A 57671-nucleotide genomic window follows, 5' to 3' on the forward strand; every position below is an offset into this window, starting at 1 on the left:
AGCATTTCGCAAGGCTGCTTGTGTCTGTGCATCACCAATAACATTATTAATAGAACCTAACGTTTTATTAGCTTCTTCCATCAATACTGTAGCTTGACGCATGGTTTTATCAATATCACTTTGACCATCACCATGAATAATATCACCATCTTTTAAAAAGGTTTTAGAATGACCTGGTGTAATTTGAATAAATTTATCACCTAAAATCCCGTCATTGGCTAAACTAAATTCAGAATCAACAGGAATCTCTGTATCATCCTTAATTTCCATTATTAAAGTAACCCCTTTAGATGTTACTTCCATATCTGTTACTCGACCAACAGCCACACCAGAATATTTAATTTGATTGCCCGTTTTAAGACCTGTTACCGATTGAAACTCACCAGTAATATGCATTTGCGGTGGCTGAAATAACTCCAGACGACCTAAAAAGATAACACATGCCGCAAATAAGCAAAGGCCAATAATGGTAAATAAGCCTACCTTAGCCTCTGTACTCCACTTCATTTATTCGTTCCCCCCATCTGCGGTATCTTCTAACATATCACCGCCATGTATAAACTGTTGCACCAACGGATTTTTAGATTTTTTAAATACCGTTGGACTTGATACTTCAATAAACTTACCATTATCTAATAAAGCAATGCGGTCAGCTACATAAAAAGCAGACTGCATATCATGAGTTACTACAATCGAAGTACAGTTAAAATGATGTTGCATACTTCGAATCAATTTACTAATTGTCCCTGACGTAATCGGATCTAACCCTGACGTAGGTTCATCATATAAAATAATGCTTGGATTTTGAGCAATAGCTCTAGCCAAACTAATTCGCTTTTTCATACCACCAGATAGCTCATTTGGCATATAATCCGCCGTATCTGGCAAGCCGACTAGATCAAGCTTCTCCTGTACAATCTCTTTAATATCTGCATTTTTCAGTTCTGTATGTTGTCGTAGTCCAAAGGCTACATTTTCAGCTACTGTCATAGAGTCGAACAACGCCGAATATTGAAAGACCATGCCCATCTTCTCTCGAACTTTATTAAATTCATCATCAGAGAGGCTGACTACATCAACACCATCGACTAAAATACGGCCACTATTAGGCCGCTGCAGTCCTATAACCAATCGCAAAATTGTACTTTTACCAGCGCCACTGCCGCCAAGCACAACCAACGTTTCACCATCTTCTATTTTTAAATTCACATGATCTAGAATGACTCTATCTTCATAGGCCACTACAACGTCTTGCAGTTCAATCATGAAAGGATCCTCAAATCTTCTTTATTCTTTACTATCAAAATATTCTGTAAACACAGGCTACCTTATGGGCAAAAGCCTATTCAGCCTTTTAAAAATATCCTCTATCAATATAATAATAAGGATAAAAAGTAATTCAATACAAATACTAGAATAATACTTGTCACAACTGAACTAGTAGTGGCATTACCCACAGCAGCCGCACCCATTTTAGTATACATACCTTTATAAGAACCTACCAAAGCGATAACGGCACCAAATACACTCGCTTTAATCAAGCCATACGTCAAGTCACTGGTCACCGCAAATAGCTGGATGGAGTCAGTATATGTCATACCAGCCAAACCTTTAAAGGCCGTAGCCACTACATAACCACCACTGATACCGATAAGCACACCATAAAACGCCAAAATAGGTACCATAATCATACAAGCAATAACACGCGGTACAACTAAATAACCGATTGGATTAACAGCCATTACTTTAAGAGCGTCAATCTGCTCTGTTACTTTCATGGTCCCTAACTCAGCCGTAATAGCAGCGCCTACACGGCCAGCTAATACAACCCCAACTAAAACAGGCCCTAACTCACGCCCCATCGCGATAGCCATAATACCGCCAACAGTGCCTTGTGCGCCATAACGAATTAAAATATCCGTAATTTGCAACGTCATAACGGCACCAGCAAAAAGCAGAGTTAAACTAATAATGGGCAATGAATCCACACCCAAATGAGCCATTTGAAAAATAACATGCCGCCAGTTAGCCTGTCGTAATTGTTTAATTGTTTGTCCAATTAAAATGACCGCTTCACCACATCGGGCTAACCAAAGTAAGACTTCACGGCCAATTGATTCTAACCACTGCAAGGATGCTCCTCCTCTTACAAACAAGCTTAATCAGCTTTTACTTTTTTATGTTAGCAATAAAATTACTAAACATGATTACTACCCCTCATTTTAGCACAAAACCAGAGATATTGTCATCAGTACCAATAGCGAATCTGTCGATTTTTTTCGATTATTTTTAAAAATTTTCAATTATTTTACAATTTTAACCATACAGATTCCATAACAAGTAAATCATAATTCAAAATTAAGAAAAAGCTGTATAACTAATCCCGTGAGATTAGTCATACAGCTATCTAACTACTTATTTAAGATCTTCATCAGACTTGGTAGCTTCGTCATCTGAACCATTATCATCTGTACCACTAGACTTGCTAGCAACGTTACTGGTTTCAGATGCTTTGCCTTCCTGTTTAGCTTCTTCTTTTAACTTCTTCGCATGTTCCTTAGCTAATTTCGCTTTTGCTTTATCACGATCAGCCGGTGACATGATATTTAACACGAATTGTCCATCGCCCCGAATTACATATTCCGTATCAATTTTAGCTTTATATGGTTCCTTATCATTATTATCATCAATTCCTGGAATATTTTCCTTTGCCTTACTTTTTGGCACAGCACCTGGAATCTGAGTATCTTCTACACCATCGATTTTAGCACTCTTACTCGATGAACCATCGCCATCTTCCACCATGCTAACACCATCTTCCAAAATTTCAACGACAATTTGATTATTCGTATCCGTATTACGCAATTCTTTATAAAATTCATCAAAATCTTTATATGTTTTCAAACGACGAATAATTTCATCGGTTAAATTATATTTTTGCTTTTCTAATAAATAAGGTAACGGAATAACGCCACCGCCCCGTACTTCAAGGGTTACTTCCCCTAAAGGTTGCTCCTTAGGCACCGTAAAGAAAATTTCTTTAGTCACCGGTTCACCACGGAACGGCTGCAATTTCACATTAATAACAATCGTATCACCAGGGGCCGCTACAGCAGGCGACAAAGTTGCATCAGCAATCATAGCGGTTTTCGTATCCTTCGTAACAGACGCATCCACTTGAATATCTGCAATTTCATAATTAATGAAACGATTATTCATAAGTACATCGAGAATATTATAAAATTCATCCACACTCTTCACGCCAATAGCTTCTGACGAATAAAACATATTAGTTCGTTCTAAAGCAGGAATTTTACTATCTCGTGGCTGAATTTTGACTGTCAAAGTTGAAGTCCCTTCACCACTGCGATCTAGCGTCTTACTTAAAAAGCTATATACCGCTGTAGCACCTAGTGTAGGCGTCAATTCATCAGCTTCTACAACTTTAACCCCCGCTTCCCGAGTGCGATTCATATCTAGATCACGAATTGTAATGGCCATCGGAATACCACTAATAATTTGTCCTGAATTACCAGCAATCCCTGCACCACGGTCTTCTGTGACAGCTCCCACTTCAGCCCCCATAGAACCTAATTTAAAACCAGATTCCACGCTTTTCACAACAGTGAAAATAGAAGCATTGTGCATAAAATAACCTACGGATCCCCGTTTTAAAAATGGGTGCCCAAAAGCAACAACCTTATCTTGATCAACGTAGGTAACCGTACCAATAGCGCCTAGTTTCAAATCACCATCCACTAATAAAGCAGCTACTGAACCACCAGCTTTAAGAGGCTTAGCCACATCATCACCATCAGCGGCTGCCGTATCATAGGTACTATATTGATAAGAAGGTAATTTATCCTTCATGTATGCTAAAGCCTCTGGATCAAAGCCATAGGCCATAAGTGGTGTACCTAAGGGAATCAATTGGCTATCCCGCCATGGATTAGCTAAATTCTTTTCATAGGGAATATTCCACAACTTAACCATATCTTCAATCGGTGTGATCATGCCAATAGTGCCATCAGCAAAGCCCCAACCATAGGCTACAGCCCCTACAAGCTTGCCATTAATATAAGCAGGACTACCACTCATACCATGAACGATGCCACCGGTTTGATCCATAACAGGGCCTGAAAATTTAGCTAAAATCAAATCACCTGATGGGCCGCGGTCTTTCATAACACCTAATACTTTTAAATTAAAACTGGATATATCGTCACCAGTTACAACGGTATCAACATGCCCTTCCATTCCCGTACGCACGTCTGCTACAGGCAAGAAATCAACAGCCTGCGCCGAAGACGCTACTGTACAATAAAAGAAAAGCGCCAGTACACCTTTCATATACCGGCGTGATGAACGAATTAACTTCATTCATATCTCCTCTCTATACTATTTACCATCAACCACGGCTACAACCTGAGCACGTGTTACTTGATCACCATTTTTTACGGATACATTCGTAACGACCCCATTAACAGTGGAACGAGCAGCTGGCATAGGACCTGTTAAAGATTGAACCGTAACAAGTACGTCTCCTTCTTTAACGGCTGTACCGACTGGTACTACCGATACTACTTGACCTGTTAACACAGACTCTTGGTTGACATTGGCTGCGGAGGCATTGAACACAAAGCCGGTTGCTACACTTAGACCTATAGCAGCCATTACAAACAATTTCATATATTTTTTCATATAAATTCCTCCTTTGACTAACGTCTATATATATTATAACACGAAATAGCAAATTAATTAGGGAAAGATAATAGCTCGCTCATATAAAGCAGGACCGCTAGAGGTTACATCGCGATGAATGTAAACTCCATTCGCCCAAATATCATTATCTTGGTTAAAGCCCACATCAATCCCATTAATGGCACCAAATTGTTTTAACCTGGCACCACCTTGCGCTAAAGTAATCCCTGTATAAGCACGGTAATTGCCAGAAGCTACTAATACAACTAAAGAACCATCTACTTTTACACCTAGCAGCGTCCGTCCTCGATAGCGCCCTTCATCATAACTAGTAGCAACAGAATCTCTCAATACAATGTAATCATCAGAAGCAAGCATGGTGCCAACTTTACTAATCGTAGCCACTGGTTGAATAATTTGTAGGTCTACTACATCGCCAACTTGTAGCGCTTGTAACACGGGTATCATCGTGCCATGACCAGATAGTACAATATCGCCACTAGCTAGTAAAGAATTCGCTTGATTTTTAGCAACTACCTTATTTTTACGAATCGTCACTTCTTGGCCATATATATTCGTCCCCGTCGAGGTGCCATAATATGTATTATAAGCAATCAGTTCATTCGCCCCTCTAGAGCGATTAATGCCATTCACTACATATGTTTTGTCGCCTTCTGTAAGCTGTAATTTTTTAGATTGTAAATCAAATACATACCCTTGGCTTGGCACATATCGAATCGATGCAGACGGTGTAATCTCACGACTATCAACAATAGGAATAATAGCGCCTGAAGCCGTTTTAATTGTCGACACGTCACTGTCTTTTTCCACACGAGGCTCTACGCTTCCCACTTTATGAATCCCTACTGCGATCGCGCCCGCCGGTGCCAGCTCTTGTAAGTTTTGACCACCCTCATGTCCTGTTACAGCCTCTACCGGTTCTAAAGGACCAATTTCTAATACATCAACTTTTACTCGTCCCGTGTCCGTACTTGTATCCCATTGTGTATGCGTCACACCTGATTTTAACGACTTAGTCGTCCGCTGTTCATAATTATTAAATAAATCAAGAACAACTCGATCAGGTTCTTCTAGTGTAAAAATATGATAGCGCACATCTTGATTAACAGCCAAGCTCATATCTAGGCCATCATTAGTCGCCACTAAAGATACCCCTTTAAGCACACCACTATTACGATTATTATACTGCACTGGCCCTGATGTTTTATTCGTCGTTGCCGGCAAATGCACTTTTAATTGTTGGCCATTTTCATTATAAATAGAACTCCATCCATTAGGGAGACCCTGCATATCCAACACAACCCGGGTATGGCCAGTTTCATTAGTCGCTCGCACAGCCGTCAAATCAGCTGCCATATTATGAAACACAGTCCCAGAGCCTATAAGGCCTGCCAATATAGCCAATTTGAGTGTCTGCTTATATGCCTTCATAATCCCTCCTAAAGTTGTTAATTAATCAATTCGAATTCCTATTTTATTTATTATATCATATAACTCTTTTGAAAAGATGAAATAATATAGCAAAAAGTGAGCTCCTTTCAGAGCTCACTCAAATTACTATGCATTAATTACCTAATAAAATTAGTTAACTACCTAGCATTCACTATTAATATATTACTATATCACAATCACAGTCTTACTGTAATTCTTCTAAGCTATCTTGAAAACGATCCATTTCACGAAGGGCTCGTCCCGTACCTACGATGACCGAATAGCGTGGATTATCAACTAAATATGCTGCTACACCAATAGCCCTCGTAATCAAGCGATCAAAACCGCTAATAAGAGCACCACCACCGGTTAAAATTATGCCATGGTCACAAATCTCGGCTACTAATTCAGGTGGCGTTTTTTCTAAAATATCCTTTATCCCTTCTAAGATAATACTAACAGGTCTTTCAAGTGCTTTTTGCACTTCTTTTGACGTAACGGTAATTGCTTTAGGTAAACCACTCACAATATCACGCCCACGAACGGTAATTTCTTCAATAGGCGCCTTGCGATCTACTGTCCCAATAGCAATTTTAACTTCTTCAGCCGTACGACGACCAATTAGTAATTTACGACGTCGCTTAATATAAGCGATAATAGCTTCATCAAATTTATCGCCCCCCATACGAAGGGATTTGCTCACAACTACCCCAGTCGTACAAAGAACAGCTACATCCGTTGTACCACCGCCTACATCAACAACAATAGCCCCAGCGGAGGTGGCTTTATCGAGCCCTGTGCCTAATGCAGCAGCCAAGGGTTCTTCAATCAAAACAGTCTTACGGGCCCCCGTTTGTAACACGGCTTCAATAACAGCGCGTTTTTCAACCGGTGTAATCCCCGAAGGTACGCATATAACAATGCGTGGTTTAAATAATGACGAAGCTGGAAGTACGCTTTTAATATAGTACCGAAGCATAAATTCCGTCATGTCATAATTATTAATAACGCCATCCTGAAGTGGCCTAATGACTTCAATATCAGCTGGCGTTCGTCCTAACATGATTCGTGCATCTTCACCAACAGCGACTACTTCATGGGTGTTAATATTCCAAGCTACATAAGCTGGTTCATCAAGAACAACACCTTTCCCCTTAATGTAAATCAATACATTGGTCGTTCCTAAATCAATGCCAATATCATAAGCCCACCATAAAGCCAGTCGTTCAAAGGGCGAAATAGTTGTTCTTTCTTTACGACTCTGTATTTTAGGCGTTGTCGTCGCAATCGGTTGCGTGCTCTTCTTACGTCGCTCAGCTCTTTTTTGTAACACTTCAGCACGACTTACTTTTTTCTTACTCGTCCACCCGAACAATGTCAGCACCTAGTCCTTTTAATTTGCCTACTAAGTTATCATAACCGCGGTCAATGTGAGATAACTGTGTCACTTTAGTAACGCCTTCAGCCGCTAGGCCAGCACATACTAACGCTGCACCAGCTCGTAAATCAGTAGCTCGTACTTCAGTTCCTTTTAATTTAGCTACCCCATCCACAATGGCACGACGCTCTTCAATGCGAATTTGAGCACCCATTTTCTTCAACTCATCGACATGCATAAAGCGGTTTTCAAACACTGTTTCCATAACAGTACTTGTACCTTCAGCAATAGTAGTAAACGCCATAAACTGAGCTTGCATATCTGTAGGGAAGCCAGGATATGGCAGCGTTTTAATATCGACAGCTTTCACCTTGCCATCAGATACAACACGAATACCATCTACGTCTTCTTCTACACGTACACCCGCTTCTTTTAGTTTAGCTACTACTGGTTTTAAATGCTCCGATAACGCATTTTCTACATATACATCGCCACCAGCCATAGCTGCTGCAATTAAATACGTCCCCGCTTCAATCCGATCAGGTATAACCGTGTGCGTTGCCCCTTTTAATTCTTTTACACCTTGAATACGAATGACATTCGTACCAGCACCGCGAATATCGGCACCCATACTATTCAAATAAGTTACTAAATCTACGATTTCAGGTTCTTCCGCAGCATTTTCAATAATCGTTTTACCATCAGCCATAGAGGCTGCCATAATTACATTCTCAGTAGCACCTACACTAGGAAAGTCTAAATAAATTTGATTTCCTTTTAACCCTTCTGGAGCCGTGGCTAGTACATAGCCATCCCCCATTTCAATAGTAGCTCCTAATGCTTCAAACGCTTTTAAATGTAAATCAATAGGGCGACTACCAATAGCGCAACCTCCAGGCAGGGAAATACGCGCTTCCCCACGACGAGCCAATAAAGGCCCCATCACTAAAAAGGACGCCCGCATGCGGCGTACTAATTCATAGGGAGCTTCCGTAGCCGTAATGTTAGCGGCATCAAATATAATTTCTTCCTTAGCTTCATCTCTAGTAACCTTTACCCCTAAAGAGGCAATTACTTCGCAAATTGTATGTACATCCTCTAAATGAGGAACCTCTACTAATCGACTTGGTGTCGATGCTAACATGGTGGCCGCTATAATCGGCAACACCGCATTTTTAGCGCTACTTACACGTACGCGACCATTCAACGGTTTACCACCGTTAATGATGAGCTTTTCCAACAATACTTCCTCCCATAATGCAATCTATTCATCTATAGTCAAGATAGTTTTATCCATAAATTCTACCTTATAGTATACTTTAAAACAGCTTGTTCAGCAAGTACCCTATAAACGTAAAAAGAGGAACCACCTCACGAAGGTTCCTCTTATAATAGCTTGCTATTTTAATTATTAACGAGCTTTCATAGATTTTAATTTACGGTCTAAGCGATGGATAGTATCTACGAAACGAACTGTACCTGTTTTATAACGCATAACGACAGACTCCGTACGAGCACCACCAGCAAAGTATTTAATACCTGCTAAAATATTACCTTCAGTGATAGCCGTAGCAGAGAAAATAACATCTTCCCCATGTACTAAATCATCAATCGTTAATACTTTATTCAAATCTGTAATCCCCATAGCATGACAACGACGAACTTCTTCATCATTTTCAGGTAACAAACGAGCTTGCATATCGCCACCAGTACATTTTAAAGCAGCCGCGGCCAATACGCCTTCTGGAGCTCCACCAGTACCGATAACCATATGAATGCCAGACCCTTCAAGGCCACATTCCATAGCTGGATTTACATCACCGTCAGTAATTAAACGAATACGAGCACCCGCTTCACGACATTCACGCATGATAGCTTCATGACGAGGACGATCAAGCATAACAACTGTTAAATCATCAATACCGCGTTCCATTTTTTCAGCAACACGACGCAAGTTTTCAGTAACACTAGCATTTAAATCGATAACACCTTTAGCACGAGGACCTACACACAATTTCTGCATGTACATATCTGGTGCATGGAGTAGGCCACCTTTAGGAGCAATCGCTAATACTGCAATCGCACCGTTTTGACCTTTAGCAATTAGATTAGTTCCTTCAATTGGATCAACGGCAATATCTACCGCTTCACCACCAGCACCTACTTCTTCACCAATATATAGCATAGGTGCTTCATCGATTTCCCCTTCCCCGATAACAACAGTACCAGAAATAGGTACCGTATCAAAGGTTTGACGCATAGCATCAACAGCTAATTGATCGGCTCCGTCTTTTTCACCGCGACCTAACAAACGACCACTACGAAGCGCAGCTGCTTCCGTTACACGTACAAATTCCAAAGCTAATGTTCTATCCACAGTTCGTTACCTCCTTAAAATGCCCTCTTTTTAAATAGGCAGGGCTCTACCTGTTCCCATTTATTTGTTGGCTGCTTCCCAATCGGCTAAGAATCTAGCAAGGCCTGCATCCGTTAATGGATGTTTCATAGAGGCAGTTAACACCTTGTATGGCACCGTAGCAATATGAGCACCGGCTTTAGCACATTGTGTCATATGCATTGGCGTACGTACACTAGCGGCAATAATTTCAGCTTTAATATCATGAACCATAAATACTTCAGCAATATCTTCAATTAAGGTAATGCCATCCATGCTCATATCATCAATACGACCAACAAAAGGACTTACAAATGTTGCACCTGCACGAGCGGCTAATAAAGCTTGATTTACAGAGAAGATTAAGGTCACATTTGTTTTAATACCTTCTTTGCTAAGCACCGAAACTGCCTTTAACCCTTCTTCAGTCATTGGTACTTTAATAACTACATTGCTGCCTAATTTTACAAGCTCATGCGCTTCTTTAATCATTTCAGGCGCTGTAGTAGCAATAACTTCTGCACTGACTGGACCTTCTACTAATTCAGCAATTTGTTTAATTACTTCTTTTAAATCACGTTTTTCCTTAACAATTAAGGATGGATTGGTAGTTACCCCTGCAATAAAACCCATTTCATAGGCTGCTTTAATTTCATCAAAGTTGGCCGTATCAATAAAGATTTTCATAAGAGCTCCTTTTATTATAATACACACTATACTAATGTTAAATTAAGGCAAACTCATATTCTATAAACTTCAGTTTGCACTTACTTAACAACAGTTACTACTCGATGACGCATTCTATATTAGTCATTCAGTTTCTTATTTCACTGGCTTAATAACTTCTACGCCACCCATATATGGTTGTAACACCTTAGGAATACGTACAGAACCATCAGCTTCTTGGTTATTTTCCAAAATAGCCGCTACCGTACGCCCTACAGCTAAGCCAGACCCATTTAATGTATGAATAAATTCTGGTTTACCTTTAGCTTCACGGCGGAATTTAATATTACCACGGCGCGCTTGGAAGTCAGTCATATTCGAGCAAGAGGAAATTTCACGATAACAATCTTGAGCTGGCATCCATACTTCTACGTCATACGTTTTAGCCGAACCAAAACCAATATCCCCTGTGCAAAGGGTAATCACACGATGTGGTAATTCTAATAAACGAAGTACTTCTTCTGCATTATCAGTCAAAGATTCTAATTCCTGATATGAAGTTTCAGGAGTAGCAAATTTAACCATTTCTACTTTGTTAAACTGATGTTGGCGAATAAGACCACGAGTATCACGACCAGCCGAGCCTGCTTCCGCACGGAAACAAGCTGTGAAAGCGGTATAATATTTAGGTAATTCATCCATGTTCAAAATTTCACCACTATGGAAGTTTGTTAATGTAACTTCAGCAGTTGGAATTAAGAAGTATTCCGTATTTTCTACTTTGTACATATCTTCAGCAAATTTTGGTAATTGCCCTGTATTAGTCAAAGTTTGACGCGTTACCATATACGGAGTCATCATTTCAGTATATCCCTGTTTTTCGGTATGAAGGTCTAACATGAAATTAATTAACGCCCGTTCTAAACGAGCACCTAACCCTTTATAGAATGTAAAACGGGCTCCACTTTCTTTAGCCGCACGTTCCCAATCTAAAATATCAAGGCTTTCACCTAAATCCCAATGAGCTTGAATTGGGAAATCGAATTCACGCGGCTTACCCCAACGGCGCATTTCAGGATTATCGTTTTCATCAGCCCCAACAGGTACTGATGTATCACACATATTAGGTAACATAAGAGCAATATTCTGAAGGGCTGCTTCAGTCTCGCGCACTTTATTATCTAATTCAGAAATTTTATCGCCTACCTTTTGCATTTCGGCAATTTTATCATCAGCATTTTCTTTATTGCGCTTCAAAGCACTAATTTCAGCGGTAACACTATTGCGTTGTGCTTTTAACTGTTCTACTTCTTGAATTAATTCCTTGCGCAAATCATATAATTTCGCAAAATTCTCCAAATCCCCATTGGTATGGCGATTATCCAAGTTTTGTTGTACTGCTTCTAGGTTTTCTCGAACGAAACGTAAATCTAACATATCCATAACCTCTTACTAAAAAAAGTGTACCCCAAGGGCCCATGTATTATTAATTACACTTAATCATACCACATTTAGTTAATTTTTGCCATGCAAAAGGGCTGTTTTGCATGATAAAAAGGCTAGTAATGACAAATCCATTACTAGCCTCTTAGTATTTATTTATCAGTTGTTTCGCTATCTTCAGTATCAGATGGTTTTGCATCCAACTCAGGTTTCATAAGTGGGAACAACAATACATCACGAATCGAAGCGGAATCAGTCAAGAACATAACTAAACGGTCAATACCAATACCAAGACCAGCTGTTGGTGGTAAACCGTATTCCAAAGCGGCTACAAAGTCTTCATCCATACGATGTGCTTCATCATCACCAGCAGCACGTTCCTGTAATTGTTTTTCAAAACGTTGGCGTTGGTCGATTGGGTCATTTAACTCGGAATACCCATTAGCTAATTCACGGCCATAAATAAACGCTTCAAAACGTTCAGTAGTCAATGGCTTTTCGCGATTTTGTTTAGCAAGTGGGGAAATTTCCATTGGATGACCATATACGATTGTTGGTTCAATTAAGTTTTCTTCTACATAATCTTCGAAGCAAAGGTTAATAATTTTACCAATACCGTCACGATCTGTATATTCTACATTTAAACGATCCGCAATAGCACGCGCTTCTTCAATCGTTTCAATAGCATCAAAATCTTCACCAGTATATTTTTTAATCCCTTCTTGCATCGTCATTCGGTTCCAAGGTGGAGTTAAATCAATTTCAGTGCCTTGATAGTTAATTTTAGTAGTCCCCAGTACTTCTTGGGCACAGTATGCCACGATGTTTTCAGTCAATTCAATCGCATCTTCAAAATTGCCATAGGCCTGATAAGATTCCATCATGGTAAATTCAGGATTATGACGATTATCAATCCCTTCATTACGGAAAGAACGGTTAATTTCAAATACTCGTTCTAAACCACCAACGATGAGACGTTTTAAATGTAATTCTGGTGAAATACGCATGTAAATGTCAATATCTAATGCATTGTGATGGGTAATAAATGGACGGGCCGCTGCACCACCAGGAATCGCATGAAGCATTGGCGTTTCCACTTCCATAAAGTTATGTGCATTCATATATTGACGCATTTTAGCTACGATTTGCGTACGTTTTACAAAGGTATCACGCACTTCTGGATTTACAATTAAGTCTACATAACGTTGACGATAACGAAGTTCAGTATCTTTTAAGCCATGCCATTTTTCAGGTAATGGACGTAAAGACTTGGAAAGCAACGTCAATTTGTCAACTTTGATGGTAATTTCGCCCATATGAGTGCGGAACACATGACCTTCTATCCCTACAATATCACCCATATCAAGCATTTTAACATGCTTATAAGCCTCTTCACCAAGCATATCTTTACGCAAATAAATTTGAATATCGCCCGATAAGTCACGGATATTGGCAAAAGCGGTTTTACCATGGGATCGGATAGTCATAACGCGACCGGCTACGGTCACAGGTTGATCTTCAAAATCACGGAAGTTATCTTTTATTGTTGCCGCATGCTGCTGTACTACAAAACGCTGGCCAAAAGGATACACTCCGTCTGCCTCGTATTGTGCAAGCTTTTCGCGACGAATTAACATTTGGTCATTTAATTCTTGCTGTTGTTCTTGTACTGTAGTCGCTTTTTCTTCGCTCACTTACATGGCCTCCTAACTTCAACTATTATACCTTCACTAACGCCGCCATCAACACGGCCACTCGGTATAATTACTGACAATACGATAATGCACGTATTCACTCTATCATTATAACGAATACTTACCATTACCGCTATATACGAATCATTAGCTAATTGCTAAAATTTTAAAAGTAGCTACCCCATCAGGCGTATTTACTTCCACAGTAGCCCCTTTTTTCTTACCAAGAATAGCGCTACCTACAGGGGATTCATTAGAAATACGATTGTTAAATGGATCAGCTTCGGAAGAACCAACAATTACATACTCTAATTCTTCATTATATTCTTCATCTAATAATTTAACTTTACTACCAACGGATACCACATTTTTACGCGTACTTTCGTCGATAATCTTAGCCGTGTTAATTTTATTTTCTAATTCAATAATATGACCTTCAATGAACGCTTGTTCATTCTTAGCATCATCATATTCTGAGTTTTCACTAATATCGCCATATTCAATAGCAGTTTTAATACGTTGCGCTACTTCAATACGACGAACCGATTTAAAATGAGCTAATTCTTCTTCAAGTTTTTTAAGACCTTCTGCGGTTAACAGCGTTTCTTTTACTTCTGCCATAATAGAACTCCTCTTTCTATATTTCCATTAGCTATAAAAAGCTATAAAGAAAAAGTGTCAATATACTGACACCTTTACTTTATCATCACATATATTTACGCAATTTACTCGTAACATTATATCAATATTACATTGCTGTTGTCAATTCAGCTTCATACCTGTCCAATACGGCAAGGAAGGATTCCTTCGTATGTAAGGTATTAATCTGGTTGCGCCACTTAGCCGCTTCTGGTAACCCTTTAATGTACCAACCAGCATGGGTCCGAATTTCTCGCACCCCTAAGCCAACTCCTTTGTAATGGCACAACAATTCAAAATGACGTCGTAACATCTGAAGTCGTTCTAGCGCTGATGGTTTAGATAAAACTGTACCCGTTCTTAAATACTGATTCACTTCATTAAATATCCAAGGATTACCTTGAGCACCTCGACCAATTAATACAGCATCGCAGCCCGTTTCCGTAAGCATGGCCTTAGCCGACCTAGCATCAATCACATCACCATTACCGAGCACAGGAATTGTTAAAGCCTCTTTTACCGCTTTAATATATGACCAATCAGCCTGCCCCATATACATTTGCTCCCGTGTTCGCCCATGTACGGCGACTGCCGCTACGCCTACAGACTCTATGCGTTTCGCAAAGTCTAACACATTTTTAGACTCTTCGTCCCAACCTAGTCGCATTTTTACCGTAACCGGTACCTTTACAGCCTTAACGGCTGCCTCAGCAACCCGTGCTGCTAAATCCGGTGTTTTCATAAGCGCTGAACCATCACCAGACGACACAACTTTCTTAACGGGACACCCCATATTAATATCTACAATATCAGCACCAGCTCGTTCTACCACCTTGGCAGCTAAGGCAATAGCTTCTGGATCAGAGCCAAAAATCTGCATAGACACGGGATGCTCTACCTCTTCCATGTAAAGCAACTCTTTGGTATGTTCATTCTCATACTTAATGCCCATGGCACTCACCATTTCAGTACAAACAAGAGCTGCCCCTTGTTCTTTGGCCAATAAGCGATACGCAATATCGCTAACACCAGCCATAGGCGCTAGTACCGCCTTACCAGAAATGGCTACCTTACCAATATACCAAGTGTCATTATTTATTTCTTTCATACAACAATCGTAATCCTTCTAGTGTTAACATAGGTTCAATGTGATCAATTACATCGGTTTCTGCATTAATCAAATGCGCTAGGCCACCAGTAGCAATGACTTTAACATTTGGTGGCATTTCTTTTTTCATACGACCTACGATGCCTTCCACTTGACCCACATAACCAAAAAGAACTCCAGATTGCATAGAAGTCACCGTATTACGACAAATTACTTGTCCTGGATTACGGACTTCAATACGAGGCAACTTAGCAGCCCGCTGGAAAAGCGCTTCGGCCGAAATCTGCACACCTGGTGCGATTGCCCCACCAATGTAATCACCATTTTCTAAAATAGCACAATATGTAGTAGCGGTACCAAAATCAATCACAATGAGTGGTCCGCCGTATTTTTCATAGGCCGCTACAGCATTGACAATACGATCGGCCCCTACTTCACGTGGATTATCATATTTAATCGCCATCCCCGTTTTAGTCCCAGGGCCTACAATAATTGGTTTTACATTAAAATAACGCAAGCACACCCGTTCTAAGGTTGGCATCAACGGTGGTACTACAGAGGAAATAATAATGGCTTCAATATCGTTCACATTAACCTGACGGTCATGGAAAAATAAATTCATTATAATTACACCATACTCATCAGTGGTGCGCACTCGGTCTGTTGAAATACGCCAATGACCGACCAATTCTTTTTTGTCATACACACCCAGAACAATATTTGTATTTCCTACATCAATCACCAATAACATGTTAAATTAGCCTCCTACTTTATGTGCTGGTCGTATGGATACGTCACCGGCCACCACTCGTTCTACGGAGCCATCAGCACGTTCTATCATAAGATTGCCATCTTGATCAAGGTCGATGGCTTTACCTTCATACGTATTACCAGGTGCCCGCACTTCAACGTCTTTACCTAAAGTAATACTCAATTCTTTCCATTCAGCCAAGGTACTATTAAAGCCCTCAGCCAACACTTTATTATACTGCATTTCCAATTCTTCTAAAATGGTATTTAAGGCTTCACGGCGATCTACCGTAACCCCTTCCATGGCAAAGGAAGTGGCAATATCTTTTAAGAAATCAGGAATTTCTTCTAACGTACTGCTCGTATTAATCCCAATTCCCATAACAATATAGGAAATTTCTTCCATAGAGCCATTCATTTCAGTTAAAATGCCCACTAATTTACGGCCATTCACTAAAATATCATTAGGCCACTTAATGCCTGCCGTCTGTAAACCTAAACGACGGAATGCTTTAATCAACGCTACCGCGGCCATAAGAGTGCATTTAGGGGCTTCAATAGGCGGAAATTTAGGCCGTAAAATAAGACTAAACCATAGCCCTTTCCCATATGGCGAATACCATCCACGATCTAAACGGCCACGACCGGCCACCTGTTCTTCAGCTACAATAACAGTCCCCTCAGGTGCTCCTTCATTAGCCATCTCACGACCAATACGATTAGTAGATTCTACGCTTTCCAAATATTTGTAATGACGACCAAACGATTTCGTGGTCAAAACAGATTCCATTTCAAGCCAACTCATTATATCAGGTTCATCCATTAAACGATACCCTTTTTTAGTAAAAGATTCTATAACATAGCCTTTTTTGCGCAATGCCTCTATATGTTTCCAAATGGCCGTACGTGACACATCACAATGCTCCGACATACGTTGACCTGATACAAAGCTACCTTTATTCTCACGTAATAATTCTAAAATTGCATCTCTCATAGCGCGATGCCTCCTTCATGAAAAAGGGCCGCCTACCGGCGGCCCTATGCCAATCGGTGTATACCGATTATTATTCGCTTGTGCTAAGATTAGTTATCTTTCGTCGTAGATTCTTCAGCTTTTACTGTAGAGTCTGCACCAATGGCATCTGGCACAATAATACCAGCTGCTTCTAATGCACTTTTGGCTTCATTCACTTCAACCTTGTTAGGATCTGTGATAGTACCGTATTTATACAAGTTTTCAATTTGTGTATGGTCAATCGTTTCTTCTTCTAACAATACATTGGCCATATTATGTAAAAACTCAATATTATCGGATAACAATTGCATTACGTCATTGTATGCTTCAGATACTAACTTATGCATTTCCGCATCAATTTTCTCAGCAACCGCTTCACCATAGTTACGTTCATGGCCAAGGCTACGACCCAAGAACACTTGTTCCTGATGCTCACCAAATACAAGTGGCCCCAATTCTTCACTCATGCCAAGACGTGTAATCATATGACGAACAATGTTAGTTACCTGCTGTAAATCGCCAGAAGCACCGCTACTGATTTCTTTCAATACTAGCGCTTCCGCACAACGACCACCTAAGGCCACGCGGATACGGGCTAACATTTGCGATTTAGTCATATAGTTTTGTTCTTCCACTGGCAACATCATAGTGTAACCACCAGCACGACCGCGTGGAATAATCGTAACTTTATGAACTGGGTCAGCTTCTGGTAATAAATGAGCCACGATTGCATGACCAGATTCATGATACGCTGTCAAACGACGTTCTTTATCACTCACTACATGACTACGACGTTCAGGACCATAACTTACCTTTTCACTCGCTTCTTCTAAATCGGCCATAGCTACCTTTTTACGATTTTGACGCGCTGCTAATAAAGCGGCTTCATTCAATAAGTTACTTAAGTCAGCCCCTGTAAAGCCAGGTGTCTTCTTAGCAATCGTTTGTAAATTAACATCATCTTCTAATGGTTTATTACGAGCGTGAACCTTTAAGATAGCTTCACGACCACGAAGGTCTGGCTTATCAACCGTTACTTGACGGTCAAAACGACCTGGACGCAATAAAGCAGGGTCCAAAATATCAGGGCGGTTAGTCGCTGCAATGGTAATAATACCTTCATTAGCACCAAAACCATCCATTTCAACGAGCAATTGGTTCAAAGTCTGTTCACGTTCATCGTGACCACCACCAAGACCTGCACCACGTTGACGACCTACTGCATCAATTTCGTCGATAAAAATAATACAAGGTGCATTTTTCTTAGCTTGACTAAAGAGGTCACGCACACGAGAAGCACCTACACCGACAAACATTTCCACAAAGTCGGAACCACTAATACTAAAGAACGGAACACCAGCTTCGCCTGCTACTGCACGGGCAAGCAAGGTTTTACCGGTCCCTGGAGGGCCAAATAACAATACCCCTTTAGGAATCTTCGCACCGATAGCATTAAATTTGCCTGGATTGCGTAAAAATTCTACAACTTCTTCAAGTTCTTGCTTAGCTTCATCAGCACCTGCCACATCCTTGAATGTAACATTGACTTTGCCTTCACCCTGCATTTTAGCACGGCTTTTACCAAAGTTCATTACGCGGCCACCACTACCTTGGGTTTGCTGCATAATAAAGAACCAAACGCCAATTAATAAGAAAATTGGCAACACGGAGCTAAGAAGCCCCATCCACCAAGAAGGTTGTTCTGGTGGTTTTGCTGTAATTTCAACTTCATTTTGAGTCAGTTGATTCATCAAAGTAGGATCTGTTGGTGCATACGTACTAAATTCCGTACCATTCTTTAAAGTACCAACAATGGAATGATTATCTGTAATCGTAATCTTTTCTACTTTCTTCTGAGCCACTTGTTGTAAGAAGCTCGTATAGCTAATCTCTGACTTTGCCGTATTTGTACTGGAGAACGAATTAATTACCGTGGCGGCTGCTACAATAATTAAAATGTAAAGCAGTGCATTTTTCATAAAACGACCCAATCTATTACCCCTTTCAAAACATTCTCAACATGGTATCAGCCATTTCTATATCGAAAAATATACTCTGACCAACATATTATCATATTTTCATCGTACATACAATGCATTTCATTGTATACATTAGATTACTTAGATTGATATACCTCTTCTTTCAATATACCAATATACGGTAAATTACGATATTGCTCCGCATAGTCGAGTCCATAACCTACCACAAAATAATCCGGAACTACAAAGCCTTGATAGTCCACATGAACTTCTACCGTACGACGATCTGGTTTATTAAGCAAAGCCACTAATCGAACACTTTTAGCATTGCGAGATTTTAGATTTTCTAACAAGTAATGGAGCGTATTGCCAGTATCTACAATATCCTCAACTACAATAACATGCTTCCCTTCTACTGGTTTATCTAAATCTTTCATAATCCGCACAACACCGCTACTTTGTGTACTATTACCATAGCTAGAACAGGAAATAAAATCTAAGGTTACATCACCTTCAATAGAACGTGCTAAATCAGCAAAGAACATAACCGCTCCTTTAAGCACGCACACAAGGACAACCTCTTCGCCTTTATAATCAGCAGAAATCTGTTTACCTAATTCAGCAACTCGTTCCTGTAACGCTTCTTGAGTAATTAATACTTCCTTGATGGAATCTAACATTTAATTTTCCTCCTTGATAGAACAAGCCCAGTATGTAGTCGCCTGTTCATCCCATATAATTGTGATAGACTTCGGCATTCCTAAAGCCAACACAGTCGTATCTCCACAAAGAAACCATAAAGCATCACGGTCCGCTTGTGGTATTTTTTGGTCAATAAGCCAATCCTTTAATTTTTTATGACCCCAAATACGACCATCTTTACGACGTAACACTATACGGTCACCAGCCTTGCGATGTCGCAAATACGGTCCCTGCTTCGCCATAGTTTGAGGGATTAATACCGTTTCATCAGCTTTTAATGGTGGTGGAGCCACCGTTGGCCCTAGCCATGTCACACAGCGAAGCCCTACTAACCGATAAACAGGGTGACCCTTGTCCGTAGTGTTTAAACGTCCAACTTGTATTATATCATATTGTGCCGCAACCTTCACGTTAGAACGAATAAATTGTTTAGGCTTTTTTCCTTGCACTACCTCATATAATTCATTGACTTGTTTTTGTGAAAACGTAGTTTCACTATTAAATATAGAAAATACCCTTTGCCACAAACGGTAAAACAAGGCTCGTGGCAAGTCAGCTACGGCTTGGCGCTGTAAGGTTATCGCCGGTGTCCTACTATCTAAGTTCATACATAAAGAAGGCCATAGAATCTCAAGTTGCTGTTGTAAATAAGCCTCATCAATCGCCATATTTTCACCAAGCCGCGCTAACGTTGCTACAATATTAGGATTATATTGCTTCAATAAAGGAATGACTTCGAGACGCAAGCGATTTCGTAAATATAACGGCTCGTCATTAGTTTTATCATGGGCAAATGTTAGCCCCAAGGCCTTTACATAGCCTAGAATTGCCGTTTTCGTTACGCCTAAAAAAGGGCGCCACAAATCTCCTTCTATGCACTGCATCCCCCGCAAACCGTTAGTACCAGCGCCACGAAGTAAATGCGCCAAAATAGTCTCCCCTTGATCATCTTGATGATGAGCTGTCGCTATGTATTGATAGCCTTCCGTACGTAAAAGTCTTCTAAAAAAATCATAGCGCTCATTGCGACTTACTGTTTCAATAGACTGTCGTCGCTCCTTTGCAAGTTGTGCCGCGTCAATCGTCAATTCATAAAAAGGTAATTGATATTGCTCAGCATAAATCTTTACCATGGCTAACTCAGCCTTACTCTCTGGTCGCAATGAGTGATCAACACAGGCTACGCCTAATTTTAAATTAGTCATAGTACCTAATCCTTTACAGGTAACTAACCAATGCAATAAGGCGATTGAATCAGGTCCACCAGAACAAGCGATCAATACGGCACTTCCTGATGGTACGCTGCCATGCATGACTTCATAGTTATTAACTGAGGCTTCAAAATCACGAATACAAGTTTCGTTTACTGTATCGGGTACACTCATAGCAGGCCCTCCTATTTAACTAATCGTGCTGCCATGCCTTCCATTCCATCACGTTCACTTACAATGACATGAGGAATTTCATACCAATCCATGAACGAAGTCAAAATCTCGCCACCAGCCACAATAATATCCGCTCTATTAGCTGGTAAACCTGGCACTTTTAAACGTTCTTCTGGCGTCATATAACGCAATTCTAATAACATAGCTTCAATGACTTCACGACTCAATTGTTGTCCCTGAATTTTACCTGGATTATATACATCCATTTTCAAATGCATCGCTGCCAAGGTAGTAGCCGTACCACCAACAGCTATAAATTCACCAAATGGTCCTTCAATTGGCAAGGGCTCAAACCAAGGTCTCGTCTCTTGCCACACTTCTTGTGGGCCCTCATCCGAACGCGCTTTTAATCGAACTGCCCCTATCGGATATGAACGTTGCCAATAGGTACCTGCATGAGTTCCTAACGCAATCTCCGTACTGCCACCACCAATATCAATAAGGCCGTAATGTCTAGCATCAGCCTCAAAGGTTGTAACCGCTCCTTCAAAGCCAAGGGCTGCTTCCTCTTCGCCACTAATCACCTGAGACTCCATCGGACAAACAGCTCCCGCCTTAGCCATAAATTCCATACCATTACTAGCTTCGCGGATAGCGCTAGTCGCCACGCCGACAACTTTCGTAGCACCATAGGCCTCAATAGCCTGACGAATCTCAGTCAAAGCTGTTATACTCCGAGTCATAGCTTCTTCTGTTAAGCGTCCATCAGCAGCGCGTTTGCCTAAACGAGTACCCCATAAACGTTTTGGCTCCCACTGCCAATGGCCCCCTTCATAAGTCCCCAATAAGAGTCGAAATGAATTAGACCCTAAGTCGACAATACCTAATTTATTAATCGTTTCACTCATCTTGTCACCTCAATTATTGAATACCTTTAATTCACAAAATATACAAATCAAAAAAGATGATGCGGAGCTCCGCATCATCTCATACATTAATCTCTGCGACCGCCTCGACCGCCTCGTTTTGATTCTGTATTGCGTTTTAAATCAGTCAATCGTTCTTCACTATCTTTCAAGAAACGACTCATTTTATCTTCAAAGGACAACCCGCCACTTTTACGGTCAAAGGAATTGCGACGATTACCATCATGAGCAACTCGACTATGTCCATCATGTTGACGCGGACGGAACTCTTTTGGTTCACGACCTTCTGCCTTAGGAGCTCGTGGTGCTGATTCTGGCTTAGGCTGTGTTTGCTTAATCGATAAGCTAATTTTACCTTTTTCATCTACACTAAGAACTTTTACTTTAACTTTGTCTTGTTCCTTAATAAAATCTGAAATATTTTCCACATATTCATTTGCTACTTCTGAAATGTGTACTAACCCTGTTTGTTTGTTACCTAAATCAACAAACGCTCCAAATTTCGTGATACCCGTAACTGTGCCTTCAAGAACACTACCAACTTCAATGGCCATGCTAACCCGATGTCCTCCTAAACTACAAAAAAACTGCTGTTGCACTTAATCTATGCACACTATGTTCATTATATAGGTGTATGAAAAACCTTGTCAACTGCTATTTCACGAATGTCCTAGCCAACTTTACATTTTATTTTACATAGGGTACCTCGCCTGGTTTAACGAGGCCCAATTCTTCGCGCGCCACATCTTCAATTGATTTAGGATCTTGTAACCGCTGTCGTTCCTGTTCTAACAATTCATTTCGCTCTTTTAGATCCTTAATCTGCAGCTCTAATTGCTGTTGTTGTTGTTTAATCACATAAATTTCATAGCCTGTACGCAAAATAAGAAATGCACCTAACACAACAACAATAATTTGTGCCCAAAATACAATCGTATTCCGTTTAGGTTGTGGCCGTTTACGCCTTATATTCGTTTCTCTCGCCTCATCTGCCATGACAGTACCTCTTTGTCTAACAACCTTGTGAATGAACCTATTATAACATCATTATAAAAGGGGTTCAATTACATTTTATCGGCTTTTAACAAGACTTTCAATCCTTTGTAAAAGGATATGTAGACGCACTTTTTCAGAATAATAAGCCTATAAAAATTTATATGTCAGCACTCTTTAATTTGGCAATCCGATGATTTATCGATTCACCTTGAAAGGTAAAATCAGGATATACTTCCTGAAGTGGAATCAATACAAATGTCCGTTCCCACATATAAGGATGGGGAATCTGCAAATGATCCAAAGCCACCTGCAAGGGTGCTCCTTGCTCAGTTTCTGCCCACACTATATCTAAATCCAAAGTGCGTGGTCCCCAATGAATCACCCGTTTACGACCTGCTAAGGATTCCTGATGTTGCATACATTGCAACATCGCTTCTGGTGTCAAAGAACTTACCACTTTTGCTACACCATTAAGAAATGGACCTTGTTCTGTGTTCCCCCAAGGCGCCGTCTCTAACCACGACGATGGTTCTACTGCAATAATACCGTCGGTCTGACGTAAGCCTTCAATGGCTTGATTCAAATACCCTTCTCGATTGCCCAAATTAGAGCCTAAACTAATGTAATATACATAGTTCATATTGACCTCATGACCTTACATTTGCCCACGTGTAATTGTAATTTCAGCATAATCCAACATGCCAGGAATTGGTACAGCTGGTTTACGCACAGCTACAGCAAGTCCCACGATACCTCGATATGTATTCCACAATTCATCAGCAATCAAAGTACCTACTTTTTCTAATAATTTTTGCGGCGCCCCTGTTACAATTCGTTCAACCGTATTATAAATTTCAACATAATTAATGGAGTCTTCCAGTAAATCAGACTGCCCTGCTTTGGTTAAATCTGTCACTACCGTCACATCCACAAAAAAACGTTGACCCTGACTATTTTCAGATTCTAAATTGCCATGATACCCAAAAAAGCCCATATTTTTTAATACAATCTTATCCATTAAAACTCTCCTCTCAACAAGGCGTCCGCAACGGTTAAGGCTTTCTTATGCATATCTACATTATGCACACGAACCATATCAATTCCTTGAATCAGGCCTGTAATACAAGCCGCTACCGTTCCTTCATCACGCTCATTAGCAGGACAATCATTAAGAATAGAGCCAATAAATCGTTTACGACTTGGCGCTAATAACACGGGAAATTCATAGGCCGTAAGTTCTCCTAACCGCTGCATTACCTCAACATTTTGAGCCCCTGTTTTACCAAAGCCAATTCCTGGATCGAGCCAAATATTTTGAGGTAATACGCCTTCTTTAAGCGCAATGTCTATGGATGCGAAGAAAAAAGCTTTCATATCTTCAATAATATCACCATATTCGGTATCATCCTGATTATGCATAATAATGACTGGTACTTTATGCTTAGCCGCTACAGCCGCTATATCAGGGTCATATCGAAGGCCCCAAATATCATTTAAGATGTGAGCTCCATGGGATAGTGCATAATCCGCCGTTTCCGCACGATAGGTATCAATAGAAACAGGCACACTGGAAGCGGCTAATACTGGTTCTAATAACGCTTCCATGCGACTAATTTCTTCAGCTACGGAAATATGTGTATGGCCTGGTCTCGTTGATTCAACACCTAAATCGATTACATCGGCACCTTGCGCTACCATTTCTTTCGCATGAGCTACAGCTGCTTCAGGATTATTATATTTACCCCCATCAGAAAAAGAGTCAGGTGTACCATTTAAAATCCCCATAATAAGCGTACTATTATTTAATGTTAAAGACTTACCATCGTCCCATTTATAACTGCGTCGTTTGAACATCCGTCGTACCTCCTAATATAGCCATAGCTTCTTCACGAAGCTGGCCTGTCTTACTTAGTACGCCGCGACATTCCATCGTCACTACTGCCGTACCTTGTTGCAGTTCACCTTTAATAAGCATGCATAAGTGAGTAGCCTTAATGCGGACTACCACACCTTCTGCCAGTAAATCAGTCTCAAGCGCAGTCGCGATTTGGCGAGTCATACGCTCTTGCAATTGAGGTCGTCTAGCAAACACATTTACCAAATCACTCAATTTACTAAGGCCCGCTACGCGACCTTCCTTAGGTTGATATACAATATCGACCGTACCAAAAAATGGCATTAAATGATGCTCACACACAGAGTAAAAAGGAATATCTGTAACTGCAACTAACCCTTTATACTCCGTAGGAAAAATCTCGCCCCATATATCGGCACTCTGTACATTCATGCCAGCAAATAATTCTTCGTACAACGAAGCTACCCGATTAGGCGTTTTTTCCATAGCAGCTGCTTTTAAATCAATACCTAAAGCAGTTAAAAATTGAGCAATACCCTCACTGGCCTGTTCCTTCATAACAAGACCTCCTATACGATTTTAGTGGTCCAATCCTCTACATTCCACTCATGAGTAATCCAGGAGCGATAAAATTCGGGTTCATGGCTTACCAATAAAACCGTTCCTTTAAAACGACGTAGAGCGTCAGCTAATTCCTCCTTAGCTGCCACATCTAAATGATTCGTCGGTTCATCTAAAACCAACACATTATACGACTCCTGCATAAGCTTACAAAGCCTTACCTTGGCATTCTCACCACCGGATAACACACGCATTTGACTTGTAATATGCTCATTCGTTAGGCCACACCGTGCTAAAGCTGCACGAACTTCAGCATTCGTCATCGCAGGATACGCATTCCAAATATAATCGAGTGCTGTCATATCATTATGAGCACTATCTTCTTGTTCAAAATAACCAACTTGCAAGAAATCGCCCCGTTCAACCGTCCCTGCAAAAGGCTGTATTAACCCCAGTAACGTTTTTAAAAGCGTTGTCTTACCTAGCCCATTCACACCACGGACCGCCACTTTCTGGCCACGCTCTAAGGAAACCTTTACCGGTTTTGTTAGAGCCTCATTATAGCCCAGTACTAAGTCTTCACTCGTAACAATAAAACGACTTGGTGTACGGCCTTCTTTAAAACCAAAAGATACTTCCAAATGAACTTTTGGTTTTTCCAATAAATCCATCTTTTCTAGTCGTTTCGCTCGGGAGTTTGCCATGCCACGGGTCGCTACGCGCGCCTTATTACGCTGAATAAAATCTTCCATACGAGCAATTTCTTGTTGTTGTCGTTCATACGCCTTTACTGCCTGTGCTCGTTGCACTTCATAAGCTGCCAAAAATTGTTCGTAATTTCCTGTATATCGCGTCAACTGAGCTTGTTCAATATGATAAATAACATTGACTACCGAATTTAAAAATTCCATATCATGAGAGATGAGAATAAACGCATTTTCATAGGACTGCAAATACGCTTGCAACCACGCAATATGTTCTACATCTAAATAGTTAGTTGGTTCGTCCAATAATAATATAGTTGGCTTTTGCAATAATAACTTAGTCAATAATACTTTAGTTCGCTGACCACCGCTTAATTCATTAACCAACCGATCAAGCCCTATGTCTACTAGGCCTAACCCTTGCGCTGTCCGTTCAATAGTAGCATCGATTTCATAGAAACCACGTTGTTCTAATTCTTCCTGCCACTCGCCCGTCTTCTCTAGCAATTCATTCATATGTGCCTCATCGCAATCGGTCATTTCATTATAAGCAGCTTGCAACTGAGCTTCTAAATCAAATAAATCGCTAAACGCATCACGCAACACATCGCGAATGGTCTGTCCTTCAGCTAATACACTATGTTGATCTAAATAGCCTACCGTTCCTTTATTAGACCAAGCAACGGTTCCTTCATCGGGCAAAATCTTGCCTGTAATAATATTTAAAAACGTGGACTTACCTTCACCATTAGCACCAATCAAACCCACATGTTCGCCTTTTAACAAACGGAATGAAGCGTCATCTAAGATTTGACGGGCTCCAAATCCATGCGTCACATGGGACACTGTTAATACACTCATCAGTCATCTCCCAACACGTATCTCTAATGTAAAAGCCGCCTGAAACAGACGGCTTTATTAACCATATTATATTTTACCTTTATTTCATAGGTATGTCAAAAATACCAACTTTAATCATTACTTTCGCTCATAATAGGTCAGTCTAAAGGTCATGATTTGCGGCCATATTGCCACCAATGACGAAGTGCCATAATGGCCATAATATGAGCCCCTTTTTGAATCGCTGCCAAACCAGCTGCTGATCCAGTAGCCCTAGCAAACTCAGGCGTATGCAAGCCCATATGTTCACCAATAGCCAATGTTAATTGTACCGTTGGTACAACATGAGATACATTCCCCATATCGGTACTGCCTTCCGCTACATCATCAGATAAAATCGTTGGCCTTGCCCCCCATTCCGTCATGACCTCACTAGCCAATTCACGCCAAACTCCATCTTCACGCAAATCTTTAAACAGAGGCTCATAATGACGACACTTAACAATCGCCCCTCGTTCTTCAGCCACTCTTTGCGCTGCTAATTTAATAGCAGGCAATACAGTATCTTCTAAAAACTCTACTGTATGAGAACGTACGGTCATATGCAAGGTCGCTCTCTCAGGAATCATATTAGGGGCTTCACCCGCTTCTGTAAAAATCTGCCCGATTACCACATCAGGTCCCCACTTTGCTTTTAAACGATTCACTTCACTATATAAAGCTACAGCACAATCGAGAGCATTCACACCTCGATTTTCCAAGTCGGCTACATGAGCCGTCCGTCCTTGAAACATGACCTCTAAAGGATGACTAGCCAGCGAAGAACCACCTAATTCATTCACATCAGCAGGATGGGTAAGCAAGGCACCTTGATACCCTTCAAAAATACCAGCATCAGCCATAAACACTTTCCCCCCTACCGTTTCTTCTGCAGGGCAACCAAAGAAAGTCGTCAATGCCTCTGGTACAGCGGCTGCAAAACCGATAGCCGCTCCAACACTCATAGCGGCAATCAAGTTATGTCCACAGCCATGCCCCAGGCCAGGTAGCGCATCATATTCACCTAAAAATGCCATTTTATACGGCGCTGAACTTGTCACCATTGGCACGGCACCAGAAAAATCAGTTTCCACCAAGTCACCTTCAGTAGTTACAAATTCACCTTTATCCGCCCGCAAGGATGTTGCTAATTCAGGAATACGCCCCCTACTCACATCAACAATGACTTCAAAGCCATAATCAGCAAGCAAATTCTTAATCGCAGCGACTGCTTTGTGCTCTTCTAAACCTATTTCAGGATTCTCATGCAAATAAGTAGCCAATTCAACTAAATCTTGTTCTGCCCCACTAATAGCTTGTCGGAGCATTTGCTCACGAATAGCTAGTGAAAGTTCTCGTTTCATCACCATGAACTATTAACTCCTTTACATTTCACAATAGGGAAAAACAACTAATGTATTGGACACGGCGCGAAAGCTCACATAAGCGCCTAAAGGCAACGCCCAATGAGGCATACCATGACCTGTTGGCACATAACATACAAAAGGCTCTGGTGCCTCTTCTAAACGTCCAGTCAACATATAATCAAGCACATGGGCGCCTATTTCATAAGTCGCTTCATCAGGATCGCCTTCACAATTTGTAAACGTTCCCAAAGCCACGCCCTTCACCTGCGCTAAAATACCTTGCCAACGAAGTTGCTGTAACATACGGTCAATTTTATACGGTGGTTCACCAATATCTTCAAGCAATAAAATAGCATCAGACCAGTCTTCCATCAGTGGTGCATACGGCGTACCACCTAAACTACATAACATAGCTAAGTTACCACCTAATAGACGACCTTCTTCCATAGTCGCCCCAATAAAACCTCGTGGGGGCGCTAACAAAGGTTCAATTACCGACGTACGGCCTTCTAATAAATCAAAAAGATGATTTATATCTGTTTCACGATCTGATTTTAGCCAATCGACGCCCATAGGACCATGATAAGTCACTAAACGACTATAACGGCCTATAGCACAATGCAATGCCGTACAATCACTATATCCTACAAAGGGCTTATGCGCCTTACGAATCCCTGCATAATCTAATAAATGCAAATACCGAACAGAGCCATAGCCACCACGTAAGGCAATCACTGCATCACAGAGAGAGTCGGTCATCAAAGTATTAAATTCTTGTGCCTGCTCTTCTGGTGACCCTCCATACAAGCCTTGTCGATAACAACTAGCACCAAAGATTGCCTTATAGCCTCGTTGAACTGCTATCTTTTCTAATTGATCTAAATCCTCTTGCGCCGCTGAAGCTGGCGCCGTAAAAGCTAACGTCATCCCTGGTACTATCCGTTTAGGTACTATCCAATCCATGTAAAACTCCTACTAAATTTACTTTCGATACGCCTGTTTAAAATCCACTGTCCCCAAACTTGACCAGAAGAAGCCATCAATCGTATCACGCACTACATACGGAGTTGTCGTGAAGTAGATAGGCAACACTAAAGCCTCATCTAATATCATTGCTTCCGCTTCATGCATCAACTGACTACGCAGTTTCAAATCCGTCGTATTATGTACTCGATTCATCAAAGCTGTGTAAGCCTCACTATGATATTGAGCATCATTGGCTTCATCAGAAAACACATCTAAGAAAGTCTGCGGATCTACATAGTCACCAATCCAAGAAGCCCGCGCCACTTGATAATGACCTTCTTCACGATTCGCCATAAAAACCTTTGTTTCTTGATTCTGCAAAGAAATGGTAGCACCTAACTCATTTTGCCAAATAGCCTGCACAGCCTCAGCAATCGCCTTATGCATTTCATTAGTATTATACAAAATTGTCACTGGTGGCAATGGCTTATTAGGTCCATAACCAGCCTCTTGCAATAGGCGTTTAGCCTCCGCCACGTTATAAGAGACTAAGGAGCCACCTGCTTGACGAAAATCCTGTCCGGTTGCCTCATCAATCAATCCCGTTGGCACAAACGCATAAGCTGGAGTTTTACCGCCATGAACAATCGTATCTACAATAACTTTGCGGTCAATGACCATAGAGAAGGCTTTGCGCACCAAGGGATTATCAAAAGGTGGCGCCGTTACATTAAATACATAATAATAGGTACCCAGTGATGGCGCTACTTTAAAAAGGCCAAGCCCTGCCAAACGTTCTTGGTCCGCCACAGGTGGTTCGACCATAATATCAGCGGCGCCCCCTTCTACAAGCGTTAAGCGCGTACTTTGAGACTCACTAATAGGCCACTCCATCGCCGTCAACCGAACCGCTTTCGCATCCCAGTATTGTTCATTTTTTACAAACTGCAATTCTGAACTATGTTGCCATTTCACCAGCTTAAAAGGCCCATTCCCTATCAAAGTGTCTGCATTTGTCGCCCAAGTATCTGGGGCTGCTTCCACAATATCTTCGCGCACTGGATAATACGCATGAAACGCCGTAAGCCCCAAGAAATAAGGGGCTGGTGCCTCTAAAGTAACAACTAATGTATAATCATCTATAGCCTTTACACCTACCTCATCAGCACTCGCTTTTTCTGTATTATATGCTTCACCATTCTTTAGCACATATAACATATAGGCATTATTGGCCGCCACCGTTGGATTGAGTGCGCGTTTCCAAGCATATTCAAAATCCTTAGCCGTAACGGGTTTGCCATCAGACCATTTTGCATCAGAACGAATTTTAAACGTATACACCAGCCCATCCGAAGACATAGTCCATGACTCCGCCATAGCCGGTTCAGGCATGTCTTTATCATTCAATCGAGTGAGACCTTCAAAGATTGCTAATTCTACCGTTGATTCAGGCAACGTAGAGGATTTAGCTGGATCTAAGGTGGATGGCTCTTGCTCCAATGCATAGCGCAACGTATCAGCTGGTATCGTTTCACCACTGCGACTACATCCCGCCATTAGCGTTAAACTCAATATTAATATAAGCAGTACACTATATATGCCCAGTCGTTTCATACACAACTCCTCACGCTAGCCCTAAGGCAGCTTATTTTCTAAAAAATCTTTTATCATATACCCCATCTTAGCACCTAAATGAATGCCGTCCGTATTAGGTACTCCTGAAATAAACACAATCATGCCAAAGGTTCCTTTTACCAAAGGCAAAATACCACCATCATGTTCTACATTATCTAATACACCTGTTTTATGATAAAAAATAACCTCTTCCCCCCAATAAAACGGCAATTTATCACGAAATTGTTGACGCCCTAATAGTTGCCACATCTCATGGCCTAACGGCCCCGTTTCACGTTGTCTGTAAATATACTCATATAGCACCATCAAATCAAGGACTGTCATCACATTTTCGCGGCCTTCTGTACGGGCCATCTCATCCATCATATAGCGTGTAAGCTGTGTATCTTTTAAACCGAGTGAATGAGCAAATTCATTAACTGTCTCCATACCTATATGATGAATCAATAAATTCGTCGCCCAATTATCACTAAGTACCATCATGAGACGACACAATTCCAAATAAGTGAAACGATGATGCATGTCCAACTCTTGCAAAGCACCACCGCCCCATACTCGTGGCCTATCTCGTAACCCTATGGTATCTTGCAAATTCAATGTCCCTGCCATAGCTTTACTAAAAACAGTAGCCATAATGAGTACTTTAATCATACTCGCACTGGCATGAATCATCTGTAGGCCACGACCAGCTACTTCAGCCATAGGTGCCTCCTCATCAAAGCGAACAACCAAGTATGAGATGTGTCCCGTAGGCGCCAGTTCTTCAATTAATGTATTTAAACCAACTTCTAATCCTTTACCAGCTAATATTTTTTCCATATATATATCCTATCTTCACACCATATTTGCTAACGTCGCCAACAGGCCACTTTTTGTTGTCCTCGAACGACAAGTGGTGGTTTATCCTCTTCACACTCCGGCATTTTTTCAGGACAACGTGAAGCAAATGGACAGCCACTTACTGTCATTAATGGACTTGGCACTTCGCCCGTTAATACTGGTCCAATCGTCATATGTGGTGCCAAAGGCGCATTTAATGAAATAAGAGCCTGTGTATAGGGATGTAATGGCGTTTCATATACAGCCTTTGTCGGCCCTTCTTCCACAATGCTACCTAAATACATAACCGCAATTCGTTGACTTACATAGCGAACCATATTTAAGTCATGAGAAATAAAAACATAGCTAATGCCCTGTTCTGCTTGTAACCGTTCTAAGAGAGAGACAATTTGTACTTGTATAGACACATCAAGCGCCGAAATAGGTTCATCACAGATGATACACTGCGGTTCACTAATTAAAGCACGGCCAATCCCAATTCGCTGTCGTTGGCCACCACTAAATTCATGTGGATACCGTTCACCCTGCGCTTTGGTAAGGCCTACTTGTTCTAATACAGCCTCCACTTTTGCGCGCTTATCGCCTTCACTAAGAGCCCTCCCCATAGCCATTCGCACAGTTAAGGGTTCTAGTAAACTTTGTCGTACTGTCATCCGTGGATTTAAAGAAGCGTAAGGATCTTGAAACACCATCTGAATATGGTTGAGCACATGTTGTTGATCCGCTTTGCCTTGAATCTCTTGCCCCGCTACGATAAGGCGCCCTGAAGTTTTAGGATATAAACCCATCAAGGTACGACCAAACGTAGATTTACCACAACCAGATTCTCCTACTAAGCCTAAAGTTTCACCGGCCTTTTGCTGTAATGATACGCCTTCAAGAGCACGCACAATTTGACGATGTTGCTTCAAAAGGCCGCGCCGAACTGTAAAATGCTTGGTTAAATTCTCTGTTTCCCAAATATTCATACATTCACCGCCTTTTTCTCTGCCTGAAGCCAACAGCGTACACCGTCAGTCAATGAAGGAATTTCACGTGCACAAATTCGCATAGCTTGATTACAACGAGGATGAAACGCACAACCTGTCGGCAAGCTAAACATATCAGGTGGTTGTCCACCTATCGCTTGTAAAGTTGTGGTTTCCTTCGTTGGCAAAGACCGTAACAAGCCTTGTAAATACGGATGTTTTGGATTTCCTAATAAATCTGCTACCGTCCCTGTTTCAACCACTTGCCCAGCATACATAACCGCCATTCGATCACACAATTGGGCAATAACGCGCAAGTTATGAGAAATAATTAACAAGCCCATATGCTCTGTTTTTACTAAATCTTGCAACAGTAATAAAATCTGTGCTTCCGTTGTCACATCAAGAGCTGTCGTTGGTTCATCGGCAAGCAATAATGTAGGCCGACCAGCTAAAGCCATAGCAATAACCACACGCTGGCGCATACCACCACTCAATTCATGAGGATATTGCGTTAAACGACGCGCCGCATCAGCAATACCTACTTTTTGTAACAATTCTAACGCTACCGCATCCTCATTAGCAACCACCGTATTATGCCGTTTAGCCCCTAAGCGAATCGCTTCTTTCAATTGTCTACCAATCGACAAAATAGGATTGAGTGCAGTCATCGGGTCTTGAAACACCATAGCTACAGTAGTACCTCGAAGCACTCGCCATTGCGATTCTTTATACTTTGTACAATTCTCACCGGCTACCGTTAGCGAATCCACTGACACAGTGGCTCTATCCGCTGGTAACAAACCCATTAGAGATTGTAACGTAACCGATTTACCACAGCCAGATTCACCAACCAAGCCAACGACCTCACCTGGTTGTACCACGAGTGATACACCACGTACCGCTGGTACAGGCCCTGCAAAAGTATGAAATGTCACTTGTAAATTTTCTAATTTCACTAAAGGTGATTCTCGCTTACTTAAATAACGCTGCTCTAGCGCATGCTCTTTAATAGCTGTATTCATCGTTTCACCTCCCCTTTTGGATCTAATGCATTACGCAATCCATCACCAAAGAAGGTAAATCCAAGCATAGTAATCCCAATCGCTAAAGCAGGCGCAATCAGTTGAAACGGATAGGACCGCATAGAATTAATCCCTTCAGCAGCTAAAACACCCCAACTCGCCATTGGTGCGTTTACGCCAAGACCAATAAAGCTCAAAAAAGCTTCCGTAAAAATAGCTTCTGGAATTGCCAAAGTCATAGTTATAATAATAGGCCCTACACAATTAGGCAGCATGTGACGGAATAAAATTCGCCAAGCTGGTACCCCCATAGAACGAGCCGCCAATACATATTCTTCATTTTTTAATGTCACAATTTGACTTCGAACAATACGTGCCATAGTCAGCCAATACGCAATTCCTAGCGCAATAAAAATAGATGTTAAACCAGGCGACAAAACAACCATGAGCAAAATGACATATAGCAATAAAGGTATGCCATATAATATATCTACAAAGCCCATCATCAAACGGTCAACTTTCCCACCGAAAAATCCGGCTACGCTACCATAAATAACGCCAATGACTAAATTAATGGCCGCTGCCACAAAGCCTACGGCTAAAGAGATACGCGCCCCATATACAACACGTATATATAAGTCACGCCCCAATGTGTCCGTACCAAACCAATGTTCACTCGACGGCCCTTGATTTGCTTGTGCTAAATTTTGATCCGCATAGGTATACGGTGATAACCAGGGTCCAATCAAGGCCAACAGCAACATACATATAATAATAAATAGACCTACTAACGCTAACTTATTTTCTTTTAAGCGTTGCCAAGCATTAGGTCGTGGACGATACGCCGTTTCAGTCACTACGGCCGTCGGCGCTAATGGTAAAAAATCATCAACAGCTCTCATGGCGTTTCCTCCTCTTCCATCGTTACTCGGGGATCCACTAATGGGTATATTAAATCAACCAGTAAATTAAAACCTACTACTAAAGCACTATAAAAAATAGTCACACCTAAAATAACAGTATAATCACGATTATAAATAGACGTAACAAAATATTTCCCAAGACCAGGAATGGCAAATATTGTTTCTACAATAAAACTCCCTGTCAACAAAGCCGCTGCTAACGGCCCTAAGTAGGTAAGAACTGGCAAAATAGCATTCCCTAAAGCGTGTTTCAAAATAATAGTACGATTAGCTAACCCCTTTGCGCGGGCGGTTTTAATATATTCCTGTTGTAACACATCTAACATGGTAGCCCGCGTTAAACGAGCAATAAAAGCCATCGGTTGTGCCCCTAGTGTCAAAATTGGTAACACCATGTAAGCCGGACCTTTCCACAACGCAACAGGAAATATAGGCCACACAAAACCAAGCCAATATACCAATACAGCACCTATGATAAATGTTGGCACAGATATACCTAGCGTAGAACCAAAAGTAATTATATAATCAAGCCAAGTATTGGGCTTTAAGGCACTACCAATCCCCGCCGTTACGCCACCAATCACAGCAAATAAAAGAGCCCCTAAGCCTAATTGAGCTGACACGGGGAAGGATTCCCCTATAATATCATTCACCGAGCGCCCTAAATACTTATAAGAAGGGCCTAAATCTAATTGCACAACATGTTTCATATAATCAGTGTACTGCTGCCATACAGGATCATTCAAATGATACGTTGCTTCAATAGAGGCTTTAATCTGTGGTGGCAATTTTTTCTCTTCTGTAAAAGGACCACCAGGAATGGCATGCATGAGCATAAATGTAATCGTAATAATCGCCCACATAACCACTACGGCCCCTATCAAACGTTTTAGTAAATAGGTACCCACATAATCACTCTCCTTATTTGATAAGATGTATATATCTATTATACACGAGTCTGCCTGATTTCCTATGACAGAATATAGAATGTAAAGCATGTGTTCTGTATACATATATAAACAAAGTTCCATCTGTCCTATCTAAAATAAAAATTCTGTATATTTACATATGACACTTTATTTTTTACAATAGGTGTCAGACAAACGAAATATAACATAGTTAAATCAACAAAACTACTTAATACCTACTAAGTTATCTAACTATGAAAAGAAAAGAGGTTATATCATGAAAAATCCAGTACCTGTAGTATTATCCATCCAAGACATGAGTTCTATCGGCCGTTGTTCTTTAACAGTCGCTATGCCAATCTTAAGTGCCTTTGGCTCACAAGCGGTGCCATTTCCAACAGCCCTTTTGTGTAACCATTTGGAGTACCCAAACTATGAAATGGTTGATTTTTCAGAACACCTTCGTCCTTTTATGGATTGTTGGGAAAAAAATAATATTACCTTTGATGCCATTCAAAGTGGTTTCTTAGCCTCCCCTGATCAAATTCATATTGTAATCGAAGCGATTGAACGTTTCGGTAAGAATAAACTCATCATCGTAGATCCTGCCATGGCCGATGATGGCAAACTTTATGCTGTATATAATGATACGATGGTGCAAGAAATGCGTAAACTCATTGCCCATGCTCATATTATTAAACCTAATTATACAGAAGCCAGTTTCCTCTTAGGTCACGCTTATGAACCAGAAACAGTTGATGAAGCTAAAATCCACCAATTATGTAAAGAACTTCACGAATTAGGGCCTCGTCATGTCATTATGTCTGGTGTACCTCATCAATCAGAAGCTGTAGTCGCTGTCTATGACGGTGAAACAGACGACTTACAAATCGTAAGCACTACGTTAGTTCCTGTCAAAGCCCACGGTACAGGAGATATTTTCACCGCCGCTCTAACCGGTGCATTAATGCAAGGCTACGATACATTAGAAAGTGCTAATATTGCCGCTAACTTTACAACAGATGCAGTTAAATATACGCATGAAACGATTGGCTCCATGCGTGATGGACTATTATTTGAACGCCTCTTAGGTCGTTTGAGCCAGTTAATTAAATAAGTTTGAGGAGGTCTCACACTTTGAATTTTTCTATTCGTGATATTATTTATATTGGTATGCTATCAGCTCTCTGTGCGCTAGCTACCACCCTTTTAATCCCTTTACCTACTGGTGCCATGGTTCACTTAGGTTCCGCAGCCCTCTTTACAATAGCCGCTTTATTTGGTGGTCTTTATGGTGGCCTAGCAGGTGCTATTGGATCGGGTCTCTTTGATCTCGTTATGGGCCACTCTGCCTATACTTTATTTTCTATTATAATCAAAGGGCTCTCCGGACTCATTGTGGGCTATATGGTAGTGGGCTTTCGTCCTAATCCGCGCAAAGCCCGTGAATCAACTTGGATGCGTTTATTACTCGCTATGCTAGTAGGTAGTATTTGGACTGCTCTTGGATATTTTGTCGCTTGGGAATATGTACTCAATAGTTTTGCAGCTGCTGTAAGCCGTCTACCAGCCACATTCTTAACAAGTGGGGTCGGTATTATCGTAGCGCTTTTCTTAGTCAATGCCTTACGCAAAGTAATTCATAAATAATAAATAATAAATTAGTATTAAAAACCATATAGTATAAAAACCAATAGTATAAACTTATAAATATATTGGTATCATTCCTTTTAGGAACCTATCTCTCAAAAACGGCACAGGAGCTTCTCCCTCCTGTGCCGTTTTACACTTCATCTCCCACTTATTTTTTCTAGTCATATCCTATAGTATCGTGGTATAATAATAAAATTGAAGAAACTAGAAAAGGAAGATTTCATGGATGTTTTATTTAATATAGGCCAAGCTTTTGTAATGGGGCTTATTGCCTTTGCCATTACACGCTGGGGCTATGTACATAATATTAAAATATTATATCTCCAAGGGCGACTTAATCGGCTCCAATTTTTAATTGGTCTCATCGGCTTAACTTTAGTCGTTAGCTTATTTAATAATCTCATCAGTACTATGATGAATAATGTAGTCATTTTAGTTTCCTATTGGGGTGTCCGCCTATTGGCCTTCTTAGGGCATGCCATTATTTTATCATTGTACTATGTGCTCTATGCGCGCCGTGTGCAAGACTTTTCACTTCACGGTATCGTAGGTATTTGTTGGTGTATATTCATCGCGTTTACCTATCCCTACTTACCTATTAAATCTACCAGCGCGGCCTTTATGGTCATTATCTGGATTGTTAATTTAGTATTACTCGTTATCCCAGGGAGCGGTAAACCTAATCGCTATGGGGATGTAGCCTTATGGCCAAAAAAGAAAATCGTAAAAAAGAGGATCTGACGATTCTCTCTTACAACAAAAAAGGCCCCTATGACCATTGTTGCCATGCAACTCAGGTCATAGGGGCCCTTTTTTTATTACTTACTTTCTCTCATATGTTTTCAAGGTAAACACCAACTCATTAATAGACGCACTCAAGGAATCCATCTTGTGCTCTAGCCGAATCAATAAATAGGCGGCTACCACCATAGGAAAACCATAGTTGGCCGTGGCTGTTAGAATTGCTTCCATAAAAACACCTCCTCACTGTTATACATTCCAGCAAGGAGGCACCGTCAACTTTATTGATTAACTTTATTAACGGATAATTAACGAATCAGTAGCATCCATTCTAATAAAGTACAAACTATATACGCTATAATAAATTTAATTTTTTGCTTGCGATCGCGATCTTCATCGGCCATCTTTAAGCGTTGTGCCAAGAATCGTTTATCGCGAATTTGTAGTAATAAATCACGAATACTAGCTTGGCTTTTTTCATCCACTTCTTTCCCGTTTTTCTTTAAAGCTTCTTGTTGGATTAAAATACGTCGCTGCAGTTTACGCATCTGTATTTTGATATTATTATGAACAAAAACACTCTGCCATTTCTTACGCGAATCAAAATACATATAAATATATCGAGGAATATTCATAACAATAAAACTGATACACAAAATCCCCAACGAAATTAAGAAGTATGTAGAAAAAGAGAATTCAATCGTTTCAGTTGGTAAATAATGATGAAGAATAATAAAACTAATCCATACCCCGATTGGTAACAGTAAGGCGGCTGCCATATCAATAGAGCGTACCCAACTTGTTTTCACCGGTACTTCTGGCACATTATAGGTTTCTACTTCATCGCGAAAGGCATAGTATTCCAACCGCAATACAGACTGATCGGTACGGGCATTGATTAAAATGGCTGGGCCCTTTGCTTCTGGACAACGATTAGGCCAAGAAATCAATCGACGAATCGGACTATCAGGGGCTAAATCAAAGCGGATAATCCCTTTCTTTTCAAAACGAACCGTCGAACTATCATCGCCGATTTCAAATGGATTAAAGAAGGTTCCTAATAAACTTAAACTCCAATTGCCCAATAAATGAACAATGGTATTTAAAATAAAACCACCCATATCGACATCAGCCATATTTAGTTTCACTGAAAAACTTGACGCATAATCGTCAAACCATAAATCTTCAATGGTAAATTCTATAGTAATTACGTTACCTAAGGTAGTAATAATCCCTAGATACACTTTATTATTAGCTTCAAACTCAAATGTAACAGAATAAAACAACCAATGATTGCGCAATTGTGCTTTGAGGATACGATTAATCGCATCTTCTTCAACATTGATAATGCGATGATCATATAAATCGACCTCACTAGGTGTCGACGGCGTTGACTCAACTGGCACAGGCGTAGCAGTTGTTTCATCAACCTGCTTGCGTGATCTAGCTGTCATCGATTCTGCTATCTCCAATAATCGCGTGACTAGATTATTCATAACGCCTCCTATGGATTTAGCACGTTGTTAACATTCCAATTATACCACATAAAGTATGTTTTTTGAACTCTTCTCCCTTATACCGTTTCCATAGATAATTTACGATACGCATAAAAAGCACCTTGTTTAGCCATAAGTTCATCATAGGAACCATCTTCAATAATCTGACCTGCTTCTAAAAATAAAATACGATCCATCTGTTCCAGACCCGCTAAATGGTGCGTAATATAAAGTACCGTTTTCCCTTGCATCAATGAATATAACGACGTCTGCAATTCCTGACGTACCACTTGATCAAGCCCTTCTAGCGGTTCGTCCAATAATAAAACGGGGCTATTCCGAAGCCACAAACGGGCTAAGGCAAGTCGCTGTCGTTGACCCCCACTAACACCAGCGCCACCACTGCCAATGATTGTTTTAATACCTTGCGGTAAAGTTTTAACCCAATCAGTAAGGGCCGCAAACTGTAAAGCCGCTGTCAGTTCTTCTGCTGTTGCCGTTGGCTTTGCTAAGCGAATATTATCTTCTACGGTCGCGTGGAATAAATACGTGTCCTGTGTTAAAGCACCATAGTATTCACGAGCTTTTGCTATGGGTAATTGACGCAATTCATAGTCATTCAAATAAATATGGCCTTCATAATCATAAAATCGTTCTAACATGGTAAGCAAAGTGGTTTTACCTGAACCACTAGGCCCAACAATAGCCACTTTTTCGCCTGCTTTAATCTGTAATGACATATGCTGATACACATACGCTCTATCATAAGCAAAACTTACATCATCTAAGCGAATCCCTACTGGCCCTACTGCGCTAACACTAGTGTCATCAATTTTCTGATTATTATCCTGAGTATTAGTTACCGATTCAACGACAGCTGGTTTTTGTTCTGCCAGCTGGACTAATCGTTTCATAGCCGCCAAACTTTCACGCCCATGATACCAAGCAATCGTTAAAGGACCTAACGCTTCAAAATATGACTGTAAGGATATGGCAACAACAGCAATAAAAATCCCCGCCTGTTGGCTACCATGGGCCAAAGGAATCATAATAATGGCCCCTGCTACCATGGTCAATTGTGTCAGCCCAAGGAATAAGGTATCACCCAAATTAGTACCACTGTGCACTCGACTTTGCGCTTTTGTCAATGCATCGAATTGCCCTTCTACTAATTCAGTAACTCGCTGTTCTTGTTTATATGTAATAATATCCATAATACCAGCTAAACTTTCCACAATAGTATCCTTAATAGTACTCCGTGAAACTAAAACAGCTTCAGTGGCCACTTGATTATGTTTAAACACTAAAAAGGGAATGCCTACAGCGCCCAATACAAAGGCTACACCTAATAACCATAGCAATGAATAACTAAAGAAGCTAAGGAAGTACAAGCCTATACCTGTAAGTAATATAGCGCCTACAGGCGGTATAATAACACGCAAATAGAAAAATTGTAATGTTTCAATATCTGCCATAATACGGCCCAAAATGTCCCCCGAACCAAGACGGTGTAAAGCGGCCGGCATGAGGGGCTCTAGTTTTTGGTAAAACCAAACCCGTAGGCCGTAAAGCCCTTGAAAGGCCATATGATGCGATACATACCGTTCTGCATAACGACAAACAGCCCTGCTAATCCCAAAGAAACGCACCCCAACAATGGATAAACTTAGCGCAGCAAGTTCAGGCCGTAATGCAGCTGACGTAATTAACCACGCTGACGTAGTCAATAAGCCCACATTCATGAAAACAGTTAAAAATGAAAGTAACAAACTTAACCATAAAGAATTGCGTGCAGGCCCTAATACAGCAAACAAGCGTCGCAACGAATCCCAAGCAGAAGTAGTATCCGCCAAAATCTGTTGAGATTGTTGAGATTGTTGGGTTCCCTTAGAACCAAGAGAATTCCTATTCTTCGTTACATCACTCACTACCTGCGCTTCACCGGTTTTATCGTCTATTGGCACCACTGTATCTATATGTTCTGTGTACTCTATGTACTCTGTAGGGTCTGCCTCTTCGCCAAGCGGCTCACCAAGACCAGCTCGCACTAATTCACTAAAATAGCCTTTCTTTTGAACCAATGATTCAAAAGAGCCCGCTTCAACTAAGTGTCCTTCTTTCAATACTAATAAAGTATCTGCCCAACGCATCGTTTGTACCCGATGTCCGATGAGCAATACAATTTTATCTTGCATTAACCGTTGCAGAGCAGTGGCTAAACTTCGTTCCGTTGCTACATCCAAATGAGCCGTTATTTCATCGAGTACTAAAATAGGAGATTGCTTTAAAAAGGCACGCGCAATCGCTATACGTTGGCGTTGTCCTCCAGAAAGGCCTAAGCCCCCTTCACCAATAATTGTATCCAGTCCTTGTGGTAACGAATTTACAAACGCCTCTGCCTCAGCGGCTACTACAGCATTATGCAAGTCTTCTTCTGAAACGACTTGGCCAAATACAATATTGTCTCGTAAAGTACCACGGAATAAATGAGGTTGTTGTGGTACAAAGGTAACAGCATCTCGCCAAGCCTCACTATCTAGCGCCAAGATATTCGTATCATCAACTAATATCTTTCCTTTAGTTGGCTCCATAAGACGCAATAATAAATGAGCTAATGTACTCTTGCCAGCGCCACTACCACCTACAAGCATTGTTACTTCACCACGACGTAAGGTAAAATTAATATCTTCTACGGCCCAAACAGTATTTGGCGCTTGTCCATACGCATAGGATACCTCTTGAAAGACCACCTGTTCTATATGCGTGGCTGGATTTAACACGCCTGTAGGAGGTTCCTCAATGGGAATGGCTAAGAAATCATCAATTTTAGCTAAACTCACCTGCCCAGCCATACCTGTATGGAAAGCCGCGCCTAATTGACGTAATGGCGCATAAAACTCAGGTGCTAACAAAAGTACAAAAAAAGCGGGAAGAAACGTTTCATGACCATATAATAAGGCCATCCCCATATATACAGCAATGAGCGCTGTACTAATAGTACTCACTAATTCAAGAACTAAGGCCGATAAAAAAGCAACCCGAAGCACTCGCAAAGTAGAATCCCTAAATTCAGCGGATAAACGAGCAATGACCTCCACTTGTTCCTCAGAACGACCAAATAATTTCAATGTAGCAATACCTTGTAATACGTCGAGAAAGTGGCCACTTAAAAAACTCATACGTTCCCATTGTTCTTTATTCATGGATTCTGCTTTTTTACCAATCAAAATCATAAAGAACGGAATCAATGGAAATGTAATTAACAAGATAATCGCTACCCATGGTGCAGCATCAATAATAGCAATAGCCATCACCAACGGAATCATCATAGCATACAGCATTTGTGGCACGTAGCGCGCAATATAAGCCTCTACACTTTCTAAACCATCTGTCATCAAATGGACTACATCACCATGACGTTCGCCAGTAAAAGGTCCTAATTTTAATAAATGATGCCAAATTTTCTCGCGCAAATCCTGCTTAGCTAATACAGCTAACCGTCCAGCCGTTCGTTCTTGACAATACGTAGCTATCATACGCACAGCAATAGAAAGTAATAGGCAACTTATCGTGCCCCATACAGCCGTCAATGGTTGCCCTTCAAAAAATGTTTTTTCAATCAATACAGCAAAGAACCAGGCTTGCCCTACAATGCCAAACGTGCCTAGCAAACTAAAAATCCCTAACCCTATAGCCTTTCCCTTAAACCGAAGTAACTCTTCACGAGCGGTTTTGACTATCACAAAAGCCTCCTATTATAAAAAAGGAAATGCACATTTTACAATGTGCATTTCCCAACCATTACTAACTACTAAGTAGCCATCACATTAGCTCTTAATCGCCCCAAAGCACAAAGCCATCATCATTTTCATCAGGAATTTCAACTTTTTCAGGTAATGTTTTAGTGATGACATCCCCCGTTGTTGCATCAATCAATACATCCTGCTCAACAAGGCCCATTTTTTCATCCGTATGGTAAATGGTAACTTCATATTTTACCTTACCTTCTTCAGCTTCTAATTCCCAGCCTTTACTAATAGCATCGCCACCAATGTTAGCTACAGCTACCGCTTCTGCTTTCTTAGGTTCAATCACATTTAATGGATTAAAAACTTTACTTGGAATATCTTTTTCCTTACCATCAATTTCTTCTTTTAAAATCTTAGACGTAATAACATCTACAGAAATCTTATATGTATTTTTCAACGTGTAGCCTGTTACTTCATACGCAAAACGGCCACGATCTGGTTTCAACGTAATGGAGTGAACTGCAGAATTAGGATATTTCGCCAAAAAGATACCAGCTACCTGACGCATGGACAAAACCATAGACTGATTAGGTCCTTCAATTGTTAACGTTGGATTTACGTCTGCTGCTACAGCAACTTGTGGTACCGCCACAGCTGCTACGCCTACAGCAAATGCACAAGCTAGTACACTAGCGAATGATTTCTTTTTCATATAATAACCTCCTGGATATGTGCATACTTCATTATTCTCTAAGTATACCATAGAGTTTTATGAAAACTCAATTTTAAATATAAGTTTCATTACTATCTGGCTTATGTTCAAGTCGTTTATCTACGTCTTCTTTAATCAATTTATAAATAGTCGCAGCCAATGGCACACTCAATAAAATCCCGGGTACCCCATACAACGTACCACCAATCGTAATCGCCGCAAACACCCAAATACCGGGCAATCCTACAGAACTGCCTACAATACGAGGATAGATAACATTCCCTTCAATTTGCTGCATAACAACAAGAATAATAAGGAAAATAAGCGCATCCATCATGTTAACAGATAAAAGCATAATAAGACCCATTAATCCGCCGATATACGCCCCTAACAGAGGAACTAAAGCGGTTAAACCAATTACGCAACCAATGGTCATTGCATACGGTACTGAAAAGCACCATAAACCAACACCCACCATAAGACCCAAAATTAAAGCATCTAAAAATTGCCCAATGAAAAAGCTACTAAACACCTGACTTGCTACACGCCATACATGAACAAACCCTTTAATACGATGTTCTTTGCCATAAGCCCGTGAAACGCGCCCCAATTGACGACGTAACACTTCTTTATCCAATAACACATAAATAGCGAAAATAAGGCCAATCACAAAGTTGAAGACCATTTCCACCGTATCACTCATAGTCTTCATTATATAACGACCGCTATCAGCCCCTACTTGGCGTAATTGTTCAACTACATTTTCCGTAGAAATAGAATTCATAACGCCAGATGTTGAAATATAGGGTGTATTGTTAATAAATTGATCTACCCATTTAGATGACTCATCATATAAGCCTGGTAAAGCCTGTACAATAATTCCTAGCGAATGAACTAATTGTGGTATCGCCATACGCCCCACTAGGAAAATAGCTAATAAGACGGTTAAAATCGCCAATACTACACAAACAGGCCGACGAGTAGTATGTTGCCAACCACTTACTTTAGTTGGGAAATAAATGCGTTCAAAACATTTCACAATAATATTTAAAATAAATGCAATTAAAATCCCCCAAATGAGTGGCATCACAGCATCCATTCCCATTCGAAAAGTTTCTAACACTGAGTCAAATTTAATCGTAAATAGAAATACTAAGCCTCCCAAAAGGATTAGACTAATAATCGATTTATACTCTTTAAAAAAACTCATTTTTCTCGTTCCTTACATAGTATATTTTAGTGTTCAAATTAAGCAAATAGGGCTTGTAAACGTTCTTCATCTAATAAGGTACCTACTGTAAATGGTCCAAAAAGGCCAAAGCGTGCACTTACTTCATCAAAACGCATTTCATTAACAATCTTCTTAAATTGAACGGCATCATCTGACATAAGAGTAATGCCCCATTCCCAATCATCAAGGCCACAAGCACCTGTAGTAAACTCTTTAATCGTTTCTTCGTACTTTTTACCAATTTGACCATGAGAACGCATCATACGGCCCCGTTCTGCTCGATCTGTCATATACCAATTGTCTTCTAAATTACGGCGTTTACTCATTGGATAGAAGCACATATATTTTAAACGAGGAATATGAGGATATAAACGAGCTTGTACTTTAGGATGATTAATATCCGTCTTCATATAATTACTTACTTCAATAACCGATACGAAGGAAGCCGTTGGCTCTAATACCGCACCGATCGCCAATTTACGAAGTTCAATTTCTTTAGCGGTTACCTCTTCCAACGTTGGTTGCAAGAACCAAATTAAAATATCACCTTTACCACCAGCCACATTATATAAGGCATAGCTCGAAGTTTCTGCTTGATGACCAGCTTCTAACTTGGCAATAAATGCTTTAAATTCTGCTAATGCTTTAATTTGACGTTCTGTATCCCAAGCTTGCCATTTTTCAAAATTAATTTTGTAGGTCGCATGAATACTAAACCAACCCTCATAGGTTAAAATCGCTTTTTCATCAATACTTGCTGCTTCACCATGACCAACATGACCAGCCTGTCCCATATGTTGTTCGCTCATCATAATTCCTCCTTTAAAATATATTAAAACTTAACGTTCATTCACCATATGTTGCACTAATTCATGCGCTTGGCGCACACCATCAGGCATGCCTACACCATCAAAAGGCGTGCCAATCATATGAAGTCCAGGATATGCTTTAGCCGCATAATCTCTTAAACGGCCAATCAAATCGCGATGTCCCACTTTATATTGTGGCATGCTCTTATTAAGACGCGTTAACTCTACCCAAATTGGCGTAGCCGTAAATTTCATAATACGCTGAATTTCACGAATCGCCAAGGCTTTAAGTTCATCTTCATTAAAGCGTTGCACCGTATCATCACCGGGCTTACCCATGAATACTCGAAGCACCACTTTATCTTGCGGTGTAGTTTGAGGCCATTTAGCTGTAATATATGTACAAGCTGTCAATGGCGTTTCACTCTTGCGGGTAATTACAAACCCGGTCCCATCTAAAGATGCATCAAAGTTAGCTCGATCAAAAGCCATGACCGCAATCGCACAAGAAGATAAGTCCATATTCATAAGTTCACTAAATTTTTTATCTTCACTAAACCACGCCTGATAGCTTTGTGGCGGGGTTGTAATAATTACCTCATTATATGGACTCTTAACAGTACCACCCAGTACATACCCCTGTTTTGTTTTTTCAATTGATGTAACGGGCGTACTCTTATGAAGCGTCACATTAGCAGGCATTTGACCAACCAACGCATCAATAATAGATTCTAATCCGCCAGTTAACTGCCGAAATTGACCGCTTGGCTTAATGTGACTACTAGCCCGCTGTTTACGAGCCGCCAACATTCCTTTGACCATATTGCCATGTTTCCGTTCTAAGCTGTGGAATTCTGGGAACGTCGCATCTAAGCTTAATTCATAAATATCGCCACCATAAATCCCTGATAGTAGTGGCTCAATCAATTTGTCCATCATTTCTTGTCCCAGGTGATATTTGAAAAAGTCACCAATCGACACATCACCCTCAGTCGGATAGGGACTTTTGAAATAATCTTGCATAGCCCGAATTTTGCCAGGCCAAGATAGCAAAGTAGATTTTGCAAATGGCACAAACTCTGTAGGAATCCCTACGATAGCCCCACCTGGTAAAGGATACATAGCACCACGATCATAAATAAAAGCCTGACCCGTTGCATTAGTTACAATGGTGTCTCCTAAGCCTAATTCATTAATTAAATCTGTCATGGACTGTTTGCGAGCTAAGTACGAATCTGGTCCTACTTCTACCACATAGCCATCGACACGTTTAGTCTTTATTTTTCCACCAAATCGATTTTCTTGTTCAAATACATCAATTTGCCAATCCGGTTTCGCTTGACTTAAATAGTAGGCTGCTGTAAGCCCCGTCAAGCCACCACCAATCACAGCTATTCGACTCATTCTGTCACCTCGTCTTTTATTGGCACTCGCCGTACTGCCTGTGCCATAGCTTTTACAAATGTTTCATCTGTATTTGGCATCGGTACACGCTCATACATTACCTGTAATTCATCACAAAGTGCTTTACACGCTATATCATTATCATACAAAATTTCTAAGTGATCACATACAAAGCCTATGGGAACATATACAATAGCCTCTACTGAATTTGCCACTTGACGGGTTACTTCCGCCACATCAGGAGTCAGCCAGTCCCCTCGAACGCCAGCACTTTGCCAAGCCATGGAATACTGCGTAAGTCCCACTTGCTCCGCAATATGATGAGCCGTTGCTTCTACAACTTGCGGATAGGTATCCCCCATATGAATTACATGATACGGCAAACTATGCGCTGTAAAAATTACACCGACTTGCTTATCTTTCACCACGTCTAATGTCTCTTGAAGCGCTTTACACCAATAAGCCAAAAATTCTGGCTCCTCATTCCATGCGGTTACTTCGCTAATCATGAGACCATACCGGGCTGCACGGCGCTTAGCCCGTTCAAAATACGAAGCCGTAGCAAACATTGAAAAATAAGGGGCCATTACAATGGCCACTGCTTCGGTTATCCCCGCTTCATGCATAGAGGATACTGCATCTTCAATGAACGGGGCCATATGTTTATGGCCCACAAATAATTCATATTCTATATCGTTACTAGACTCATTAAGCTGTTTTACTAATCGTTCAGCCTGTCCCCTTGTAATATCAGCTAATGGTGACAATCCCCCAATCGCCTCATAACGCCGTTTTAAAACGGCTACTTCTTCCTCAGTCGGTGCATATCCACGGCGAATGCTCGTATAATAAGGCATTAAATCTGCCTCTTTTTCAGGCGTACCATACGCCATTACTAATAAACCAATCTTTTGTTTCATTTAGTCCTCGCTAGCAACTCGTTACTTCATGTACATACGTTACAATCCGCTTGAGTACCTCCGGATTAGCTTCTGGTACCACGCCATGGCCAAGATTAAAAATATGCTTGCCATGAACCGCCCCTGCCGCTAATATGCGGTCAATTTCTTTTTGAATCGTTGACCAATCGGCAAATAAATACGCTGGATCTAAATTCCCTTGAACCGCTTGCGTAATGCCCATAGCTTTTGCATCTTCAATCGGGCAACGCCAATCAAGACCAATCACATCAAGTGGTAAGGTGCGCCATAATGGCAATAGATGATACGTACCTACCCCAAACATAGTAATCGGCGTCGTTGGATATTTTGCCTTCAAAGATGTAATCAATTCCTTCATAAATGGGTAAATCCGCGTTTCATACTCGCGAGCGCTCACCGCACCTACCCAAGAATCAAAAATCTGAATAGCACCAGCGCCTGCTTCAATTTGAGCACCTAAGTAGACAATACTCATGGCGGTCAACTTAACCATTAGCGCATCCCATAAATCAGGACGGGCCACTAACATTTGTCGCGTTTTTTGATACGTTTTAGAAGGCCCCCCCTCTAGCATATAACTAGCTAACGTAAAGGGAGCGCCACCAAACCCAATGAGTGGCACTTCAAGTTGCTCTTGTGTCAATATGCGAATGGTTTCAATTACATGAGGTAAAGATTCTGCCATATCAAGTGCACGTAGGGCCGCAATATCCTCAGCAGTACGAATTGGATTACCAATAACTGGTCCAATCCCCGGTTTTAACTCTACATCAACACCGATAGGGACTAATGGCGTCATAATATCTTTATATAAAATAGCAGCATCTACATTATATTCTTCTACCGGTAAACGTGTGATGTAGGCACACAATTCCGGCTGTTGTGTAATCTCGAACAAGGAATATTTTTCCTTAATACGGCGATATTCTGCTTGACTGCGACCAGCTTGTCGCATAAACCATACAGGGCAATGAGTTGTTTTTTCCCCGCGGATTGTTTGTAAATATGTCATATTCATGAGATAGTCTTCTTTCTCCTAGTCTAGGTATATACTTAATCTTACCATTTCTGGTGACAAATGAAAACTTTTTTCCATGAATTTCACGAATTTAGGTAAATATTTCATTTATAACATAAAAGAGGCCATATAGTGTTGCAACACTATACGACCTCTTTTGTGACTAATGTTCTATTGTCTGCCAACTGTCAGTTCCTGCTACCGCCGTGCAAATGCACTGTCCACGCTATACCGACCAGGACCAGCAATAAAAAGCATAATAGACCCAAACATCATTTGAGATGGGTAATCCCACTTAAAGAAACCGCCACCTAAGGCTGCATACGTAGCAATTAATAATGTAAAAGCCACAAGCAAAGCACCTAAACGAGTTAAAAAACCTAAAATAATTAAGAAACCACCTAATAATTCTGCGGCGGCAGCAGCCATACCTAATAATAAAAAGCCATCAGGAATACCGAACTGAGCCATAGTATGACCAATATTGTATAAAGTTTGTTCACCTGCCGCAAATTTAAAATAGCCATGAGCCATCATAGATAGACCAAATACAATACGATAAAACAATAAGCCTAAATCTTGATAGCGAAATAAATTATGAAATAAAAAATTCATATAATTGTTTCAAACTCCTCTATTATGTTCCAACTCATCTACCGTACTATTATTTGATGACTTTGGCAAAGCCGTTGACTAATGGCCATAAAGTATCATCATCAGCACTGTTTAAAGCAATAATACGAGCAGATGGTCCAAAATATATATTATCATACAATACTATATGTAATGTTTCAGAATAAATCACATTACCGACAGGATTATCAAAACGCAAAGTCCCTGTATAGGTGCCATTCTTTTGAACCGTTAATGGCTCTACCACACGATATGCCTGTATTGTATTCATACTACCTGCATTAATAAGGGCCGCCAACTCTGGCAATGAAGAATCTGTTTGTTGTTTCTTTTTCAAAGAAATCACTGGCATTTTACCTTCAATTCCCAAATTACGTAAGCCCTGTTCCCCAAATCGTACATCAGCTACCAACCCATAGGAGAACACATTATCTACTTTATAACGCAATTGATATACATCAGCACTTAATACTCCTTTATCGAGTAAAAATTGCTTAAAATCCTGACTCTCTGTAAATAATGCTTTTTGTGAACCTGCCAACAAGGTTACATTATTGGGCACTTTAATATCTTTAATCGCTACCGTAGCTGGGGTAGCTGCATTAGCAAAACTAGTTACACTAACCGTTAGCGCCAACGCCAGCGTGGCACACCAAGTGGTTGCTTTCATGGACAACTCCTCTTTTAATATCTACTGTCTCAAACTTATAAACAAGCTTATAAATTATAAATAAACTGATAAATCATAGTGAGCGCCTACCTAAGTAGACGCTACACTCATTAACTATAAAACTACGACTTCAATAAAAATCACTACTTCAATAATAGTATTCAATCATACGGTATTCATCAATAGTATTAGCCTTTTTTCTGTGCTTTTGCCCAGCTATCACGAAGCCCAACAATACGATTCATTACAATATGATCAGCAGTGCTATCCGTATCCGTTACAAAATACCCTTGACGCAAGAATTGGAAATGATCACCTGCTTTAGTCGTTTTAAAGGCCGGTTCCCCTTTGCCATGACAAATTGTCAAAGAATCTGGATTTAACTGTTCTAAGAAATCTTTATCTGCCGTTTCTTCATCATCAGATTTCAACAAGTAATCATACAAACGAATTTCCATGTCTACTGCGGTTGTTGCTTCTACCCAATGGAGTGTCCCTTTTACCTTACGCTGGCAACCACTACCACTGCGACTTTCTGGATCATAGGTACAATGAATTTCTTTAATAGAGCCATCTTCATTCTTCACAACTTCATTGCACATAACAATATATGCACCTTTTAAGCGTACTTCTTTACCTGGTGTCATGCGGAAGAATTTCTTAACAGGCACTTCCATGAAATCATCTTGTTCAATGTAAATTTCACGACCAAATGGTACTTCTCGTGTTCCCATAGCTTCATTTTCTGGATTATTTTCGATGGTCACCATTTCAGTCTGACCTTCTGGATAGTTAGTGATGACTACTTTAACTGGTTTAATAACCGCCATCTGACGTGGTGCTTTCATCTTTAAGTCTTCACGAATACAAAATTCAAGAAGCGCAATATCTACCATGCTATCTGCTTTAGCAACACCAATCCGTTGACAGAAATCACGAATAGATTCTGGTGTATACCCACGACGACGCAAACCAGAAATCGTTGGCATACGTGGATCATCCCAACCACTTACTAACTTCTTTTCTACCAATTGACGCAATTTACGTTTACTCATTACCATATTCGTAATATTTAAACGTGCAAATTCAATCTGTTTTGGTTTTTCTTCATCAGGCCATTCTTCCAGTACCCAGTTATATAAAGGACGATGCACTTCAAACTCAAGCGTACATACAGAATGCGTAATCCGCTCAATCGCATCTTCTACTGGATGAGCATAATCATACATAGGATAGATGCACCATTTACTACCGGTACGATGATGATCTGCATGCAAAATACGATACAATACAGGGTCACGCATTACAATATTAGGTGACGCCATATCAATCTTCGCACGCAATACCTTTTCACCATCTTTATATTTACCCTCTTTCATTTCTTCAAAAAGGCGTAAATTCTCTTCTACCGAACGATCACGATAGGGGCTATTAGTACCCGGAGTAGCAAAATCGCCACGTGTATTTTTTATTTCTTCAGGCGTTTGATCATCCACATAGGCCCGCCCTTTTTTAATCAATACTTTCGCGTATTCATACATCTGATCAAAATAATCAGAGGCAAAATATTGACGATCATCCCAATCAAAGCCTAACCATTTTACATCGGCTTCAATAGAATTAACATATTCTACATCTTCTTTTACCGGATTGGTATCGTCAAAACGAAGATTCGTAAGTCCTTTATAACTCTCACCCAAGCCAAAATTTAAGCAAATAGATTTCGCATGGCCAATATGCAAGTAGCCATTTGGTTCTGGTGGGAAACGCGTATGTACTCGCTTGCCATAGGTCCCTTCTTCGTTATCTTTATTAATAATTGCTTCAATAAAATTTACTGTTTCCGTATTTGGAGTTTCCAACAATAACCATCCTCTCTGTGTTGAACTATCGTTTCACGGTTCGTATGATATCTTTTTATTGTATCACAAATCCCCTAACCATGCCACGAATAGCCTAGTCTTCTTTATAATTTACTTCTTTGTTTACACAAGTTTTTAATGGCTTACCCTGTACACCTAATATAATATTATCCGCTGTCAACATGGCCATATCTCGGCGTGTTCGATCAGTAAAAGACGCAATATGAGGCACAACTAAAGCCTTGCCTGTTTTAAGCAATGGATGGTCCGCTGGTAATGGTTCTGGGTCTGTCACGTCTAGTGCCGCATAATCAATTTCACCTTCATTAAGTGCCCATACAAGTGCCTCCGTGTCAACAATTTTGCCACGACCTACATTGACAAAGAGAGCATCTTTTTTCATCTTTTTAAAGGCCTCTTTATCAATCATATGATACGTTTCAGGTGTAAGAGGTGTTACCACTAAGACAACATCACTTTCTGCATACAGCGCATCACGATCACGATATTCTACCATATATAACTTATCATCAGGACGAGGTTTGCGGTTGTTATAAATAACCGTCATACCAAAAGCACGAGCACGGCGTGAAATGGACACACCAATATTCCCTAGGCCAATAATCCCCAAGGTACAACGACTCAAATCTTTACCTTTAATATTGGATGGACGCTGCTCCCATTGACCACTTTTTACAAAATCTGCATTTTCCATAACACGGCGACTAGCAGCCGCCACTAAGGTAAACGCCAATTCAGCCACTGACTCCGTCAATACATCAGGTGTATTACCATAAGGAATCTGGCGAGCCGTTAAATCATCAATCACAACATTATCATAGCCCACCGATGCCTGAGCAATCACTTTCAAATTTGGCGCATCAGCAATTAGATCAGCATCTACGGTAACATTATTAATGCTCCAAAGCGCATCCGCCTCTTTGAGCCATTCCTTCAATATTTCTCGAGGCATTTTGGTCTTTTCCGTCCATTGTTTAATGGTTACATGTTCTCCTAAATAGGCTAAGGCATCTTTACGCACCAAGCCTGGCACTACTACAACAGGTTTACTCATAGTATCAACCTCCTGGTAATTATATATCAAATAAATTTTAATACCTCTTATATATCTTCCCTTCTTTTCATTATATACAATTTACGCCATTAGATAAAATAGAAACATTCAAAAATTAATATATTTTAATCTTTTATTATATCGAATATTTTACACTACCATTTCCTATGAAAAATATATCGAATCAACTCATGTTTTTCCCCATATTCTCGCTACATACCATTAAATAGCTTTATCAATCGAACAATATATGTTATAGTTAATTTATAAATGAATTCAATCAGCAATAGCTTCTTAAACACATATTAAGGAACTATACTGTATAGTTGTCAATTTATAGGTATCTATTTATTTGAAAAGAGGAATTTTCATGGCATATATTGACTCATTAGCTGAATCGGAAGTAACACTACGTGATTTCAAAACAGTATTGAATCGACTCATGACCAATTACGATCCTAATCACCCTATCACAATTACGATAGAAGAATCAGGCAAATCACGTACCTTTTCCTTAGTCCCTAAACGTACTCGTCGTCGTTCTAATGGTGAAGCGTTTACTATCAAAGAAATTCCTTATGATACACTTGAAGAACCAAAAGAACCAGGCACATATATTGCTATCGACACATTTAACATTGCGGAAAATACGCCAATCCCTTTCGTATATGGTCTATATGTAGACTTTGACGGTCTCCGTGATTTACGTTTTTTCAACGATCGTCCAAGTTGTGAAAAGTGGCTAAGCAAAAAAATTAAATTACTGGAAAAATAATAATCACAGGAGGTCCTATGAAAATAGCTACATTTACATCGCCCAGTGGCGTTCGCCAATGGGGTGTCATCGATGATGAAAATCAAACAATTCTAGGCAGTGCTGATTTAGAAGAGGCCTATTATGCCTATTTGCCCGAAACAGTGGAAGAACTTATCAATCTAGGCGACGAAGGCGTTTTACTATTGGCTACCGCCCTTGAAAAACATCGTGAAACTCCAATAGCCCTCCCTTATGCTCTATCCGAGGTACTACTAGAAACACCCTTCACGCCACACCGCAATATCTTCTGTGTAGGCAAAAACTATCGGGAACATATAGCAGAATTCGACAAAACTGGCGGTGAACCAGAGCATCCTATTTTCTTCACTAAATTACCGACTACAGTAACCGGTCCTAATGGTGTCATTCCTTTACATCCCCATGCGACCTCCGAAGTTGATTATGAAGGTGAACTAGCCCTTATTATTGGCAAGCGTGGTTCCAATATTCCAGAAGATAAAGTGTACGACTACATTTTTGGCTATACAATCATCAACGATGTAACAGCACGCGACTTACAGCGCCGTCATAACCAATGGTTCCTCGGCAAAAGCCTCGACGGTTTCTGTCCCATGGGACCTGCTATTTTAATTAGTGACAAACAGCCAAAAGATTTTGAAATTCGCACCTACGTAAATAGCGAACTTCGACAATCTGGCACTACGGAAGATCTTATCTTCTCTATTCCAACCTTAATAAGCACCTTAAGTCGTGGTCTTACCTTAGAACCAGGCGACATTATTGCTACGGGCACACCATCCGGTGTCGGTGTGGGATTCAATCCACCACGCTTCTTGCAAGAAGACGATGAAGTATCCATTACTATCCCTGGCATCGGCACCTTAGCTAATACAGTAAAGATTAATGTACCGCAAACTGAAATAGAAGATTATGAAATAGAATAAGGATTTAAGGTATAAAAAGCCCATTCCCTATTTGCAGCGACCTTTACGAGCTTAACTCGTAGCGAGCAAAAATAGGGAATGGGCTTTTTTATACTATTTCAATTCATGTTCCCATTCAGTATGGAAAATGCCTTCTTGGTCAATACGTTCATATGTATGAGCGCCGAAGAAGTCACGTTGTGCTTGAATCATGTTAGCTGGTAAGCTTTCACGACGATAGCTATCGTAATAATCTAAAGAAGCAGAGAAAGCTGGTGTTGGAATACCAAAGCGTTTCGCTTCAATAATCGCTTCACGCCATTTTGCTTGATGCTGTTCAATTGCTTCCATGAAGAATGGATCAAGTAACAAGTTATTTAACTGTGGATTGCGTTCAAAGGCTTTTTTAATATCTTCTAAGAACACGGCACGAATGATACAACCACCACGCCATAAGAGTGCCATATCACCAAAGTTAATGTTCCAGTTATATTCTTTAGCAGCCGCTTTAATTAAAGCAAAGCCTTGTGCATAGGAACAAATTTTAGACGCATACAAAGCGGAATGAATAGCATCAATAAAGGCTTTCTTATCTCCTTTATATTCGCCTTCAGGCCCTTTAAGCTGTTTCGCCGCTTCTACACGTTCTGATTTATACGCCGACATGCCACGGGCAAATACAGCTTCTGCAATCGTAGGAATTGGCACACCAAGTTCAAGACCTTCTTGGCTTGTCCATTTACCAGTCCCTTTTTGACCCGCTTTATCTAAAATCATTTCCAATAAAGGCTTACCTGTTTCTTTATCCGTTACTTTTAAAATTTTAGACGTAATTTCGATAAGATACGAATCTAATAGACCTTTGTTCCATTCAGCAAATACATCGCCCATTTCAGCATCGCTCATGTGAAGCAATTCTTTCATCATAAAGTAGGCTTCTGAAATAAGTTGCATATCCCCATATTCAATGCCATTATGCACCATTTTTACATAGTGACCAGCCCCATCATCACCGACATAGCTACAGCAAGGACCATCAGCTACCTGTGCGGCAATAGCCGTGAAAATAGGCGCCACCTCTTTATACGAGGCTTCATTACCACCTGGCATCAAGCTTGGGCCATTCAATGCCCCTTCTTCACCACCAGATACGCCTACGCCTAAGAAACGGAAGCCCTTAGCTTCTAATTCTTTACTACGACGACGAGTATCGCTGAAATGAGAGTTACCACCATCAATCAAGATATCGCCCTTATCAAGGTATGGTAAAAAGGCAGCAATCATGTCGTCAACAGGCTGGCCTGCTTTAACTAAGAACATAATTTTACGAGGTTTAGCCAACATATTCACTAATTCCTCTGGGCTATGCGCGCCACCAATCGTCCCTTCATGACCAAATTTAGCCACAAATTCATCTGTTTTCTGTGGGGTACGGTTATAGACAGCAATGCTAAAGCCTTTATGCGCCACGTTACGAGCCAAATTTTGCCCCATAACAGCCAAACCAACTAAACCAAATTCATATGTTTTGTTTTCCATATTTCGTCTCCTCTTCCACAGCGAGCCACGCATCTTGTTGTTGCGCCAACTGCTGTGCTTTTTTTATCACTTTTACAAAGGCTGGCGGAATATCTTCCCGTTCCTTTATATTATACGCAATACATTTACCTATAGTAATACCTTTTTGAAAAAAAAGCCAGCTAAAATAATAAATTTCTAGCAAATGAATCTCTCGATTAGGAATTGAGTTCAATTTTCGTTCGTGAAACGCCCGATTCACTAGCCCTTGCAACGATTCATTTTGTGCTTTAGCATATTTAATTAGCTTATCCACACCTTGTGTAATCGCTTTCTTACTGACTAATGAAGAACCACCTTCCAAATTAATCACCATGCGCACAATATCATCGAGTATGTCACGCCGATTACGACTAATCAAGTGATGCACCAAATCAAATTCATAACAAATCGTATCAGTAAAATATACTTGCTTCTTCGAAGCTTTCGCATCCGTACGCACATCACGATCATAAAGCGCAATGACAGGAATATCAAAGCGATTAAAAAGTTCTACCAAGCGACTAATAGACCCTTGTCCTCGTGCATTAATAAGCCC

Annotated in this window: 55 protein-coding genes (2 of these 55 only partly in view); 5 read left to right on the top strand and 50 right to left on the bottom strand. The window is 40.6% G+C overall.

The features are described 5' to 3' along the window. The 35 genes from DYE54_RS04330 to DYE54_RS04500 all read right to left on the bottom strand — a co-directional run. Positions 1-507: the 5' portion of an MlaD family protein gene (locus DYE54_RS04330; protein WP_115310091.1), read on the bottom strand. It extends 798 nt beyond the left edge of the window; only the first 507 of its 1305 coding nucleotides appear in the window; the start codon lies at positions 505-507; the stop codon falls past the left edge of the window. Continuing rightward, positions 508-1266: an ABC transporter ATP-binding protein gene (locus DYE54_RS04335; RefSeq protein WP_115310092.1), complete on the bottom strand. Its 759-nt coding sequence runs from the start codon at positions 1264-1266 to the stop codon at positions 508-510. 104 nt (positions 1267-1370) lie between these two features. Continuing rightward, positions 1371-2132 (bottom strand): MlaE family ABC transporter permease, encoded by a 762-nt coding sequence (locus DYE54_RS04340; RefSeq protein ID WP_115310093.1) that lies wholly within the window; start codon positions 2130-2132, stop codon positions 1371-1373. A gap of 283 nt (positions 2133-2415) precedes the next feature. After that, entirely contained in the window at positions 2416-4380 is a 1965-nt protein-coding gene (locus tag DYE54_RS04345) for a SpoIVB peptidase S55 domain-containing protein (RefSeq protein WP_115310094.1), read from the bottom strand. Positions 4381-4398: 18 nt separating this feature from the next. Beyond that, positions 4399-4701 carry a biotin/lipoyl attachment domain-containing protein gene (locus DYE54_RS04350; protein ID WP_115310095.1) on the bottom strand — a complete coding sequence of 101 codons (303 nt, stop codon included), beginning with the start codon at positions 4699-4701 and terminating at the stop codon, positions 4399-4401. Between the two features lie 57 nt (positions 4702-4758). Continuing rightward, positions 4759-6153 (bottom strand): AMIN domain-containing protein, encoded by a 1395-nt coding sequence (locus DYE54_RS04355; protein WP_115310096.1) that lies wholly within the window; start codon positions 6151-6153, stop codon positions 4759-4761. A 205-nt stretch (positions 6154-6358) separates the two neighbouring features. Continuing rightward, a complete protein-coding gene (mreB, locus tag DYE54_RS04360) occupies positions 6359-7537 on the bottom strand; it encodes a rod shape-determining protein (protein WP_115310097.1) in 1179 nt (392 codons plus the stop codon). Continuing rightward, complete coding sequence (gene murA / locus DYE54_RS04365; RefSeq protein WP_115310098.1) at positions 7509-8771, bottom strand: UDP-N-acetylglucosamine 1-carboxyvinyltransferase; 1263 nt, start codon at positions 8769-8771, stop codon at positions 7509-7511. The genes mreB and murA overlap by 29 nt, the downstream gene beginning before the upstream one ends. A 171-nt stretch (positions 8772-8942) precedes the next feature. After that, the gene (gene glpX, locus DYE54_RS04370) at positions 8943-9908 is read right to left on the bottom strand and encodes a class II fructose-bisphosphatase (protein WP_115310099.1); all 966 of its coding nucleotides are present in this window, start codon (positions 9906-9908) and stop codon (positions 8943-8945) included. 60 nt (positions 9909-9968) lie between these two features. Next, positions 9969-10613: a fructose-6-phosphate aldolase gene (gene fsa / locus DYE54_RS04375; protein WP_115310100.1), complete on the bottom strand. Its 645-nt coding sequence runs from the start codon at positions 10611-10613 to the stop codon at positions 9969-9971. 135 nt (positions 10614-10748) lie between these two features. Continuing rightward, the gene (serS, locus tag DYE54_RS04380) at positions 10749-12029 is read right to left on the bottom strand and encodes a serine--tRNA ligase (RefSeq protein ID WP_115310101.1); all 1281 of its coding nucleotides are present in this window, start codon (positions 12027-12029) and stop codon (positions 10749-10751) included. A 158-nt stretch (positions 12030-12187) separates the two neighbouring features. Next, positions 12188-13729 (bottom strand): lysine--tRNA ligase, encoded by a 1542-nt coding sequence (gene lysS / locus DYE54_RS04385; protein ID WP_115310102.1) that lies wholly within the window; start codon positions 13727-13729, stop codon positions 12188-12190. Positions 13730-13876: 147 nt separating this feature from the next. Further along, positions 13877-14350 (bottom strand): transcription elongation factor GreA, encoded by a 474-nt coding sequence (gene greA, locus DYE54_RS04390; RefSeq protein WP_115310103.1) that lies wholly within the window; start codon positions 14348-14350, stop codon positions 13877-13879. Between the two features lie 127 nt (positions 14351-14477). Beyond that, the gene (gene dusB / locus DYE54_RS04395; protein ID WP_115310104.1) at positions 14478-15476 is read right to left on the bottom strand and encodes a tRNA dihydrouridine synthase DusB; all 999 of its coding nucleotides are present in this window, start codon (positions 15474-15476) and stop codon (positions 14478-14480) included. Further along, positions 15460-16227 carry a type III pantothenate kinase gene (locus DYE54_RS04400; protein WP_115310105.1) on the bottom strand — a complete coding sequence of 256 codons (768 nt, stop codon included), beginning with the start codon at positions 16225-16227 and terminating at the stop codon, positions 15460-15462. The genes dusB and DYE54_RS04400 overlap by 17 nt, the downstream gene beginning before the upstream one ends. A gap of 6 nt (positions 16228-16233) precedes the next feature. Next, on the bottom strand, positions 16234-17220 hold the full coding sequence (locus DYE54_RS04405) for a biotin--[acetyl-CoA-carboxylase] ligase (protein ID WP_115310106.1): 987 nt from the start codon (positions 17218-17220) through the stop codon (positions 16234-16236). Between the two features lie 89 nt (positions 17221-17309). After that, positions 17310-19232 (bottom strand): ATP-dependent zinc metalloprotease FtsH, encoded by a 1923-nt coding sequence (gene ftsH, locus DYE54_RS04410; RefSeq protein WP_172460556.1) that lies wholly within the window; start codon positions 19230-19232, stop codon positions 17310-17312. 125 nt (positions 19233-19357) lie between these two features. Next, positions 19358-19900, bottom strand: coding sequence for a hypoxanthine phosphoribosyltransferase (hpt, locus tag DYE54_RS04415; protein WP_115310107.1), 543 nt, complete (start codon positions 19898-19900; stop codon positions 19358-19360). Then, positions 19901-21307 carry a tRNA lysidine(34) synthetase TilS gene (gene tilS / locus DYE54_RS04420; RefSeq protein WP_115310108.1) on the bottom strand — a complete coding sequence of 469 codons (1407 nt, stop codon included), beginning with the start codon at positions 21305-21307 and terminating at the stop codon, positions 19901-19903. Positions 21308-21318: 11 nt separating this feature from the next. Then, positions 21319-22215: a Ppx/GppA phosphatase family protein gene (locus DYE54_RS04425; protein WP_115310109.1), complete on the bottom strand. Its 897-nt coding sequence runs from the start codon at positions 22213-22215 to the stop codon at positions 21319-21321. Between the two features lie 86 nt (positions 22216-22301). Continuing rightward, positions 22302-22787 carry a S1 domain-containing RNA-binding protein gene (locus DYE54_RS04430; protein ID WP_115310110.1) on the bottom strand — a complete coding sequence of 162 codons (486 nt, stop codon included), beginning with the start codon at positions 22785-22787 and terminating at the stop codon, positions 22302-22304. Positions 22788-22920: 133 nt separating this feature from the next. Beyond that, positions 22921-23229: an FtsB family cell division protein gene (locus DYE54_RS04435; RefSeq protein WP_115310111.1), complete on the bottom strand. Its 309-nt coding sequence runs from the start codon at positions 23227-23229 to the stop codon at positions 22921-22923. Positions 23230-23386: 157 nt separating this feature from the next. Continuing rightward, positions 23387-23869, bottom strand: a complete 483-nt coding sequence (folK, locus tag DYE54_RS04440) for a 2-amino-4-hydroxy-6-hydroxymethyldihydropteridine diphosphokinase (RefSeq protein WP_115310112.1) — start codon at positions 23867-23869, stop codon at positions 23387-23389. A gap of 15 nt (positions 23870-23884) precedes the next feature. Beyond that, on the bottom strand, positions 23885-24247 hold the full coding sequence (gene folB / locus DYE54_RS04445) for a dihydroneopterin aldolase (RefSeq protein WP_115310113.1): 363 nt from the start codon (positions 24245-24247) through the stop codon (positions 23885-23887). Beyond that, a complete protein-coding gene (gene folP / locus DYE54_RS04450; protein ID WP_115310114.1) occupies positions 24247-25083 on the bottom strand; it encodes a dihydropteroate synthase in 837 nt (278 codons plus the stop codon). The genes folB and folP overlap by 1 nt, the downstream gene beginning before the upstream one ends. Further along, positions 25061-25642 (bottom strand): GTP cyclohydrolase I, encoded by a 582-nt coding sequence (folE, locus tag DYE54_RS04455; protein WP_115310115.1) that lies wholly within the window; start codon positions 25640-25642, stop codon positions 25061-25063. The genes folP and folE overlap by 23 nt, the downstream gene beginning before the upstream one ends. A gap of 11 nt (positions 25643-25653) precedes the next feature. Then, on the bottom strand, positions 25654-27210 hold the full coding sequence (locus DYE54_RS04460; RefSeq protein ID WP_115310116.1) for an ABC-F family ATP-binding cassette domain-containing protein: 1557 nt from the start codon (positions 27208-27210) through the stop codon (positions 25654-25656). A gap of 149 nt (positions 27211-27359) precedes the next feature. Then, a complete protein-coding gene (locus DYE54_RS04465; RefSeq protein ID WP_245935688.1) occupies positions 27360-28598 on the bottom strand; it encodes a peptidase dimerization domain-containing protein in 1239 nt (412 codons plus the stop codon). A gap of 15 nt (positions 28599-28613) precedes the next feature. Then, a complete protein-coding gene (locus DYE54_RS04470) occupies positions 28614-29558 on the bottom strand; it encodes a S66 peptidase family protein (protein ID WP_115310117.1) in 945 nt (314 codons plus the stop codon). Positions 29559-29576: 18 nt separating this feature from the next. Then, positions 29577-31175: a peptide ABC transporter substrate-binding protein gene (locus DYE54_RS04475; protein WP_115310118.1), complete on the bottom strand. Its 1599-nt coding sequence runs from the start codon at positions 31173-31175 to the stop codon at positions 29577-29579. Positions 31176-31196: 21 nt separating this feature from the next. After that, positions 31197-32015 carry a serine hydrolase gene (locus DYE54_RS04480; protein WP_115310119.1) on the bottom strand — a complete coding sequence of 273 codons (819 nt, stop codon included), beginning with the start codon at positions 32013-32015 and terminating at the stop codon, positions 31197-31199. Positions 32016-32044: 29 nt separating this feature from the next. Continuing rightward, on the bottom strand, positions 32045-33004 hold the full coding sequence (locus tag DYE54_RS04485) for an ABC transporter ATP-binding protein (RefSeq protein ID WP_115310120.1): 960 nt from the start codon (positions 33002-33004) through the stop codon (positions 32045-32047). After that, positions 33001-34029 carry an ABC transporter ATP-binding protein gene (locus DYE54_RS04490; RefSeq protein WP_115310121.1) on the bottom strand — a complete coding sequence of 343 codons (1029 nt, stop codon included), beginning with the start codon at positions 34027-34029 and terminating at the stop codon, positions 33001-33003. Before DYE54_RS04490 ends, DYE54_RS04485 begins: the two co-directional genes overlap by 4 nt. Beyond that, entirely contained in the window at positions 34026-34931 is a 906-nt protein-coding gene (locus DYE54_RS04495; RefSeq protein WP_115310122.1) for an ABC transporter permease, read from the bottom strand. The genes DYE54_RS04490 and DYE54_RS04495 overlap by 4 nt, the downstream gene beginning before the upstream one ends. Continuing rightward, on the bottom strand, positions 34928-35860 hold the full coding sequence (locus DYE54_RS04500; RefSeq protein WP_115310123.1) for an ABC transporter permease: 933 nt from the start codon (positions 35858-35860) through the stop codon (positions 34928-34930). Before DYE54_RS04500 ends, DYE54_RS04495 begins: the two co-directional genes overlap by 4 nt. Positions 35861-36137: 277 nt before the next feature. Here DYE54_RS04500 and DYE54_RS04505 point away from each other — a divergent pair, with 277 nt between their 5' ends. The 3 genes from DYE54_RS04505 (at position 36138) to DYE54_RS04515 (ending at position 38254) form a co-directional block, all read left to right on the top strand. Beyond that, entirely contained in the window at positions 36138-36977 is an 840-nt protein-coding gene (locus DYE54_RS04505) for a pyridoxamine kinase (RefSeq protein ID WP_115310124.1), read from the top strand. 20 nt (positions 36978-36997) lie between these two features. Beyond that, positions 36998-37510 (top strand): ECF transporter S component, encoded by a 513-nt coding sequence (locus tag DYE54_RS04510; RefSeq protein WP_115310125.1) that lies wholly within the window; start codon positions 36998-37000, stop codon positions 37508-37510. Positions 37511-37735: 225 nt separating this feature from the next. Next, complete coding sequence (locus DYE54_RS04515) at positions 37736-38254, top strand: DUF805 domain-containing protein (protein ID WP_115310126.1); 519 nt, start codon at positions 37736-37738, stop codon at positions 38252-38254. Positions 38255-38335: 81 nt separating this feature from the next. On the opposite strand, the gene DYE54_RS04520 is transcribed toward DYE54_RS04515, so the two are convergent. From DYE54_RS04520 to DYE54_RS04580, 13 genes are all read right to left on the bottom strand, one after another. Further along, complete coding sequence (locus DYE54_RS04520; protein ID WP_115310127.1) at positions 38336-38485, bottom strand: YvrJ family protein; 150 nt, start codon at positions 38483-38485, stop codon at positions 38336-38338. Positions 38486-38562: 77 nt separating this feature from the next. After that, positions 38563-39750, bottom strand: coding sequence for a hypothetical protein (locus DYE54_RS04525; protein WP_115310128.1), 1188 nt, complete (start codon positions 39748-39750; stop codon positions 38563-38565). 77 nt (positions 39751-39827) lie between these two features. Next, positions 39828-43493 (bottom strand): thiol reductant ABC exporter subunit CydD, encoded by a 3666-nt coding sequence (cydD, locus tag DYE54_RS04530; protein WP_115310129.1) that lies wholly within the window; start codon positions 43491-43493, stop codon positions 39828-39830. Positions 43494-43584: 91 nt separating this feature from the next. Continuing rightward, entirely contained in the window at positions 43585-44211 is a 627-nt protein-coding gene (locus tag DYE54_RS04535; RefSeq protein WP_172460557.1) for a PepSY domain-containing protein, read from the bottom strand. A 73-nt stretch (positions 44212-44284) separates the two neighbouring features. After that, on the bottom strand, positions 44285-45421 hold the full coding sequence (locus DYE54_RS04540) for an AI-2E family transporter (protein WP_115310131.1): 1137 nt from the start codon (positions 45419-45421) through the stop codon (positions 44285-44287). Positions 45422-45459: 38 nt separating this feature from the next. Beyond that, positions 45460-46254, bottom strand: coding sequence for a hydrogen peroxide-dependent heme synthase (gene hemQ, locus DYE54_RS04545; RefSeq protein ID WP_245935689.1), 795 nt, complete (start codon positions 46252-46254; stop codon positions 45460-45462). 27 nt (positions 46255-46281) lie between these two features. Continuing rightward, positions 46282-47655 carry a protoporphyrinogen oxidase gene (hemG, locus tag DYE54_RS04550; RefSeq protein ID WP_115310133.1) on the bottom strand — a complete coding sequence of 458 codons (1374 nt, stop codon included), beginning with the start codon at positions 47653-47655 and terminating at the stop codon, positions 46282-46284. After that, positions 47652-48575 carry a ferrochelatase gene (hemH, locus tag DYE54_RS04555; protein ID WP_115310134.1) on the bottom strand — a complete coding sequence of 308 codons (924 nt, stop codon included), beginning with the start codon at positions 48573-48575 and terminating at the stop codon, positions 47652-47654. Before hemH ends, hemG begins: the two co-directional genes overlap by 4 nt. A gap of 10 nt (positions 48576-48585) precedes the next feature. Next, positions 48586-49614, bottom strand: coding sequence for a uroporphyrinogen decarboxylase (gene hemE / locus DYE54_RS04560; RefSeq protein ID WP_115310135.1), 1029 nt, complete (start codon positions 49612-49614; stop codon positions 48586-48588). A 198-nt stretch (positions 49615-49812) separates the two neighbouring features. Further along, the gene (locus tag DYE54_RS04565) at positions 49813-50229 is read right to left on the bottom strand and encodes a DoxX family protein (protein WP_115310136.1); all 417 of its coding nucleotides are present in this window, start codon (positions 50227-50229) and stop codon (positions 49813-49815) included. 49 nt (positions 50230-50278) lie between these two features. Beyond that, positions 50279-50917: a hypothetical protein gene (locus DYE54_RS04570; RefSeq protein ID WP_115310137.1), complete on the bottom strand. Its 639-nt coding sequence runs from the start codon at positions 50915-50917 to the stop codon at positions 50279-50281. A 188-nt stretch (positions 50918-51105) separates the two neighbouring features. Beyond that, positions 51106-52779 carry a glutamine--tRNA ligase/YqeY domain fusion protein gene (locus tag DYE54_RS04575; RefSeq protein ID WP_115310138.1) on the bottom strand — a complete coding sequence of 558 codons (1674 nt, stop codon included), beginning with the start codon at positions 52777-52779 and terminating at the stop codon, positions 51106-51108. Positions 52780-52873: 94 nt separating this feature from the next. Next, positions 52874-53854 (bottom strand): 2-hydroxyacid dehydrogenase, encoded by a 981-nt coding sequence (locus DYE54_RS04580; RefSeq protein WP_115310139.1) that lies wholly within the window; start codon positions 53852-53854, stop codon positions 52874-52876. 370 nt (positions 53855-54224) lie between these two features. On the opposite strand from DYE54_RS04580, the gene DYE54_RS04585 reads away from it, so the two are divergent. After that, positions 54225-54629, top strand: coding sequence for a hypothetical protein (locus DYE54_RS04585; protein ID WP_115310140.1), 405 nt, complete (start codon positions 54225-54227; stop codon positions 54627-54629). Positions 54630-54646: 17 nt separating this feature from the next. After that, positions 54647-55576 carry a fumarylacetoacetate hydrolase family protein gene (locus DYE54_RS04590; RefSeq protein ID WP_115310141.1) on the top strand — a complete coding sequence of 310 codons (930 nt, stop codon included), beginning with the start codon at positions 54647-54649 and terminating at the stop codon, positions 55574-55576. A gap of 93 nt (positions 55577-55669) precedes the next feature. On the opposite strand, the gene gndA is transcribed toward DYE54_RS04590, so the two are convergent. Next, complete coding sequence (gene gndA, locus DYE54_RS04595) at positions 55670-57094, bottom strand: NADP-dependent phosphogluconate dehydrogenase (RefSeq protein WP_115310142.1); 1425 nt, start codon at positions 57092-57094, stop codon at positions 55670-55672. Beyond that, positions 57075-57671, bottom strand: the final stretch of a protein-coding gene (locus DYE54_RS04600; RefSeq protein ID WP_172460558.1) for an ATP-dependent nuclease. Its footprint extends 1317 nt past the window's final position; the window shows 597 of its 1914 coding nt (coding positions 1318-1914); the start codon falls outside the window, past its right edge; it ends in the stop codon at positions 57075-57077. The genes gndA and DYE54_RS04600 overlap by 20 nt, the downstream gene beginning before the upstream one ends.

This window comes from Veillonella criceti (assembly GCF_900460315.1).
In the GTDB taxonomy this organism is placed as follows: Bacteria; Bacillota; Negativicutes; order Veillonellales; family Veillonellaceae; genus Veillonella_A; species Veillonella_A criceti.

Coding starts and splice junctions, on each gene's coding strand:
- DYE54_RS04335 (WP_115310092.1), bottom strand. CDS start 1,266: ATGATTGAACTGCAAGACGTTGTAGTGGCCTATGAAGATAGAGTCATT.
- DYE54_RS04345 (WP_115310094.1), bottom strand. CDS start 4,380: ATGAAGTTAATTCGTTCATCACGCCGGTATATGAAAGGTGTACTGGCG.
- DYE54_RS04350 (WP_115310095.1), bottom strand. CDS start 4,701: ATGAAAAAATATATGAAATTGTTTGTAATGGCTGCTATAGGTCTAAGT.
- DYE54_RS04355 (WP_115310096.1), bottom strand. CDS start 6,153: ATGAAGGCATATAAGCAGACACTCAAATTGGCTATATTGGCAGGCCTT.
- fsa (WP_115310100.1), bottom strand. CDS start 10,613: ATGAAAATCTTTATTGATACGGCCAACTTTGATGAAATTAAAGCAGCC.
- serS (WP_115310101.1), bottom strand. CDS start 12,029: ATGTTAGATTTACGTTTCGTTCGAGAAAACCTAGAAGCAGTACAACAA.
- greA (WP_115310103.1), bottom strand. CDS start 14,350: ATGGCAGAAGTAAAAGAAACGCTGTTAACCGCAGAAGGTCTTAAAAAA.
- dusB (WP_115310104.1), bottom strand. CDS start 15,476: ATGAAAGAAATAAATAATGACACTTGGTATATTGGTAAGGTAGCCATT.
- DYE54_RS04400 (WP_115310105.1), bottom strand. CDS start 16,227: ATGTTATTGGTGATTGATGTAGGAAATACAAATATTGTTCTGGGTGTG.
- DYE54_RS04405 (WP_115310106.1), bottom strand. CDS start 17,220: ATGAGAGATGCAATTTTAGAATTATTACGTGAGAATAAAGGTAGCTTT.
- hpt (WP_115310107.1), bottom strand. CDS start 19,900: ATGTTAGATTCCATCAAGGAAGTATTAATTACTCAAGAAGCGTTACAG.
- tilS (WP_115310108.1), bottom strand. CDS start 21,307: ATGAGTGTACCCGATACAGTAAACGAAACTTGTATTCGTGATTTTGAA.
- DYE54_RS04425 (WP_115310109.1), bottom strand. CDS start 22,215: ATGAGTGAAACGATTAATAAATTAGGTATTGTCGACTTAGGGTCTAAT.
- DYE54_RS04430 (WP_115310110.1), bottom strand. CDS start 22,787: ATGGCCATTGAAGTTGGTAGTGTTCTTGAAGGCACAGTTACGGGTATC.
- DYE54_RS04435 (WP_115310111.1), bottom strand. CDS start 23,229: ATGGCAGATGAGGCGAGAGAAACGAATATAAGGCGTAAACGGCCACAA.
- folK (WP_115310112.1), bottom strand. CDS start 23,869: ATGAACTATGTATATTACATTAGTTTAGGCTCTAATTTGGGCAATCGA.
- folB (WP_115310113.1), bottom strand. CDS start 24,247: ATGGATAAGATTGTATTAAAAAATATGGGCTTTTTTGGGTATCATGGC.
- folP (WP_115310114.1), bottom strand. CDS start 25,083: ATGTTCAAACGACGCAGTTATAAATGGGACGATGGTAAGTCTTTAACA.
- folE (WP_115310115.1), bottom strand. CDS start 25,642: ATGAAGGAACAGGCCAGTGAGGGTATTGCTCAATTTTTAACTGCTTTA.
- DYE54_RS04460 (WP_115310116.1), bottom strand. CDS start 27,210: ATGAGTGTATTAACAGTGTCCCATGTGACGCATGGATTTGGAGCCCGT.
- DYE54_RS04465 (WP_245935688.1), bottom strand. CDS start 28,598: ATGGTGATGAAACGAGAACTTTCACTAGCTATTCGTGAGCAAATGCTC.
- DYE54_RS04470 (WP_115310117.1), bottom strand. CDS start 29,558: ATGGATTGGATAGTACCTAAACGGATAGTACCAGGGATGACGTTAGCT.
- DYE54_RS04475 (WP_115310118.1), bottom strand. CDS start 31,175: ATGAAACGACTGGGCATATATAGTGTACTGCTTATATTAATATTGAGT.
- DYE54_RS04480 (WP_115310119.1), bottom strand. CDS start 32,015: ATGGAAAAAATATTAGCTGGTAAAGGATTAGAAGTTGGTTTAAATACA.
- DYE54_RS04485 (WP_115310120.1), bottom strand. CDS start 33,004: ATGAATATTTGGGAAACAGAGAATTTAACCAAGCATTTTACAGTTCGG.
- DYE54_RS04490 (WP_115310121.1), bottom strand. CDS start 34,029: ATGAATACAGCTATTAAAGAGCATGCGCTAGAGCAGCGTTATTTAAGT.
- DYE54_RS04495 (WP_115310122.1), bottom strand. CDS start 34,931: ATGAGAGCTGTTGATGATTTTTTACCATTAGCGCCGACGGCCGTAGTG.
- DYE54_RS04505 (WP_115310124.1), top strand. CDS start 36,138: ATGAAAAATCCAGTACCTGTAGTATTATCCATCCAAGACATGAGTTCT.
- DYE54_RS04515 (WP_115310126.1), top strand. CDS start 37,736: ATGGATGTTTTATTTAATATAGGCCAAGCTTTTGTAATGGGGCTTATT.
- DYE54_RS04520 (WP_115310127.1), bottom strand. CDS start 38,485: ATGGAAGCAATTCTAACAGCCACGGCCAACTATGGTTTTCCTATGGTG.
- DYE54_RS04525 (WP_115310128.1), bottom strand. CDS start 39,750: ATGAATAATCTAGTCACGCGATTATTGGAGATAGCAGAATCGATGACA.
- DYE54_RS04535 (WP_172460557.1), bottom strand. CDS start 44,211: ATGAAAAAGAAATCATTCGCTAGTGTACTAGCTTGTGCATTTGCTGTA.
- DYE54_RS04540 (WP_115310131.1), bottom strand. CDS start 45,421: ATGAGTTTTTTTAAAGAGTATAAATCGATTATTAGTCTAATCCTTTTG.
- hemQ (WP_245935689.1), bottom strand. CDS start 46,254: ATGATGAGCGAACAACATATGGGACAGGCTGGTCATGTTGGTCATGGT.
- hemG (WP_115310133.1), bottom strand. CDS start 47,655: ATGAGTCGAATAGCTGTGATTGGTGGTGGCTTGACGGGGCTTACAGCA.
- hemH (WP_115310134.1), bottom strand. CDS start 48,575: ATGAAACAAAAGATTGGTTTATTAGTAATGGCGTATGGTACGCCTGAA.
- hemE (WP_115310135.1), bottom strand. CDS start 49,614: ATGAATATGACATATTTACAAACAATCCGCGGGGAAAAAACAACTCAT.
- DYE54_RS04565 (WP_115310136.1), bottom strand. CDS start 50,229: ATGAATTTTTTATTTCATAATTTATTTCGCTATCAAGATTTAGGCTTA.
- DYE54_RS04570 (WP_115310137.1), bottom strand. CDS start 50,917: ATGAAAGCAACCACTTGGTGTGCCACGCTGGCGTTGGCGCTAACGGTT.
- DYE54_RS04580 (WP_115310139.1), bottom strand. CDS start 53,854: ATGAGTAAACCTGTTGTAGTAGTGCCAGGCTTGGTGCGTAAAGATGCC.
- DYE54_RS04585 (WP_115310140.1), top strand. CDS start 54,225: ATGGCATATATTGACTCATTAGCTGAATCGGAAGTAACACTACGTGAT.
- DYE54_RS04590 (WP_115310141.1), top strand. CDS start 54,647: ATGAAAATAGCTACATTTACATCGCCCAGTGGCGTTCGCCAATGGGGT.
- gndA (WP_115310142.1), bottom strand. CDS start 57,094: ATGGAAAACAAAACATATGAATTTGGTTTAGTTGGTTTGGCTGTTATG.